47 protein-coding genes and 1 other RNA gene (1 of these 48 running past the window's edge) are annotated in these 57671 nt (G+C 62.6%); 33 read left to right on the top strand and 15 right to left on the bottom strand.

Annotated features, from left to right (window positions below; translation table 11 throughout):
* From K8B33_RS03910 to K8B33_RS03890, 5 genes are all read left to right on the top strand, one after another.
* Positions 1–1231 carry the 3' portion of a multidrug effflux MFS transporter gene (locus K8B33_RS03910; protein WP_223423533.1) on the top strand. 5 nt of this gene lie to the left of the window's left edge, so the window shows 1231 of its 1236 coding nt (coding positions 6–1236); its start codon lies off the left edge, out of view; the stop codon is at positions 1229–1231.
* Positions 1232–1406: 175 nt separating this feature from the next.
* Positions 1407–2246 (top strand): CvfB family protein, encoded by an 840-nt coding sequence (locus K8B33_RS03905; protein ID WP_223423531.1) that lies wholly within the window; start codon positions 1407–1409, stop codon positions 2244–2246.
* Positions 2247–2365: 119 nt separating this feature from the next.
* Complete coding sequence (locus tag K8B33_RS03900) at positions 2366–2608, top strand: helix-turn-helix domain-containing protein (RefSeq protein ID WP_223423529.1); 243 nt, start codon at positions 2366–2368, stop codon at positions 2606–2608.
* Between the two features lie 115 nt (positions 2609–2723).
* On the top strand, positions 2724–3002 hold the full coding sequence (locus tag K8B33_RS03895; protein WP_223423527.1) for a type II toxin-antitoxin system RelE/ParE family toxin: 279 nt from the start codon (positions 2724–2726) through the stop codon (positions 3000–3002).
* A complete protein-coding gene (locus tag K8B33_RS03890) occupies positions 3002–3295 on the top strand; it encodes a HigA family addiction module antitoxin (protein WP_223423525.1) in 294 nt (97 codons plus the stop codon). The genes K8B33_RS03895 and K8B33_RS03890 overlap by 1 nt, the downstream gene beginning before the upstream one ends.
* 39 nt (positions 3296–3334) lie before the next feature.
* On the opposite strand, the gene K8B33_RS03885 is transcribed toward K8B33_RS03890, so the two are convergent.
* Together K8B33_RS03885 and K8B33_RS03880 are read right to left on the bottom strand one after the other, a co-directional pair.
* A complete protein-coding gene (locus tag K8B33_RS03885) occupies positions 3335–4189 on the bottom strand; it encodes a hypothetical protein (protein ID WP_223423523.1) in 855 nt (284 codons plus the stop codon).
* Positions 4190–4224: 35 nt separating this feature from the next.
* Entirely contained in the window at positions 4225–5151 is a 927-nt protein-coding gene (locus K8B33_RS03880) for a hypothetical protein (protein ID WP_223423522.1), read from the bottom strand.
* A gap of 184 nt (positions 5152–5335) precedes the next feature.
* Here K8B33_RS03880 and K8B33_RS03875 point away from each other — a divergent pair, with 184 nt between their 5' ends.
* The 3 genes from K8B33_RS03875 to K8B33_RS03865 all read left to right on the top strand — a co-directional run bounded on the left by K8B33_RS03875 (position 5336) and on the right by K8B33_RS03865 (position 15202).
* Positions 5336–13624, top strand: coding sequence for a CHAT domain-containing protein (locus tag K8B33_RS03875; RefSeq protein WP_223423520.1), 8289 nt, complete (start codon positions 5336–5338; stop codon positions 13622–13624).
* A gap of 105 nt (positions 13625–13729) precedes the next feature.
* Positions 13730–14566 carry a helix-turn-helix domain-containing protein gene (locus K8B33_RS03870; RefSeq protein WP_223423518.1) on the top strand — a complete coding sequence of 279 codons (837 nt, stop codon included), beginning with the start codon at positions 13730–13732 and terminating at the stop codon, positions 14564–14566.
* 138 nt (positions 14567–14704) lie between these two features.
* A complete protein-coding gene (locus K8B33_RS03865) occupies positions 14705–15202 on the top strand; it encodes a porin family protein (RefSeq protein ID WP_223423516.1) in 498 nt (165 codons plus the stop codon).
* A gap of 90 nt (positions 15203–15292) precedes the next feature.
* On the opposite strand, the gene K8B33_RS03860 is transcribed toward K8B33_RS03865, so the two are convergent.
* Positions 15293–17752 (bottom strand): acyl-CoA dehydrogenase, encoded by a 2460-nt coding sequence (locus tag K8B33_RS03860; protein ID WP_223423514.1) that lies wholly within the window; start codon positions 17750–17752, stop codon positions 15293–15295.
* 148 nt (positions 17753–17900) lie between these two features.
* Here K8B33_RS03860 and K8B33_RS03855 point away from each other — a divergent pair, with 148 nt between their 5' ends.
* Positions 17901–18785 carry a tetratricopeptide repeat protein gene (locus K8B33_RS03855; RefSeq protein WP_223423512.1) on the top strand — a complete coding sequence of 295 codons (885 nt, stop codon included), beginning with the start codon at positions 17901–17903 and terminating at the stop codon, positions 18783–18785.
* A gap of 185 nt (positions 18786–18970) precedes the next feature.
* Entirely contained in the window at positions 18971–19357 is a 387-nt protein-coding gene (locus tag K8B33_RS03850; RefSeq protein WP_223423510.1) for an SCP2 sterol-binding domain-containing protein, read from the top strand.
* Between the two features lie 70 nt (positions 19358–19427).
* Here the strand turns inward: K8B33_RS03850 and K8B33_RS03845 are convergent, their stop codons facing one another.
* A complete protein-coding gene (locus K8B33_RS03845; RefSeq protein ID WP_223423507.1) occupies positions 19428–20768 on the bottom strand; it encodes a dicarboxylate/amino acid:cation symporter in 1341 nt (446 codons plus the stop codon).
* Between the two features lie 154 nt (positions 20769–20922).
* Between K8B33_RS03845 and K8B33_RS03840 the strand changes: the two genes are divergently transcribed.
* Entirely contained in the window at positions 20923–23064 is a 2142-nt protein-coding gene (locus K8B33_RS03840) for an acetyl-CoA hydrolase/transferase C-terminal domain-containing protein (protein WP_223423505.1), read from the top strand.
* A gap of 22 nt (positions 23065–23086) precedes the next feature.
* Here K8B33_RS03840 and K8B33_RS03835 read toward each other — a convergent pair whose 3' ends face one another.
* The 3 genes from K8B33_RS03835 to K8B33_RS03825 are packed head-to-tail and all read right to left on the bottom strand — an operon-like array spanning position 23087 to position 25544.
* Complete coding sequence (locus K8B33_RS03835) at positions 23087–23614, bottom strand: DUF4282 domain-containing protein (RefSeq protein WP_223423502.1); 528 nt, start codon at positions 23612–23614, stop codon at positions 23087–23089.
* Positions 23608–24651, bottom strand: a complete 1044-nt coding sequence (locus tag K8B33_RS03830) for a DUF2804 domain-containing protein (RefSeq protein ID WP_223423499.1) — start codon at positions 24649–24651, stop codon at positions 23608–23610. The genes K8B33_RS03835 and K8B33_RS03830 overlap by 7 nt, the downstream gene beginning before the upstream one ends.
* Before the next feature lie 47 nt (positions 24652–24698).
* Positions 24699–25544 carry a DUF1853 family protein gene (locus tag K8B33_RS03825; protein ID WP_223423497.1) on the bottom strand — a complete coding sequence of 282 codons (846 nt, stop codon included), beginning with the start codon at positions 25542–25544 and terminating at the stop codon, positions 24699–24701.
* A 177-nt stretch (positions 25545–25721) separates the two neighbouring features.
* Between K8B33_RS03825 and K8B33_RS03820 the strand changes: the two genes are divergently transcribed.
* A complete protein-coding gene (locus K8B33_RS03820) occupies positions 25722–27332 on the top strand; it encodes a choline dehydrogenase (RefSeq protein WP_223423494.1) in 1611 nt (536 codons plus the stop codon).
* Between the two features lie 21 nt (positions 27333–27353).
* Here K8B33_RS03820 and K8B33_RS03815 read toward each other — a convergent pair whose 3' ends face one another.
* The gene (locus K8B33_RS03815) at positions 27354–28049 is read right to left on the bottom strand and encodes a hypothetical protein (protein WP_223423492.1); all 696 of its coding nucleotides are present in this window, start codon (positions 28047–28049) and stop codon (positions 27354–27356) included.
* A gap of 167 nt (positions 28050–28216) precedes the next feature.
* Between K8B33_RS03815 and K8B33_RS03810 the strand changes: the two genes are divergently transcribed.
* From K8B33_RS03810 to K8B33_RS03800, 3 genes are all read left to right on the top strand, one after another.
* Complete coding sequence (locus tag K8B33_RS03810) at positions 28217–28693, top strand: type III secretion system chaperone family protein (RefSeq protein WP_223423490.1); 477 nt, start codon at positions 28217–28219, stop codon at positions 28691–28693.
* A gap of 10 nt (positions 28694–28703) precedes the next feature.
* Complete coding sequence (locus tag K8B33_RS03805; RefSeq protein WP_223423488.1) at positions 28704–29480, top strand: 2OG-Fe(II) oxygenase; 777 nt, start codon at positions 28704–28706, stop codon at positions 29478–29480.
* A gap of 113 nt (positions 29481–29593) precedes the next feature.
* Positions 29594–30112: a cytidylyltransferase family protein gene (locus tag K8B33_RS03800; protein WP_223423486.1), complete on the top strand. Its 519-nt coding sequence runs from the start codon at positions 29594–29596 to the stop codon at positions 30110–30112.
* Positions 30113–30142: 30 nt separating this feature from the next.
* Here K8B33_RS03800 and gap read toward each other — a convergent pair whose 3' ends face one another.
* Positions 30143–31144, bottom strand: coding sequence for a type I glyceraldehyde-3-phosphate dehydrogenase (gap, locus tag K8B33_RS03795; RefSeq protein WP_223423483.1), 1002 nt, complete (start codon positions 31142–31144; stop codon positions 30143–30145).
* 134 nt (positions 31145–31278) lie between these two features.
* Here gap and K8B33_RS03790 point away from each other — a divergent pair, with 134 nt between their 5' ends.
* The 6 genes from K8B33_RS03790 (at position 31279) to K8B33_RS03765 (ending at position 37234) form a co-directional block, all read left to right on the top strand.
* A complete protein-coding gene (locus K8B33_RS03790) occupies positions 31279–32769 on the top strand; it encodes a putative bifunctional diguanylate cyclase/phosphodiesterase (RefSeq protein ID WP_223423480.1) in 1491 nt (496 codons plus the stop codon).
* Positions 32770–32881: 112 nt separating this feature from the next.
* Positions 32882–32978: signal recognition particle sRNA small type (gene ffs / locus K8B33_RS03785), an RNA gene on the top strand.
* 138 nt (positions 32979–33116) lie between these two features.
* Positions 33117–35021 carry a DNA polymerase III subunit gamma/tau gene (gene dnaX / locus K8B33_RS03780; RefSeq protein ID WP_223423478.1) on the top strand — a complete coding sequence of 635 codons (1905 nt, stop codon included), beginning with the start codon at positions 33117–33119 and terminating at the stop codon, positions 35019–35021.
* 23 nt (positions 35022–35044) lie between these two features.
* Positions 35045–35365 carry a YbaB/EbfC family nucleoid-associated protein gene (locus tag K8B33_RS03775; protein ID WP_223423475.1) on the top strand — a complete coding sequence of 107 codons (321 nt, stop codon included), beginning with the start codon at positions 35045–35047 and terminating at the stop codon, positions 35363–35365.
* Between the two features lie 25 nt (positions 35366–35390).
* A complete protein-coding gene (gene recR / locus K8B33_RS03770; protein WP_223423472.1) occupies positions 35391–35993 on the top strand; it encodes a recombination mediator RecR in 603 nt (200 codons plus the stop codon).
* 92 nt (positions 35994–36085) lie between these two features.
* Complete coding sequence (locus tag K8B33_RS03765; RefSeq protein WP_223423469.1) at positions 36086–37234, top strand: acyl-CoA dehydrogenase family protein; 1149 nt, start codon at positions 36086–36088, stop codon at positions 37232–37234.
* A 63-nt stretch (positions 37235–37297) separates the two neighbouring features.
* On the opposite strand, the gene K8B33_RS03760 is transcribed toward K8B33_RS03765, so the two are convergent.
* Together K8B33_RS03760 and K8B33_RS03755 are read right to left on the bottom strand one after the other, a co-directional pair.
* A complete protein-coding gene (locus tag K8B33_RS03760) occupies positions 37298–38305 on the bottom strand; it encodes a putative solute-binding protein (protein WP_223423467.1) in 1008 nt (335 codons plus the stop codon).
* Positions 38306–38544: 239 nt separating this feature from the next.
* Positions 38545–39507: an esterase/lipase family protein gene (locus K8B33_RS03755; RefSeq protein WP_223423465.1), complete on the bottom strand. Its 963-nt coding sequence runs from the start codon at positions 39505–39507 to the stop codon at positions 38545–38547.
* Between the two features lie 308 nt (positions 39508–39815).
* On the opposite strand from K8B33_RS03755, the gene K8B33_RS03750 reads away from it, so the two are divergent.
* Complete coding sequence (locus K8B33_RS03750) at positions 39816–40889, top strand: lipase secretion chaperone (protein WP_223423463.1); 1074 nt, start codon at positions 39816–39818, stop codon at positions 40887–40889.
* Positions 40890–40957: 68 nt separating this feature from the next.
* Here the strand turns inward: K8B33_RS03750 and K8B33_RS03745 are convergent, their stop codons facing one another.
* Together K8B33_RS03745 and K8B33_RS03740 are read right to left on the bottom strand one after the other, a co-directional pair.
* Positions 40958–41917, bottom strand: coding sequence for an esterase/lipase family protein (locus K8B33_RS03745; protein ID WP_223423460.1), 960 nt, complete (start codon positions 41915–41917; stop codon positions 40958–40960).
* A gap of 274 nt (positions 41918–42191) precedes the next feature.
* Entirely contained in the window at positions 42192–43091 is a 900-nt protein-coding gene (locus K8B33_RS03740; RefSeq protein WP_223423458.1) for an AraC family transcriptional regulator, read from the bottom strand.
* A gap of 357 nt (positions 43092–43448) precedes the next feature.
* Between K8B33_RS03740 and K8B33_RS03735 the strand changes: the two genes are divergently transcribed.
* From K8B33_RS03735 to K8B33_RS03710, 6 genes are read left to right on the top strand one after another with little or no spacing between them, the layout of a single operon-like run.
* Positions 43449–44288 carry a hypothetical protein gene (locus tag K8B33_RS03735; protein WP_223423455.1) on the top strand — a complete coding sequence of 280 codons (840 nt, stop codon included), beginning with the start codon at positions 43449–43451 and terminating at the stop codon, positions 44286–44288.
* Positions 44285–45973 (top strand): GH3 family domain-containing protein, encoded by a 1689-nt coding sequence (locus K8B33_RS03730; RefSeq protein ID WP_223423452.1) that lies wholly within the window; start codon positions 44285–44287, stop codon positions 45971–45973. The genes K8B33_RS03735 and K8B33_RS03730 overlap by 4 nt, the downstream gene beginning before the upstream one ends.
* The gene (locus K8B33_RS03725; RefSeq protein WP_223423450.1) at positions 45961–47037 is read left to right on the top strand and encodes a GNAT family N-acetyltransferase; all 1077 of its coding nucleotides are present in this window, start codon (positions 45961–45963) and stop codon (positions 47035–47037) included. The genes K8B33_RS03730 and K8B33_RS03725 overlap by 13 nt, the downstream gene beginning before the upstream one ends.
* 8 nt (positions 47038–47045) lie before the next feature.
* Positions 47046–48095, top strand: a complete 1050-nt coding sequence (locus tag K8B33_RS03720) for a hypothetical protein (RefSeq protein WP_223423447.1) — start codon at positions 47046–47048, stop codon at positions 48093–48095.
* A complete protein-coding gene (locus K8B33_RS03715; RefSeq protein WP_223423445.1) occupies positions 48092–49351 on the top strand; it encodes an efflux RND transporter periplasmic adaptor subunit in 1260 nt (419 codons plus the stop codon). Before K8B33_RS03720 ends, K8B33_RS03715 begins: the two co-directional genes overlap by 4 nt.
* A gap of 8 nt (positions 49352–49359) precedes the next feature.
* Positions 49360–52596, top strand: a complete 3237-nt coding sequence (locus K8B33_RS03710) for an efflux RND transporter permease subunit (protein ID WP_223423442.1) — start codon at positions 49360–49362, stop codon at positions 52594–52596.
* A 145-nt stretch (positions 52597–52741) separates the two neighbouring features.
* On the opposite strand, the gene gpmA is transcribed toward K8B33_RS03710, so the two are convergent.
* A complete protein-coding gene (gene gpmA, locus K8B33_RS03705; protein WP_223423439.1) occupies positions 52742–53494 on the bottom strand; it encodes a 2,3-diphosphoglycerate-dependent phosphoglycerate mutase in 753 nt (250 codons plus the stop codon).
* Between the two features lie 70 nt (positions 53495–53564).
* The gene (locus K8B33_RS03700; protein ID WP_223423437.1) at positions 53565–54638 is read right to left on the bottom strand and encodes an SMP-30/gluconolactonase/LRE family protein; all 1074 of its coding nucleotides are present in this window, start codon (positions 54636–54638) and stop codon (positions 53565–53567) included.
* Positions 54639–54829: 191 nt separating this feature from the next.
* Between K8B33_RS03700 and rnd the strand changes: the two genes are divergently transcribed.
* From rnd to K8B33_RS03675, 5 genes are all read left to right on the top strand, one after another.
* Entirely contained in the window at positions 54830–55948 is a 1119-nt protein-coding gene (gene rnd / locus K8B33_RS03695; RefSeq protein ID WP_223423435.1) for a ribonuclease D, read from the top strand.
* Positions 55945–56241, top strand: coding sequence for a YcgL domain-containing protein (locus K8B33_RS03690; protein ID WP_223423432.1), 297 nt, complete (start codon positions 55945–55947; stop codon positions 56239–56241). Before rnd ends, K8B33_RS03690 begins: the two co-directional genes overlap by 4 nt.
* Positions 56238–56687: a YcgN family cysteine cluster protein gene (locus tag K8B33_RS03685; RefSeq protein WP_223423430.1), complete on the top strand. Its 450-nt coding sequence runs from the start codon at positions 56238–56240 to the stop codon at positions 56685–56687. Before K8B33_RS03690 ends, K8B33_RS03685 begins: the two co-directional genes overlap by 4 nt.
* Positions 56688–56780: 93 nt before the next feature.
* The gene (locus tag K8B33_RS03680; protein WP_223423428.1) at positions 56781–57107 is read left to right on the top strand and encodes a hypothetical protein; all 327 of its coding nucleotides are present in this window, start codon (positions 56781–56783) and stop codon (positions 57105–57107) included.
* Entirely contained in the window at positions 57104–57559 is a 456-nt protein-coding gene (locus K8B33_RS03675; RefSeq protein WP_223423426.1) for an HIT family protein, read from the top strand. The genes K8B33_RS03680 and K8B33_RS03675 overlap by 4 nt, the downstream gene beginning before the upstream one ends.
* Positions 57560–57671 lie beyond the last annotated feature (112 nt).

Below are 57671 nucleotides of genomic sequence, written 5' to 3'. Positions count from 1 at the left end.
TGGCTCCGCCACGCACAGGCGGACTGGCCCGCTGCCGGCGACCAGACTTTCGATCGTTCTTCTCGCGGCGATGGCCGCGCTTGGGCAGTTTGCGTCCAATATCTATACGCCATCGCTTCCGGCCGTTGCCCACGAGTTCGTCACCACCACGGCCAACGCGCAGCTCACATTTGTCGTGTTCCTTGCTGTGTTTGCCGCAGGACAACTGGCATACGGTCCTGCCGCCGACCGCTATGGTCGACGCCCCGTTCTGTTCACCGGTCTTGCACTCTTTCTTGTCGGAACCGCGGGTTGCGCGCTGGCGCCAACGCTTGACGTGCTGATCGCTGCGCGTGTGGTTCAGGCCGCAGGGGCGGCGGCAGGGGTGGTCGTGTCCCGAGCCGCCACGCGCGACAGCTTCGAAGGAGCTGAACTCGCGCGAGCCCTGGCGGCTGTGACGATCGCATTTGCGTTGGTGCCGGGATTGACGCCGCTGCTGGGAGGCCTTCTCCAAAGCCTGTCAGGTTGGCGCTCAATATTCTGGGCCACTTTCGTTTTCGGCGCGGGTGTCGCTATCCTCGCAGTTCTCAAGCTGCCGGAAACCCTCAAGGCGCGCAGCCCCGCATTGAACGTGAAAAGCGTAGGATCTGCCTACCGGATCGTCCTTTCCGATCCCGTCTTCCTCGGCAATGCGATGACGGTTGGGCTCGTATTCGGAAGCATGTCGGCCTTCTTTGCCGGATCACCGGCACTGTTCATCGACCGGCTGGGTGTCGGGCCGGCAGAGTACGGGCTTTATCCGCCCGTTGCCGTCAGTGGTTTTATCGTCGGCGGGATAGCGGTTCGCCGCTTCGCCGGACAGGTGCCGTCCCGCCGCATTGCGTTGGGAGGACTGGGCATGATGGTGTTCTCGCTGGCATTGATGTTGGGCTTGCCGCTTGCGGGGATTGTTCACAAGCACGCCTTCAATGCCGCCATGGTGCTCAACGTCACGGGGCTTGGCCTCTTTCTGCCGATAGCCATCTCGGCCGCACTGCAACGCCACCCCGGTCGGGCCGGGACGGCAGCATCGCTACAGGGCTTCCTGCAGATGGCCGGCGGCGCATCAGGCGCATTTGCGGTGGGGCTGATTCAAGGCAATCTGCCGATACTTGCCATGCCGATGACGATGTTTGCCTTCGTAACGGCTGCGCTGTTGTTGTTTGTCAAGATACCGGACGGCGTCACGTCACATGATAATGTGGGTGCCTGACGCAAGCGTGGTATCCGGTTACCCTCACATGCGCATTATTCACCGCTATGCCGATTCTATTCGCCTTCACTGTGCCCGGCATGGCTCAGTGCTTTGACGTGCTTCCATTCAGTGCCTCAGCCGTTGCCAGGGATGCTAGACTGCCACCCTCATCCACTGATCCACAGGCCCTTCAATGGTACACATCGGTCAATTCAACCGGCTGCCGGTCCTGCGTCATTCCGATTTCGGCCTCTTTCTGGATGCCGGTGATGGCCAGAGCATCCTGTTGCCCCGGCGTGATATTCCGACGGATCAGCCCTGCGAGCCGGGTGACCGGCTGGAGGTCTTTGTCTATCACGACAGTGAAGACCGCCCGGTGGCGACCACGCGCATGCCGAAGGTGCAGGTGGGGGAGTTCGCCAGTCTGAAGGTCGTGGATATCAATTCTGTGGGTCTGTTTCTCGACTGGGGTTTGCCCAAGGATCTGTTGCTGCCGCACTCGGAAGAGCAGCGCCCGTTACAGGTGGGCGACTATTGCGTGGTGTATGTGTTCCTCGATGATCGCTCCGGGCGCATTGCTGCGAGCGCCCGCCTGGACCGTTATCTGGACAAGATCCCGGCGCGCTACCAGGTGGGGGAGCAGGTGGATCTGTTACTGGCGTCATCCACCGAAATGGGCTTCAAGGCGATCATCAACCACCGCCACTGGGGCCTGCTGCACCGCAACGAGCTGTTCCGCCATGTGCGCAATGGCATGCACCTGAAGGGCTATATCAGCGAGCTGCGTACCGATGGCAAGATCAGCCTGAGCCTGCAACCCCCGGGGGACCAGGGGCGCGATGAACTCTCAGAACAGATTCTCTCCCGCCTGCGGCAGAACGGCGGCCAGTTGCCGCTGAGTGACAAGAGCGCGCCGTCGGCCATCACTGCGGCGTTCGGCGTCAGCAAGAACAATTTCAAGAAGGCCATTGGCGGCTTGTACAAGCAGGGGCTGATTGTGATCCATGCTGATCGTATCGAGCTTCTGGAGTAAGCCCGTCCCGTTGGCTGGCAAGAGCCGTGGCGAAGTGCGGTAATAGAAGTACCGTAATAATGGTATTTGGCGCCTTATTTTGGCTAATATACCGTTATATCGGTATAGCGAGCCCCTTAATGACACAACTCCTGTCCCTCGGCCAACGCCTGCGCGCAGCCCGCAAACGCCGCTTTCCCGGTGATGATCTGCACGCCTTCGCGGTGCGCGTCGGCGTCGCTCGCTCAACTCTGCAAAAAATGGAGCAGGGCGATCTGAGCGTTGCCCTCGGCAAGTATCATGAGGCCGCCCGGATTCTTGGGTTGGAAGAAGGCTTTGAGCACCTGTTTGAAGCCGAAGAGAGTCTTTTCGACGACGGGTGACCGCTCCGATCTGAACGCTAAAAAATCACCGCACCGCTTTTCTCCCGCCATCCGTGTCCTATCCAGCCGCGCTATGCTTATTGACGCATGTTGCGCAACGCGCTACGCTTTCCCCATGATCAAGTCGTTCAAGCACAAGGGATTGAGGCGCTTCTTCGAGAGTGGCAGCGCCAGAGGTATCCAGGCAAAGCACGAAAGGCGGCTTCGTATGCAGCTGGCTGCGCTGGATACCGCCAAGGAAGTTAATGACTTGGATATTCCCGGGTACAAGCTGCACCCACTCAAGGGTGACAGGAAAGGTATCTGGGCAATTACCGTTAATGGGAACTGGCGACTGACGTTCGAGTTTTCCGACGGTAATGCCTATGTGCTGGATTACGAGGATTACCACTGATGAAGATGTATAACCCCCCACATCCCGGCGAGTTCATCCTGGCGACCTACATGGAGCCTTATGATCTGAGCTGCCGTTACCTGGCAGGGCAGTTGGATGTGTCGCCTTCAACCTTGAATCGCCTGCTCAAGCAGCAAAGCGGTATCAGCCCGGAGATGGCGCTGCGTCTTGCCAAGGCGTTGGGTCGGTCCCCGGAAAGCTGGCTTGCGATGCAGGATACGTATGATCTGTGGGTAGCGAGCAAGAGCGTCAAGCTCGATAAGGTGCAGAAAGTCCAACTGGATGCGGCGTAGCTATATAGGTCACACCCTCTGAGGCTTGAGTTCTTTGCCTCACCGCAACGCCTGCATCGCCCATTCCCCCGCCATACACGCGCTCTCCAGCGCATCCGCCGGATCAAGCTCCGGTGCGGTAATCGGTGAACTTGCCGAGACAGAAGACCAGCGGGGTGACAGCTCACGCATCACGTTTTCTGCTGCCGCATCGTCCTGTTGCGCGCATACCAACACGCCCAGTAACGCCAAGCGGCCGGCGTCGCGCACTTCATCCAGTTGGGTGTTGCGCATGCCGCGGTAGCGGACGTCTGCCTCGCGCAGGCGTTCCCGGTCAATGTCGTACAGGTTGCGCTCGTGGCCCAGAGTGTCCAGGCCGTCGTCCAGGCCGCTGGCCAGCGCCAGTTGCCAGGTGTCCCAGGGGCGGCTGGGGGAGCGGCTGGTGACGTCGGGCAGGGCGGCAAGGGTCTGGTGCATGCCGTCGCCGTATCGGGCATAGAGTTTGTCCACCGGGTCAGTGGCCGGGTTGTAGGCGATGCCGACCACCAGTGCGATAGCAGCGGCAGCGGCCATGGTCGGGCGCCAGCTGCCCAGGCGCAGCCACCAGGGGGTGTCGGCGCCGGCTTGGGTGGTGGTCGCCACAGCCGCTGTCTGCGGGCGTGTGTCGGGCAGCAGGTCGGCATGCTCGGTCAGCAGCAGCCAGTCTTCATAGAGGTCGTCATTGACCAGCAAATGACTGATCACCTGCGCCCGCCGGGTGGCGTTCAGGCTGTTGTCCAGCAACGCAGCCAGGTCCTCGCTGTCCGGTATCGGGCCTGATGGCTCGCGATCGGGCACAGCCAGGTCGAGCCCGAGTAAGGCGCGTAGCTGGTCCAGGCGGTCCTGCGGACTGTCCTGCTTGTCATGATCAGTCATTATCGTATCCACATGTCATGGGAGGGACAGACAGGTCAATCTGCATACTCATCCTCCGACAGTTCATCCGCCGGCAGCAGGTCGCTCAGTGCGATGCCTGCGCTGGCCAGTGCCGTGCCGATATCGCGACAGGCGCGGCGGGCAATGCGGGCCGGTTGGTGGCCGGGCAGATTCAGCGTGCGGGCGATCTGTTGCCAGCTCTGATTTTCAACAAAGTGCAGGCGCAGTATCAGCAGGGCTTCGTCACCCAGGGCGGTGTCGCCGTCTGCCAGGGCGTTGCGGGCCTGGGTCAGTGCAGCCGGGTCCAGGGCCGTCGTGACGGTCTCGGCGCGCCCGGTGCCGCCCAGGCAGCCGTCCAGCCACAGCAGCAATTCCTCGTAACCGCGTTGGCGCCAGTCGTCTTCATGGTCGTCGGCCAGGTTCTCCAGGGAGTGTTCGCTGGCTTCATGGTTGCTGGCGTACAGCAGCTGGATGCGGTCTGTGGTGGGCGCCGCGCTGGCATTGTCGCGCCGTCGCAGGCTGCTTTGGTAGTCGCGTTGCTGAATAGTGCGGATGACATCACGCACTTCGCTTTCGCTGTAGGCATTGCCGGTGGTGAGTTCGTGAATGATTTCAGTGGGCCGTTGCTTGCTGACCATCAATAGCCGCCAGACGCGTTCCCAGATGGGGGCGGATTCTTCCTGAATCCACACCGGGGGGCGCTTCTTGCCGCTGATATGTTTCTGGCGGTATTCGCGAATGATGTTGACGGTGAGAGAGTAGAGCCAGGTTTCCGGTTTCGATTTGCCCTGGAATTTGCGGCACTTGGCCCAGTCGTCCCGTGCCAGTTCTTCGATGACGTAAAGAATGGCGCCTTCGATTTCGTCGGAGTCGACGCCGAGCATGCGTTCGCACAATGTGCGTGTGCGTGCCTGGTGCAATTCCCCCAGCGCCAGTGGCGCCCAGTCGATCTCGCTGGACATGAACGGGGCTTCCATCGATAAAGGTTGGCGTGGTTATACTGATGACAGCAACGGTAAGGGGTTTTTGCGTTCTCTGCAATTGTGCGGGCCGTTTGCTCGCACGCTTGTGTCCCTCCTATAAAAACACAAGCGGGTTATTGCTGCCCGTTGAAATGGAATGAGATGACCAGACGGGGCAGGGTAAATGAACTGGGCGAACAGGATTGCAGTGTGCCTGATGTTGCTGGCCGGGGCGTATACACCCGCGCTGGCCGGGGAAATCGAGGATCACGATGCGGCCATACGTGAGGCGCTGATCGAAGACGACACCGCCGCGCTGGAAGCGCTGCTGCCGCGTATGCTCTGGCCGCGCTGGCGGCATGCGGAGAGTGGCCTGGGGCTGATCGCCGAGGCCATCAATGAAGCGGCACCGGGGAGCATGGTGCTGGCCCTGTTCGAATCCGGGCTCGATCCGGTGGCCACGGGGCTACTCGGCGAGGAGGCCCGGCCGGACCCCATGGGGCTGTCGAGTCACTGGATCGAGCTGATCAGTCCGCAAGTCATCAGCGGTGGCAACGCCATTGCCATCGATCAATTGCTCGGCAAGACCCTGCTTTACACGGACAGCCGTCTGGCCGAGCCCCTGCTGATGGCCCGCCACAGCAACAGCCTGACGGACCTTGCCCTGACAGACATTGATGTCCTGCATATCACCAGCGGCTGGCCGCTGAGCGGCTACACCCTCGACGAACTGGAAACCGAGCTGAGCGAGGCGGCGCGCACGCGCTTGCGGCAGGACCCACTCTGGCCTGCGCTGGCGTTGGGCGAAGGACGCATTGGCAGTGTTCAGGCGTGGCTCGATCAGCACGCGGTAACCGACGATGTCCTCAAGGAGCTCTACTGGCTTGCCCTGACCCGCGAGGAGCCCGAGGCAACGGCGCTGCGCGAGTTCCTGTTGGCGGTCGGCGCGGATATCAGCACACCGCTGCGCGGCCAGACGGCCCTGCAACGCGCGCTGAGCTTCTATCATGTCGCTGCCGCAGAGGAATTGCTGGCATTGAAGGCGCCGACAGATGTGGCGCCCGGTGCTGACCGCCATCGCCCCGTCGAGCCGCCGGTGATGCAGGCATGGCAGATGCTGCGCTACGAGGACAGCGAGCCCGGGCAGGCCGTTTTCCAGGAGTTGCTGCAACGCGCACCGCAGCTGGATGCTGAAGACCGCGACCGGCGCCACTGGATATTCCTGGCCATTGACCAGGGCGATGAGGCACTGGTGCCCCGTATTGCAGCGACCTTGTCCGCGCCTTTTCCGTTGTCACCTGAGCGGCGTCCGCTGCTGGCGACATTGCTGGAGGCCGGGTTCAACGATGCGGCCCATGATCTGATTCGTCGCGCCGGTGAACCGCAGGCGGACTGGCCCGCGTTGCTGTTCCGCGCCTGGGATCAGGACGACGAAGCCCTCGCCCGTGTGTTGCTGGATCATGGCGCGCGTGCGGACGACGACAACGTATATGGCCGCAGCGTCTATTACTTGCTGCTGGCTGCCGGGGAACATGAGCGCCTGTTCGACTGGCTGAGCCGTAGCGGCCAGGCGGATGTGCGCGATGCGCACGGTAATACCCTGTTGCATGCCGCCCTGGCGGCGCAGGCCTGGCCGTTGCTGCCGCGTCTGCTGGAACAGGGTGTGCCGATGGATGCCGGGGCCCTGATTGATCAGGCGCCAGCCAGTGACGTCATCCGTTTGCTGCCCACGCCAGACTTGCTGCCAGTGGACGCACTGCACCGCGCTGCGGCGCGCGGCGACGCCACGCTGGTCGCCCATCTGCTGAAGCTGGGCGCAGACCCGTTTGCTGAAGATGCGGCCGGTTACTGGCCTGCCTGGCATGCCATCCTGCAGGGCCACGATGCTGCCCTGCAGCCGCTGGTGGCGGCCATGCCTGCACCCGCCTTTGCGCCTGCAACAACCGTCGCGCCTGTAACGGCCCTCCTGGATATGGGCGCGCCGCGGGTGCGCTGGTGGAGCCTGCTGCTGTGGGCCGGGCAGCATGATGCGCTGCTGGAAGACCTCCGTGGCCACCTGGCGGAAGACAACGTCCACCCGCTTGCTACTTATACCTGGGTGCGCACCCACTTTCTGCGCGGCACGCTGGATGCGGCGGTGGAAGATGCACAGGTGCCGGAACAGACACGGCAGCTTGCGCGCCTGGAACGGGCCTACCGTGACGGTGATACGCGCGCCGTGCTGGACATGATGCCGCCCGACAGCGATGCGCTGGCGCAACAGGACCCCTTCACGCTGGATGCCCTGATGCGCAGCGCGTTGCAGCAGGGCAACGATGAGGCGCTGTGGCGCTACACCGCCACGGCCTTGCAGCGCTGGCCGGACAGCTGGCAAATGCTCTGGTCTCTGGAAGAGCGGCTGCTGCATGACCCCGTATGGCGAGGTCGTATGGTGGCGCTGGCGGCGGAGGACGCGCTGGCCGACACCCCCATGGCACAGGGGCTGGCCCGGCGCCTGGCCTGGTCGGCGTGGGGCAATGAAGACGCCCTGCAGGCTGCGCGTGACTGGCTGCGCGATGCGCCGAACGATGTGCGTGCCTTGCAAGCGACAGGCAGCCTGTTGCTGACGGCCGGGCATGAGCAAGATGCCGCGGACCCGCTGGCCCGGGCCGTGCTGCTTTATCCGTTCTTCAGTAACCGGGACAGCATGCCCCGGTTGTTCGTGGATGATCGGGCGCGGGTCGCCCGCATTACGGCGTTGATCGCCCGCTGGTATCAGCATCCGGACGACAGCCCGGTATTGATCGCGCTGCGTGCCCACCGCTACCAGGCGGATGCCTGTCGGGCCGGGGGCGATCACGGCTGTGCCACGGCGCAGCTCGCGCAACTCCAGGATGTGCTCGATGCCCGGCATGCGGAACTGGCGGCCAGCCCCGGTGGCGCAAAAGAGATGACCCTGGCCTATGGCGCACTCAGCAGCGATGCGGCGCGGCGCAATGATGCGGCCCACAGCCGCGAGTTGGCCCGCCAGGCATTTGCCTTGTCTGACGGTGGCCTTGCGGCGCGCGTGACCCTGGCCCGTGCGCTGGACCCGGCGCTGCAGCCTGCTGCGGTGCGCGCTGTACTGGAAGAGATGCAGGACGGCATGTTGCAGCACCGCGATGCGGCAGAGCTATGGCTGGACCTGCTGCTGGCGGAGCAGGCCCATGAACCGGCGCAACGCTGGCTGGCGGGGCTGCGCCAGCGCTATCCCGACGATGTTGCCCTGCAACGCCGCGAGGCAACCCTGGCGATTCAGCGCGGCGACCGCAGCGCCATCGCACCGGCCATGTTGCGCCTGCACCAGCGCCGTCAGTTGACCGATACCCTGATGCAGGCTTGGCTCGACAGCAGCGACGGGGCGGCGGCCCGTGATGCCCTGCGCGGCTACCTGAGCGATACGCCGACGCAGCCGTTTTACTGGCGGCAGGGTGCAGCGGTGTTTGGCGATCAGGTACTGGCTCAGGCACAGCAAGCCTTCCCGGGCAGCGTCTGGCCCTGGGCCGGGCAGTTTGAGGCGTTGATGAATGCCGGTGATCTGGATGCCGCCCGCGCCTTGCTGGACCGCCATAAGCCGGCGGCGCTGGTGCATGCCGATCCAGGCCTGGATCACAGCCCGTCGATGTACAAACAATGGCACGACAACCACTACTGGTGGCTGGCCGAAACCGTGCGCCGGGGCCGTGCTGATCCGGACCAGCTGCGCGAGGGGCTGGCCGGGCTGGATCTCTACGTGCAGGCGGGCTGGTGGCGAGGCACCTGGAATCATTACCGGGATATCCTGCTGGAAGGGCTGGGCGAGGACAGTGCGCGTGCGGACAACCTGCGTGACTGGGCCAGCTGGCAACGGGACAGCACCGATATCCTGTGGCGCCTGGTGCGCCTGAGTGACACCCGGCAGGACGCTGCGCTGTACGGCGGCAGAATGGTGACGCGCCAGCCGGACAACAACAGCGCCTGGCGCGAGCATGTGCAATCGTTGATCTATTGGCTGGGGCGGCCGGTATTCGCCCTCTATCGGGTCGAGCAGGCGCGCGCGCTGGGTCATGACATCCCGGAAGATTTTGTGGCCCGCGCCCGGGCCCAGGTCGGCGACAGCCTGTCTGATTTCCTCGGCTATCGGCACCGCACGGCGGTATCGCCGTCGCAGCGCTACGTGGACTGGTTCAATGTGGCCCGCCGCAATGCGCTAACGGGGGATGCCCGGCGCGTTTATACGCGTTTTGATGGCGAGACGCCGGCAGTGGAAATCCTGTTTCCCAATGGTGAAGTTCAGACCCAGGAGGTCGACCCCCGTCACGGCATGGTGATCCGGGCCACCCACGGTTCAGCGACGGCCGAGGCAGATTATGATGCGCTGGGCCAGTTGCTGGCAGTGCGCCAGGGCGGCGCGGAAACACTGCGGCTGGAATACAACAGTGCCCGCCAGATCGTGGCGGCGAAGACCGGCGAGCAGCAGCTTGCCATTGCCTATAACGACGCCGGCAAGCCGGCACGCATCCATGTGCGTGGCCTGGGCGAAATCAGCGTGGAATATGACGAGCGCGGCGAGATCCGGCGGGTTGTCTCCGATGCGGGCCAGCGCATGGCGTTGCAGGTCACGCAGATCTTCCAGCAACTGCTGGCCAGCGTGAGTGCGGTGAGGCGCTTCAGTGACCCGCGTGAGCTGCGGGTGCTGGATGAGGAAGACCCGCTGCCCGCACGCTGGCAGGCCTATGTGCAGGCCCAGCCCCCGGGCAGCCTGGCGCAGCAGGCGGCGCGGCTGGCACAGGCTGAGTATCTGGTGGCAGCGCGGACTCAGCGCAGCGAGTATGGCGAGCGGGCGGCGCAGCTGCTGGAGCGGCTGTTCGATGAGGCCGCGCGTGCAGGTGGCTCGGCGGTGGCAGATCGGGCCACAGCCCTGGCGGCTGTCGAGGCCTGGGTGGTGTTGCATCAGGGCATGCGGCCGCGCGGTCTCACCGATGAAGAGTTTGCGACCTGGTCGCAGATGCGACTGTGGCTGGCAAATACCCCCTATCTGCCAGCGGCCCGCCGCGACGCGCTGCGCGAGGCGCCGCTGGCACGTATCGAAGATCGCCACGGCTTGCAGCGTACGGCGCTGGCCAACGACGGTTACTGGCATCGCCATACGCGCCGCGCCATTCATGGCAATCGTCATGAAGCGCCGCGCCACCAGGCGCTGCTGGTGCGTGATAACGGCGAGGTGGTCCTCGGCACCAGCGAGGGGCTGTTCATGCTGCGCCAGGGCCATTGGCAGCGATACGGCTATGACGCCGCCAGTGATCGCCTGATGCGCGGCAGCGACGCGCTGGATGCCGCCCCGGAGCGGGATATTCTGGCGCTGGCGGAAACTGCCGAGGGCCTGTGGCTCGGCACGGCGTCCGGGCTGATGTTGTGGCGTGAGGATGGCAGCATGCAGCACTGGCGCAGCCGCCGTGATGGTTTGCCGTCGCCCCGCGTCACTGCGTTACAGGCCACAGAAACCGGGTCGCTGTGGGTGGGCACCGCCGGCGGCGTAGCGGTCTGGGCAGACGGTCACCTGGCGACTGCGGAGGCAGCGCCGACCGGCGCCGTTCACCAGTTGGTGCTGCATGCGGGGCAGCCGGTCATCAACACGGATCTCGGGCTGCTGACCCGCACCGCGGCCGGGGACTGGCAGCCGGTGCCCGGCGCGCCGCAACGTGCGGTGGACGCCGTGCTGGCTGATCCGGCGCGCGCACGGCTGCTGTGGCTGGACGCCGAAGGCCTGCATGCCGGGTCCGGCGCCGCCGGTGCCCGGCGTGTGCTGCCCCGGGACGACATTCCGCACAGTCGCCGGATTCATGGCCTGACGCTGTGGCCGCTGGCAGGGGAAACACACCCGGTGCTCCTCACCGATACCGGGCTGGCTCTGCTGCGTAATCATTATCTGGAGACACTGCCCCTGCCACTGGCCGGCCAGCGCGGCGGTCAGGTGATTGGCCCCGAGCAGGCCGCCGGTAACGGTCGTGATATCTGGCTGGTGGCGGCCGACGGTGTTTACGGCTGGCAGACAGACCGTGTGCAGCACCATGCGTTGGGTGCGGTGCATGACATCGCTACCACTCCCGATGCGTCGATGGCGTGGATCACCACAGGCACCGGCATTTATCTGCTCACTGACGACGCGGGAACGCCACACTTGAGCCGCTTCTCCCGTGACCGGGCGCAGGTCGTGCGCAGCGACGGGGCAGGGGGGCTCTACACCCATGATAACCGCGACATCCTGCATTACCCGGCGGGCGCAACACGCCCGCGTATCCTGTTTTCCGCCGAGGGCGGGCATGACCAGGCGCACTGGAACGGCCCGGTGCGCGATGTGCTGGTGGCCAGCGACGGCAGTCTCTGGGTGATAGCCGGCGCGACCTTGTTCCGCTGGCAGGATGACGCGGTGACGCGCTTTGATTATCTGGATGACCCGGAGCGCTTTCCCTCCCGCAGCCCGATGTTGTTCCGGGTCTACGAGACCCTGGATGGCGAGATTCATGTGGTGGCGTCCAACGAAGGGCATCTGGCGGAGGCGGGTGTTCACCTGCGCGGCGGCCTGCTGCGTCTGGAAGGGGATCGCTTCGTCAATCTGGGGCAGCCCTCGCACTGGTTCGTCAATGCCTACACGCCGGTCAGCGAGCGCCTCGCGATTCTTGGCACCGCCGGTGCCTTTGTGCGCGAGCGACAGGGCAGTGAAGGCAGTGATCGTGACAGCTATGTGCGCCTGGAAGACCCGGGATATCTGGCCATGGGCGAGCGCGCCAGCATGCTGTTTCTGGGCGGGCGCGGCGCCCGCTTCGGTGACAGTGACACCTGGCTGTTCCCCAGCGCAGGGGGCGTGACGGCCTGGCAGGAAGGGGAATGGTTTTACCCGGATCGCCTTAACCAGTTGCTGCCGGATGACCACGGGCTGGGCCAGTATGGCGCCCGCACAGTGCATGCCGTCGGTGTGATTGGCCAGGGGCTGGTGCTGGCGGGCACCGACCTGGGCTTGCTGGTGTACCCGGCCGGCAGTGCGGCGGGATTGCTCAGTGACCATCAGCGTGGCGCCCGCGCTTTTGTCAGCCAGCAGCAGACGCAGCAACAGGATCTTGCCGACACCTTCCTCGAAGCCCTGGAGAACGAGACGCACCCGGCCGCGCAACGGGTCAGCGCCATTCGCAACCTGGGCCGGGATATCGACCAGCTGGACGCCGCATTGGTGGCACCGCTGTTGCCCGCTCAGGCAAGCCGGGAAGGGCGGCCGACGGTGGATCGCGAGGCGCTGCGCCGCGAGCTGCGCGAACGGGAGCGTCAGCGCGAAACGCTGCTGGCTGAACTGGAGCGGGACCACCGAGGCCTGTTCCAGATGTTGCGGCTGGACCCGCGCGAGGCCAGCGTGCTGGCCAGCGATCTCGCACCGGGACAGGTCCTGGTGCAGTACCTGCCCACACCGCAGCGGCTGCTGGTGCATGTCGTGACCCGCGATGGCGCGGTGCTGCGCGAGGTGGAAGTGAGTGCCGATGAACTGGAACGCCGGGCCCTGCGCAGCGCAGGCTTGTTGCGGGATGCGGTGCATCGGCAGCCGGGCACGCTGAGCCCGATCCGGGGCCTGGCCCGCACCCGCCACCAGCCCGTGTCGACGGCGGCGTTGGCCGATGCCCAGCTGGATGAGGACCTGGCCTGGCTCTACGACCACTTGCTGCGTCCGGTGGAGCTGGAACTGGTGGATGCGTCCCAGGTGTTTGTTACGCCTGTGGGCGCATTGACCTATGTGCCCTTCGCCGCGCTCTTGCGAGACGCTCGGGCAGCGCAGCGCGAATACGCGGTGGAGCGCTTCAGTATCGGCGTGTTGCCCTCCCTGTATCACCTCAATCTGGTGCTGGCCCACCAGAGCAGTCTCAGTGATGCGGCGCTGTTCATCGCTGATCCGGATGGCACCCTGCCAGGCGCGCGCGCCGAAGTGGCGACCATCTCGGCAGTGTTCAACAGCCGCGTGCTGCAAGGCAATGAGGCGGTGCCGTCAGTGCTGGACAAGGCGGCCCGGGGCGCTCGCATACTGCACTTTGCCACCCATGGCTTGCTCAACGCCGCTGCACCGGCCGAGAGCTATCTGGTGATGGGCGATGGGCAGCGCTTGAGCACCATCGACATCTCGCTGCTGGACCTGTCCGATACCGATCTGGTCGTGCTGTCGGCCTGCGATTCGGGCATTGGTGCCAGCGGTCTGGAATACGCCACCCTGGCGCGGGCCTTTGCCCATGCCCGGGTGCCAACGGTCATCGCCTCCTACTGGCAGGTCAGCGACAGCGCCACACAGGCCTTGATGGAAAAGCTGTATCCGCGCCTGCGTGATGCGCCGGATGCCTTCTCTGCACTGGCCGAGGCGCAGCGGTTGATGCTGCGCGACGAACCGGCCCACGCGCATCCGGCGGCCTGGGCGGGGTTTGCCGTATTCGGCAAGCCCTGAGCGTGGGCACTGTTTTGGTGCTGTTGTGGCCCGGGCATGCCGGGAATGGTTATGATCGGGCTCAGTTCACGACCCTATGCTGATGATCATAACAACAGAGATGCCATGACTGCGCGAAGCAAGCGCCGCCCGGCCTACGGGGCACTGGCGGAGAAAAACCGGGACAACATCTACTATCTGGGCCCTGAGGGTTTTCTTTTCACCAGCCCTCATGTCGCCACAGACAGTACGCTGCGTCATCCCGCCGCCATCGTGCTGACGGCGGACGGCAGCGCGCTGGATGTGGGGCCGCCGGGCGCCACCGGGCCGGAGCAGGCAATAGCCGTTGCGCCCATGGTGGAGCGTGCGCTCTATGCCATCGACATGCCGCTGGTCAGCGTCAATGTGCAACCCAATCACCCGGCCTTCAGCGCTTTTCGTGCACTACCGGCGCCGGGCCTGTTTCCACTGCAACGTGCGGCCTTCACGCATCTGGATGCCAGGCTTGAGGAGGCCTACCACGGGCGTCTTGATCTGGCGGCGGCGCGGTTGTTGTTCGATGAGCTGGTCGCCATCACCCTTGAGCAGTTACCCCGGCGTCCGCGTGTGGATGCACGGGTGGCGCGTCTGCTGGACATGATGCAGACCCAGGATGAGGTGTCGCTGGCGGAGATGGCCGAACAGCTGGGGATGTCCTATACCGGTATGTCGCACATGTTCACCCGGGCAGTGGGCATATCCATGCGCAGCTATCGGTTGTGGTTCAAGGCGGTAACGGCCTGGTCGGAATTCGAAACCGATCAGACGCTCACGGATATCGCACACACGGCGGGTTTCAGCGATGCGGCACATATGTCCCGTGAATGGCAGCACTGGTATGGCATGGCGCCATCCTACTTGCGCAATGAGCGTTGTGTGAGGATTTTCTCCGAACGCCATCCCCGGGGGCGGCCCCGGGAGTGAGATCACGGCGTTGAACCGGCACACAAGAAGTATACATCGCGTCATTTGCAGTCACGCTCGCTGTGGGTATGATCAGTGGTGGACATGAAAAAATGCCATGGAACGTGGTGGCATACAGAAAACACAGGGAGAACGACAATGAGAAGAATCCTTTGCGGTGTTGTGGCCGCTGGTGCATGTGGCCTTGCGCTGGCCGATATGAGCCCCTACGCGGGCATCCAGTACGGATACACGGATTTTGAACGTGGCAATGTATCCACGTCACTGGATGTGCTGGTTGTACGTGGCGGTATGCGTTTTACCGAACTGCTCAGTGCCGAGGCCCGTGTCAGCACCGGCATTGGTAGCGGCAGCGACAGTGGCGTCAAAGTGGAAAATCGCTACAACTATGGCGCTTATGGTGTTGTCACTTTGCCGCTGGGTAATGAATTTACGCCCTATGCGATGGGCGGTTATACCTATGCACGCAGTGAGATCGGCGGCAACCGCGAGCGCGATGACGGCGCATCTTACGGCGCCGGTGTCGATTGGGCGCTGGACGATATGATGAGCCTGAATCTGGAAGTGCTGCGCACGGTGCGTAATGATTTCACCAAGCAGACCGTTGTGGGTCTGGGTGTCAAATACCACTTCTGAAAGCATGAAGAAAAAAGCCCGGCCACTGTTTCAGTGGCCGGGCTTTTTATTGCCTTACTGCTTATGGCCTCACGGCATGATGCGCGTGCGTCAGGCAGCTTCTTCGTCTTTCTTCTTCGCCGCAGTGTGGAAGAACTCCGGTTCGAAGGCATCGGTCAGCAGGCAGTCATAGCGCATGGCATCGTATTCCCGGATGCCGGCGATATCCTGCTCCCGGATGATGCCTTGCGACGCAGCGGATGCCAGCTTGTCGTCAATGTTGTCACCAGCTAGCTTGTCTTTGCTGTCCGCTTTCAGAAACGCCTGCCATGCCTCATCCACTTCCAGCAGCTTGCGGTAGGTCATTTCCACGCGACCGGTGCTGTCCTCCGGATCTTCGGAAATATAGGTGTAGCTGCCGAAAATCTCGCGCACGCTGGTGGGTTCCATGATCATGTCGCCCAGCTCGCGGATCAGATCATCCGAGGGCGGTGCCACCACACGGCCGGTGGGGAAGGCGACGGTCTGGATCAGGCGCGAGATAAAGCGCGCCGGGAAGTTGCGATAGAAATCGAACAACGCTTCCTCGGCGGCATGCAAGGCCCGCGTCAGGGCGTACTGGGCGTGGGCATCCTGGGCACGATCGCTCGGCTGTGCCGCGTGATACATCAGAATGCTTGATGCCAGCAGCAACTGGCTGTGGCAATCGCCCAGCCGCGCCGACAGCAACTCGCGGCGCTTGAGGTCGCCGCCAAGAATCGCCAGTGCCACATCAGACGTGACCGCCAGTGTGGCGCTGAAGCGATTCAGCAGACGGAACCACGGGCGACTGAAGTCGCTGGCATTGTCCGGGATGGTGGAGAAGCGTGCATTGGTCACGCCGTGCAGTGCCATGCGCACGCCACGGCTGAGGGTATAACCCGCGTGTTTGAAGAACAGCGGATCAAAGCGTTGCAGGCCCTCATCCTTGTCTTCTGCCGTCAGTGTTTGCAGTTCGTCAAACAGATAGGGGTGGCAGCGCATGGCGCCCTGGCCGAAGATCATCAGCGAGCGCGTCAGGATGTTCGCGCCTTCCACCGTAATGGCAATGGGAATCGACTGGTAAGGCAGCGCCATGAAGTTGCGCGGCCCCAACTGGATGGCACGGCCACCGCCCACATCCATGCCGTGATTGATCAGCGTGCGCATCATCTCGGTGGCGTGATACTTGGCCATCGCGGTCATGACCGCCGGGATGCCGTCTTCCAGGCCCTTGGTGACCAGGTGGCGCTGTGATTCGAGAGTGTAGGCCAGCCCGGCGATTTCTGCCGTGGCTTCCTGTACCCCTTCGAACTTGCCGACTTCGATATTGAACTGACGACGAATGCGCGCAAAAGCGCCGACCATGCGGTAGCCCATTTCACCGCTGGCGGTCGCCAGTGCAGGCAGGGAAATACCACGCCCGGCGCCCAGGCATTCGATCAGCATACGCCAGCCTTTGCCGGCCATGTCTTGCCCGCCAATGATCCAGTCCAGCGGAATGAAGACATCTTCCCCCATGATCGGGCCGTTCATGAACGGCGAACCGGGGTAATGACGGCGACCGATCTGGACGCCGGGATGGTCGGCAGGAATCAGGGCACAGGTAATGCCGTAATCGCTCTTGCTCTTGTCGCCCAGCAGGCCGTCCGGGTCATACAATTTGAAGGCCAGACCGACCACGGTGGCCACCGGCGCCAGTGTGATCCAGCGCTTGGAGAAGTTCAGGCGCAGGCCGACCACGGTCTTGCCGTCGTGCTCGCCTTCGCAGACCACGCCGGAGTCGGGAATGGAGCCCGCATCCGAACCGGCTTCCGGGCCGGTGAGGCCGAAGCAGGGCAGTTCGGTGCCGTCGGCCAGACCGGGCAACCAGCGGGTTTTCTGCTCGTCGGTGCCGTACTTCATCAGCAGTTCGCCCGGGCCCAGCGAGTTGGGCACCATGGCCGTCACCGCCGTCGTGATGGAACGGGTGGCGATCTTGCTCATGACGCGGCTCTGCGCATAGGGGCTGAAAGCCAGGCCACCGTACTCCTTGGGAATGATCAGGCCGAAGAAGCGCTTGTCGCGCAGGTATTGCCAGACGGCTTCCGGCAAATCCTTGAGATGATGATGGATTTCCCACTCATCCAGCATGGCGCAGAGTTCCTGCACCTCGTTGTCGATAAAGGATTGCTCTTCGGCAGTCAGTGTCGGCATCTTGATGTTGTCGAAGGTGTCCCAGTCCGGTTTGCCACAGAACAGGTCCTTCTCCCACCAGGTGCTGCCCGCTTCGAGCGCTTCGCGTTCGGTATCACTCATGCTCGGCATGGTTTTCGCGAGCAGGCCGTAAACGGGCTTGCTGATGATCGCCATGCGCAGCGGTGCCACATTCAGCAGCACCAGTACCAGCACGAACGGAATGACCAGCAGCGGGTGAATCAGCGCCGGCGAGAAAAAGCCGAGCAGGATCCAGGCTACCGCGATGGCGATCGACCCGCCGCGCAGGGACACCTCGCGATAGAGCAATATTGCCAGCAGGCCAAAAAGAAGTAGTACAGATATAAGCAGATTCATAACGGTCTCCGAGACACGTGAACGCTTTCATACTAACGTACCGCTACAGGGATTGTATGAAAAAGGCGTAAAAGCCCGGCGAGCGTGCACGATGCGAAAAAGCGGCGGCATGGCGTACAATCGGCGCACCGCAAGAGGAGGCCATGCCGTGCAAGCAGGACAGCAGAGCAATACGTATACGCTTGATGTGAACGAACAGAACCTGACCGCGCTGCTGGAGCGCTCGCAGCAGGTGCCGGTCATCATTGATTTCTGGGCACCCTGGTGCCAGCCGTGCCAGCAGATGGCGCCGGTATTGGACAGGCTGGTGGCCGAGCAGGCCGGCGGCCTGATCCTGGCCAAAGTGAATGCGGACGAGCAACAGGCCATTGCTGCCCAGTTCGGCGTACGCAGCTTGCCGACGCTGAAACTGGTGTTTCAGGGGCGTCTGGTGTCGGAACTCAGCGGCCTGCAGACCGAAGCGGCACTGCGCGAGTGGCTTGCCCCGGTGCTGGGCGACGCCCAGGACGAGGACAGCCAGCAGGAGGCCTTTGCCGAACGCATCCGCGAAGCCATTGCGGCCGGGCATGGCGCAGAAGCGGAGCAGGCGCTGCGCCAGGCACTGACCCAGGAGCCGGAATTGCACACCCTGCGCGCTGTGCTGGTGGAATACCTGCTCGGCGAAGGTCGCCGCAGTGATGCCGAATCGGCTCTGGCGGAAGCGGCGGAGGACGTGGAGGTATTGCGTCCGTTCCGTGCGCGTTTCGCGCTGCTGGACGAACTTGGCGACAGCACCGCCACCAGCCTGAAGGACCTGTCAGCCCGGTTGGCCGCTGAGGCCACACCGGAGGATCTGTATGCCTACGGTCTGCAAGCGGCGGCGGCGGGGCAATTTCGCGAGGGGCTTGAGGCGTTGCTGACGCTGTTACGGGACCATCCGGGCTATCGTGACGGCATTGCCCGCGCGGGTTTGCTGAAGATTTTCGAGTGCCTGCCCAAGGGCGACCCGCTGGCCAGTGAGTACCGCCGGCGCATGTTCAACTACCTTTACTAGCCGCGCAGCATGTGGGCCTGACACCGGCGGCGAACGGGTCAATTTGACCGGCTCGGGGGCTATTGCCTCCGCCCCCGGGGTTCTATATGGTACGGGAATGTTTCGAACGAGCGTTTGAATGGGCGCTCGGAAACCCGGTTGAAAAGCCGGGTGTCGAAGCGCCCTCAAACACCAAGGAGAAAGCGATGAGCTGCGAATTTCTGTCTGACGAGTGGTTTGCCAAAGTAGATGAGCTGCGTGCTGCAGCCGGTGACATTGAAGCCCCGGCCGCACTGGCTGATCTGGTGATCAACATCACCATCGGCACCGACAACGGCGAGAAGCAAATGGCGCTGGTTGGCGGCATGCTGGAGCAAGGCCACCACGCCGACGCACCGACCACCATGATCCTGCCGGCTGACCTGGCCAAGCGCATCTTCATCGAAGGCGACCAGTCTGCGGGTATGCAGGGCTTCATGAGCGGCCAGATCCGCGTTGAAGGCGACATGAGCAAACTGATGGCGCTGCAAACTGCACAGCCCACCGGCGCGCAAGTCGAGCTGATGAAGAAAATCCAGGAAGTGACTGCCTGATTCTGGCGTCATAGCCTGACGGAATACGTGCCGGCGTTTGCGCCGGGCGGTCATTCCCCGAAGAAGCCCCTTATGGGGCTTTTTCTGTTTCTGGCGCTGATGCCCTGCCATCAATAATGCAACTGGCCACCAGATCGCCGGTGACATTGAGCGTGGTGCGGCACATATCCAGAATCCGGTCGACGCCGATGATCAGGGCGATCCCCGCTGCCGGAATCCCCACGCTGCCTAGCAGCATCGCCAGAATGATGATGCCGATGCCCGGAGTGCCCGGCGAGCCGATCGACGCACCCACTGCCAATACCACCACCAGCATCAGGCCGGACAGGCCGATATCCACCTGGAAGACCTGGGCCAGGAACACCGTGGCCACCACCTGATACAGCGCGGTGCCCGCCATGTTGATGGTGGTGCCCAGTGGCACGACGAAGCGCGCGACCTCCGGGCGTACCCCGAGGCGGGTTTCCGCCGTTTGAATGGTTAGCGGCATGACCGCAGCGGAACTGGAGGTGGAGAACGCCAGCAGCATGACATCCCGCGCGTGGCGCAAGAACGTGAATACCGGCGCCCCCCGCAGCAGGCGATACAACACCAGATACAGGACCAGCATCAGCAACAGCGCGAGGATCACCGTCAGCACATACACGCCGAGCCCGAGCAGCGCGTCGACCCCCATGCGCGTCGTCAACTGGGCCATCAGGCCGAACACCGCGAACGGCACCAGATACATGGCCCAACGCACCACCACCATGCTGAGTTCCTGCACCGCACCAAGCAGGTCGAGCAGTGGGCGACGCTGGTCCCGGGACAGCGTCGCCAGTGCCACACCGGCGAGGATGGCAAAGACCACCACCTGCAGCATGTTCTGCTCGACACTGGCCTGCAGCGGATTGGTGGGAATGATACCGGCCAGTTGATGGGGCAGGTCCATCAGCGAGGGCTGAGTGCCCTGGGTGACCGGGGTGGCCTCCGGCAAGCTACTGCCACCGAGATATTGACCGGGGCGTATCAACAGCACCGTGGCCAGCCCGATCGTCACGGCGGCAAGCGTGCTGAGCAGAAAAAACAGACCGGTGCGCAGCCCGAGACTGCGCAGGGATTGCATGTCGTCCGAACTGGTCATGCCGAGAATGATGGAGGCGATGACCAGCGGAATAACGATCATCTGCACCAGTGACAAAAAGACATAGCCGGGCAACGCCAGCCAGTTGCCGATCAACAGTGCCGCCTCACCACTGACCAGGTTACCGGTGGGCCCGAGCATCAGTCCGGTGCCGGTCCCCAGTACCATGGCCACCAGCACCTGCGCCCAGAGCTTGCCGCGCACGAAACCGGTCAGCCGTGCAGACAGGCGAGCGATGGAGGGGCGGCGGCTGATCGGTGGGCGGGGCATTTGTCGGGAGTCGGTCATGGTGGTGGGTCAACTCTTTGTGAAAGCACGTTACACGGTAGCGCAATAAGAACATATTTTGCATCGGCCATGTTGCGTGGCGTGCACAGCTGTTGCATGGTCGGAATCAGAAAATGGTTGCGGCAGGGAGAGACAGATGCGGGCAGGACAACGAATGACATCCGTGGAGCAGGCTGTTGACGAGGTGGTGCGACGCACCGGTGGCGACATCCGTCTGGGGTTGCCGTTGGGGCTGGGCAAGCCGAATCGATTCGTCAATGCACTTTATCAACGTGCGGTACGTGACAAGAACGTGCGCTTGAACATCTTCACCGCACTGTCATTGGGCCGCCCGGTGGCGGGGAGCGATCTGGAGAAGCGCTTTCTGAAACCGTTTGCAGAGCGCATTTTCGGTGATTACGAAGAACTGGATTATCTGCTGGATCAGCGCCGCGGTGCATTGCCGCCTAACGTGACCGTGCAGGAATTCTTCTTTCAGCCCGGCAGTCAGCTGGGCAACAAGAACGCACAACGCCACTACATCAGCAGCAACTATACCCATGTAGCCCGCGACCTGAACGCCGCCGGTGTCAACGTGGCTGCGCAGATGGTGGCCGTCAGCGAGCAGGCGCCCGGGCAGCTCAGCCTGGCCTGTAACCCGGAAGTGTCGCTGGACCTGATGCCATTGCTGGAAGCACGCCGTGCTGCCGGTGAGGTCATTCTGGCCCTGGCGCAGGTGCACCATGATCTGCCGTTCATGGGGGGCGATGCCCTGGTGGACGAAACCCTGTTCGACATGATCATCGACGACGAGGCGGCGCAGACGCGCCTGTTCAGCACGCCGAACATGCCGGTCAGCCGGCAGGATCATCTGGTCGGGCTGCACACCAGCACGCTGATCCGCGACGGCGGCCTGCTGCAGATCGGCATTGGCGCCCTGGGCGATGCGCTGGTGCATCATGCGCTGCTGCGCGAACGCGATAACGCCTTCTATCAATCGGAAACCCGCGCCTTCGGTTGTGATCGCTTTGCCGGATTGATCGAGCGTGAGGGCGGGCTGAACCGTTTCGAAGACGGCCTTTACGGGTGCAGTGAAATGTTCACCCACGGGCTCATGTCCCTGGTGGACGGTGGCGTGATCCGTCGCCCGGTGTTTGCTGATGAAGCCCTGCAGGCGCTGATCAACAACAAGACGCTGCGCCCGGAGGCCAGCCTCGCGAGTCTGGATACACTCTGTGAGGCCGGCATCATTGCGCGCCACCTCAGCAAGGCGCATCTGCACTGGTTGCAACGGTTCGGGTTTTTACCGGATGACCTGCGGCTGGACAAAGAACAACTGATCCAGGGCAAGGTGACGCTGGCCAACGATCTGTTTGATGAGGACACACGGGCCGCTTTGGCGCCGCAACTTCGTGGGCCATTGCGCGGCGGCATCATCATGCACGGTGGCTTCTTCCTGGGGCCCGCGGCGTTCTACGAGCGCCTGCGCACACTGCCGCCAGCGCTGGCGGCATCGATCAACATGACGCGTATCAGTTTCATCAACCAGTTATACGGGGATGAAGCGCTCAAGCGGCAACAGCGCGGCGCTGCGCGCTTCGTCAATACGGCGTTCCAGGCGACGCTGCTGGGTGCGGCGGTGTCCGACCAACTGGAGGATGGCCGTGTGCTGTCCGGCGTGGGGGGGCAGTACAACTTTGTCTGTCAGGCTCACGAGCTTGAGGGCGCGCGCAGTATCCTGATGCTGCGGGCCTGGCGTGAGCGTGGCGGCGAAGCGGCCTCGAATATCGTGTTCTCTTACGGGCACAACACCATTCCGCGACACCTGCGGGATATTTTCGTCACCGAGTACGGTATTGCGGACCTGCGCGGCAAGAATGATGCAGACGTGGTAGCGGCCATGCTCAATATCAGTGACAGCCGCTTTCAGGATGAATTGCTGGAGCAGGCCGTCAACGCGGGCAAGATCAGCGCCTCCTGGCGTGTGCCCGAGCCGTTCCGCTACAACACACCGGAGAAGCTGGCAGAAAAAGCCGCGCGGCTGGATCAGGACAAGGCGTTTCCGCGCTTTCCGCTGGGCTCAGACTTTGACGACACCGAGCAGGTGCTGCTCAGCGCGCTGGGCTGGCTGAAGGAAAAGGCAGGACAGAAATCCTACCTGGAGCTGGGCCGTGAAGTGATTCGCGGTGATATTGATGACAGCCGTTACCTGCCTTATCTGACGCGCATGCAGCTGGCGAAAACCGGCACCTTGCGGGAACGCTTGCAGCGCCGTCTGGTCACCGCAGCACTTGCCACGGTGCTTGACCCGACTTGATCAGATTCAATCAACCGGTGAATCAGCTCTCGTCGTCCTTGCCGGACTTGCCCGGAGGAGGATGACGGCGGGCTGACTCCGGCACCTTGACCCGGCCGCGCGGGGTACCGGTCATGGCTTTCCAGAATGGAATGCGGCGCGTCAATGCGGCAACCTCATTGACGGAATCGCTGATGCCGGAAAGCCGATCCACGGTGTCGCGAATGCCCACCAGATCATCCACGTGCTCGGAGATCCGGAATACCACCATGTAGAACTCCAGCAACGCCCGCAGCACTGATGCCAGCACCAGAAACGTCAGCGGTGCGGCAAAGAAAAAATAGAACACGCCGCGCCAGGTGGACTGGAAGAAAGCTTCCACGGACAGATAAATCAGCCCCAGGCCGATGGCCGTCAATGCCAGGCCATAAACACCTGGGATTACCTGAATGATCATGTATTTGTCGAAGCGAAAATTGAACAGCTCGCGCCAGTACTGCACCACCCAGATGATGCCCAGACGTACTTTGTCGCGCAGGCTTTCTACCTGAAAATCCCGTTTTTCTACCATTTTGCGTACTGCTCCTCGACAAAACCGTACAGGTTGCGAATCGCGATAGTGCGTCCGTCCTGCAGCGTCACGGTACCCTGGAAGCGACCGAAAAGCTGATTGAAGTTGCTGGCAAAGACACCCAGATTCATACGTTCCCGATGATTGCCCAGTGGTTCGAACTGCAGATCAACCTGACCATCGCCAGTGCGGATGCGCCAGGGCGTCAGCAGGTTGTCCCGGTCGTACTCGAACGCGGTGGTATCCACCTTGATCAGCTGACCGTCCAGCCACAGGCAGTTTTCGGTGAAGCTGGTTTCATTGACACCGCAGGACAGGTTCAGGCCGATGTGCTGTCCGTCACTCTGACCACTCAGGCAGGCCCAGTTCCAGAACGTCTGGCGGCGCATGTAGCCGGCAGAAAAGTCATGGTGGCCGCAGGCGCCGATAGCTGCAAGGTCGACAGCGTCCGAACCAGCACCCTGCCGGAGCGTGCCGGTGACCGGCACGCCCGCTACCTTGTTTGCATACACCCAGCCGTTGATGCCAGTGCGTGTGCACAGGGACATGGGTTGGTAGGCCGGTGTTTCTGCCATGCGCACATCCAGCTGCAGGTCCGGCAATGTCACCGACAGGGTTTTCACCCGCGTCTCGTCTTCCACGGCATAGCCCATCTGCAGCCGGTTCTTGCCTTGCTGGAAAACACTCTGCCCGCCCACGGGCGATGACGACATGGTCAGCGCCTGGCCCAGAGGCGAGCGCCAGGTGTGCTCCCTGAGTTTGCCGGTGGCGGGCTCGAAGACATAGAAGAAGGCAATGCCGATCCAGCCTGTATGTGCCAGCGCGCAGCCCGCCAGCAGCGTATCGCTGATGACGCCGAAGTACTGGAATTGCTTGTAATGAAAATGCTTCGCCAGGCGGGACGCCGGCCGTCCCATGGGGGTGCGATAGTCGTAATCACGACCGTTGATGTCCGCGACGGAATGGCTGAAAAAGCCGAAAGGCACCTGGCCGTTGTCAGCGACCAGTTGCGCTGGCGGCGGGTTGTGGTTTGACATCGTGGATCCCCGTTGCGCATGCCAACTGGCATGCAGGCGCCAAATGATCAGCCGCTGCGCGACTGGCCAGGCGGAATAATGAAACCCGGTGTGGAGGCCGCTTCCGGTTGTGGACGCCAGAGCACCATGACCGGCCGGTTCTGTTGAAGAACATAGTCAATGATGGCCGGGCGAGCAAGCCAGTTGTCGCTATTGTCTGACAGCTGAGCCGCATTCAGCCAGGCCGACTTCGGCAAGGGGAGAAACTGACCCGCCGGAGGCAGGTGATCCAGCGCCCACCATCGGCCACGCAGATGTCCAGGGGCGGCCTGGGCCGGGGGGGCTGACGGGAAGGTGTTGTCGGCACAGCTCTCGGCATAGCTTTCTGCATAGCTTTCTGTATAGCAAAGCATCCCCCGACTGAATAGCCGCTGCTCGGTCACCGCCCAGCCTTGTGCGGCGAGCAGGGCGCGGGTGGCCGGGTGGTGCAGCAGCGGCAACTGATGGTGCAGGGTGCGGGCATGCTTTTTCGCCAGGGTATCCCGTGGGTCCGGGCCCGGCCAGTTATCCGGCCCCATGCCGAAATAGAATTTCAGCGTCACTTCCCAGTGCATCAGCACATCCCGTTGGCTGTCGTGGACCAGCATGTCCAGCTCGCCCAGGGTGCGCTGGCCGTCGTGAATGACCAGATTGCGCGTGACCAGGGTCAACGCGGGGCTGGCCGCCACCGCATCGGCTACCAGGTTTTCGAACAACCGGCCAAGCCGCGCATCATGATCCGTGCGCAGGGGCAGCGCCGGTAGCGTTGGCGCCAGTAATTCAGCGGCATCCGCCACACCGTGCAGCAGCGCCGGAGCGCGCAGCCAGGCCACCGGGTTCAGGGGAAAAGACGTCATGGGCAAAGTGTTCGGCATGAGTGTTTACCCCTCACCATACGTCAAGTGCGCGCCGGGTACATGCCCGGCACCGCATTTGCCGGCATATCGCCCGCCGCCGTAAACGTTTGTGGTGCATGTGTCACCGGGGCTGGGCAGCAACCGCAAGAGCCGCTAGATTGATCTGGCGCGCTACACATAAAAGCGAGACAAAAAATGCACGATTACCTGATCGTCGGCGGGGGTTCGGCGGGCGCTGTGCTGGCCAACCGCCTGTCTGCCGACCCGCAATGCAACGTACTGCTGCTGGAGGCCGGTCCCAGCGACTGGAACCCCTTTATTCATATGCCTGCCGGTGTCGGCGAGCTGCTCAAGCAGCGCTGGACCAACTGGTATTTCGATACGGCGCCGGAGCAGGACATGCAGTCCCGGCGTCTTTACTGGCCGCGCGGCAAGGTGCTGGGCGGCTCCAGCGCCATGAACGGCATGATCTACATTCGCGGCCACCGCAATGACTACGACCGCTGGGCCGCGCTGCCCGGCTGTGAGGGCTGGGATTACGAGACGGTGCTGCCCTGGTTCCGCAAATCCGAAGGCTATGCGGGCCCGGAAACCGGACGTGAGAGCACCTGGCATGGCCGGGACGGCGAGCTGGGTGTGTCGCCACCCACCTCTGGCATGGCGCTGTTCGACGTTTTTCTGGAAGCAGGGCGGCAGGCTGGCTTTCCGGAGACGGAGGATTTCAACGGCGCGCAACAGGAAGGCGTGGGCTGGTATCAGGTCACCATTCGTGACGGCGTTCGCCAGAGCACCGGGCGCTGTTTTCTGCCGGTGCCGGTGCGCAAGCGCCCTAACCTGACGATCCTCACCGGCGCCCATGTCACCCGGTTGCTGCTGGACGGTGATCGGGTCACCGGCGCGGAAGCGAAAGTGGGGCGCCGCCTGCGCCAGTTCAGCGCCCGTGAGGTACTGCTGTGTGCCGGGGCCGTGCAGTCACCCCAGGTGTTGATGCTCTCCGGCATCGGTGATCCGGCAGCGCTGGCGGAGCATGATATTGCCGTGCAGCACGCGCTGCCCGGCGTCGGCAAGAATCTGCAGGATCATCTGGATGTGACTGTGCAACACCATTGCACACAACCGGTGACGCTGTTCGAACAGACCCGGTTCCTGAAAAAGATGGCCACGCTGCTGCAGTACATGCGCACCCACACGGGTCTGGGCACCACCAATGGCCTGGAGGCCGGTGCGTTCCTGCGCACGCCACTGGCGGGGGAGGAGCCGGATATTCAATTGCACTTTATTCCGGCCTTCATGCTGGACCATGCCCGTGAGCAGGGGCCGGGCCATGGCTATATGTTGCATGCCTGCCAACTGCGGCCGAAAAGCCGCGGGGAAATCGGGCTCTGGTCCGCCGACCCGTTTGCTCCGCCGCGTATCCAGCCGCGCTATCTGAGCCACCCGGATGACATCAAGGTGATGGTGGAAGCGGTGAAGATCTGCCGCACGCTGTTTCGGCAACCGGCGTTCAATCCGTTTCGCGGCGAAGAGCATATGCCGGGGCCGAGGGTGCGGAGTGATGAGGACATTGCGGACAGCATTCGTCGCCATGGCGAAACGATCTATCACCCGGTGGGCACCTGCCGCATGGGCGCGGCGACGGACGAACAGGCGGTGGTGGACAATCAGTGCCGTGTGCACGGGCTCAAGGGGTTGCGCGTGATCGACGCCTCAGTGTTCCCGCAGCTTCCCGGCGGCAACACCAACGCACCGACCATCATGGTGGCGGAGAGAATGGCTGCCGTACTGCGGGGTGAGTCGGGCGTCTGACATGGCACCCCAAACTACACATCAGGGGCGCAACACCATGCTGTTCATGTAGCGGGCGCTCATGAGCAGCTGCTCGGCGTCCATGTCCACGAACACCTTGCGGATGACGCCATGAGTGGCCTTGCGTGAGGTGGTCAGCGCCACGGCCGCCATCTTGCGCATGACGGGCCCGAAGCCCAGTAACGACACGGGCTTTTCGAAGTACCAGTACAGCGCCACATCGGTGAGGGTGTGCAGCGCCTCGGCCAGCGTGGCCACGGCTTTGTTGTGCTCACCTGCTTCGGCGAGGGCGCAGGACTGCGCCAGTTGCTGCGCCAGGGATTCCTCCACCGGGAACGCTACGTACCAGACCTCGTTGCCGTCCTTGTCGGGCACCATGATGCGCATCTCTTCCATATAAGCCGCCGTCTCCCGGTGCTGGGCCAGATCGAGCTTGCGCGAGGCGCGCTTGATGACCATGGCACCGGCCTTGCCGATGGTATCGGTGGCCACCCGGATCACGCGCTGCATGCCGGGGCTCAGACCGATCAGCCGGGCGGGTTCCAGGAAGAATACCGCCAGCGACTCGTCAATGAATGCCTCCATGATGGTTTCCAGTGTTTCCGGCTCCGGCCGTGCCTGGGCGCTGGCCATGCGCTGGATGAAGCCGTCGGTGTGGCGGTGCAGGTGGTCGCTGGAGGGGAAAGCAATCAGGGGTTTGGAACGCGGTGCGGACATGCGGACATTCCTTGTTCGAGTTATAAGGGTGCAAGCGCCCCATTCTGGTGCTCCCTGCGATACCCTGCCAATGATCCCGCTGGCCCGGCCGGGGGTACTTTTGGTCAGTGCTTCCTTTCTGGCGCTGAATCTCCGATCATGCGCAACCCGGACAAGCGGAGGTTGTCATGCATCCCCTTATCACGCCCGATGTCGAGCAGCTGGAGCGCTGGCTGCACCAGGCAGGCATCGAGTTCTATATCTGCGATCAGTGCCACGGTCTGCACCTGACCAGCCTGCAAGAGCGGGACGGGGTGGTGGATGCGCGTCTGTTTGTCGAGCAGGAGGGTATTTTGCTGAGCACGGAGCTGGAAGTGCGTCCCTCCAGCCTGTTCCTGGTGCAGGCCGATCTGACCCGCCTGAACATGAGCTTCCCGGTGTTGAAACTGTTCCTGGATGTGAACGATGACAGCCTGCCGCGTCTGGTGGCCTGCGACATGCTGCTGACCCGCAATGGTGTCAGCTATGAGCAGTTTGTCTACTTTGTGCAGGCCTGCGTCGACGCGTGCCTGCAATTGCTGGACGACTGCCAGCAGACCGGGTGCCTGATGTGGCCAGAAGAGCAGGACGCCAATGACCTGCCGCCGCGAGGCGCGCTGCATTGAGGCGCCATCAGTGAGCGACCTGCCAATTCCGGCGATATTGACAGGCGCCAGCGCTCACGCCTTGCCGGAGGTCTCCCCCCAATCGGCGCAGTTGTCAGCGCCCGTGGCGACAACCGCGCCGCTGATCAGCCCGGCATCAATGATGGCGGACCTCAGCCCGTCCGAGCAGATCATTGCCGGTCTGGTGCGCAACGGTTACGCGGTGGTGCCGGATTATTTGCCGCCGAGGCTGGCCGGTGCACTGCGGCGTGAAGCGATTCGCCGTGATCGGCGTCATGAGTTCGCCCTTGCCGCCATCGGTCGTGAGGATCAGCGGCAACAGGATGCCAGCGTGCGGCGCGACCGCACCTGTTGGCTGACCGGTGACTCGCCGGCCCAGCAGGCATTGCATGCCGACCTCGAGCAGCTGCGTCAGGGTATCAACCGCGCGCTGTTTCTCGGATTGTTTGACCTTGAGGCACACTTCGCCATTTATCACCCGGGCGCTTTTTACCGGCGACACCTGGATGCTTTCCAGGGCAACAATGCGCGGATTGTCTCCATGGTCCTGTACCTGAACCCCGGCTGGGTGCCTGCCGATGGGGGGTGTCTGCGCCTGTGGCCCTCGCCCCGTGCGCGCCGCCCGGCGTTTGATGTGGCGCCGGTCTCCGGCACCCTGGTGTGCTTCCTCAGCGAGCAGATTCCCCATGAAGTACTGCCTGCTTTCAGTGACCGCCTCAGTATCGCCTGCTGGTTCCGCCGCAACATGACAACGGCTGAGCGGACTGATCCGCCTGTTACGGGTTAATAACCGGTGGTTATCAAAAAAAACCTGATATAGCGAAGCGGTCTAGCGGTGAGCCCGCTATTCACCCCCTGTTGGCGGCATACTGATCCATGATGATCAGAGGAGGGTGTGATATGAAACGTTTCTATTACATGACCAAATCACTGTCCAGCGTGCTGGGTATCCATCATGATCTGGAAGAGGCGGGCATTGGCCACAATCGCATGCATGTGATGGGCAAGAACAACACCGTGCTTGAGGCCGCCAGTGTTCATACCACCACGCCGTGGGAAGAAACCGATATCATGCACAGCGGTTTTATCGGTGCGGTGGGTGGCCTGATTGCCGGGCTGCTGATCGGGTTGATTCTGGTTGGCTGGCAACCCTTCGGTATCATGCTGGGTAGCGTGACGGTGATTGCATCAACGGCTTTCTTTCTTTGTCTGGGTGCCTGGTTTGGCGGCCTGGTCGGCATCTCCCGGCGCAATCACCATTTGCAGAAATTCTTGCCCGACGTGGCCCGTGGCGAATATCTGGTGATGGTGGACACGGACGACAGCAACCAGGAACGGCGCGTGCGCCGGGTCATGGGCGAACGTCACCGCGAGGCGCGTGTTGCAGGCGAAGAAGACGGCTACAGTCCGTTTTTCTGAACCGGGTTTGCCGCAGGGTGCGCTGCGTCTCTACAGACTGTCGAGATGCAGCGCCACATCCAGCATGCGTTGGCTGAAGCCCCATTCGTTGTCGTACCAGCTGATCACCTTGATCTGTTCGCCCAGCACTCGGGTCTGTGTCAGGTCGACGATGCTGGAGAAAGGGTTGTGGTTGAAGTCGCCGGATACCAGCGGATCATTGTTAACCGCAAGCACGCCGGCAAGGTCGCCGTTGGCGGCATCGGTCATCGCCGCATTGATCTCTTCGCGGGATGCTTTTTTCTTCAGCACACAATGCAGATCGACCATTGAAACGTTCAGGATCGGCACGCGCACGGCCATGCCGTCGAGCCGGCCCTTGAGATGGGGCAGCACCAGGCTGACGGCCTCTGCCGCACCCGTGCGTGTGGGGATCATGTTGACCGCTGCCGCGCGAGCGCGGTACATATCACCATGGGCCTTGTCGATCAGGTTCTGGTCGTTGGTGTAGGCATGGATAGTGGTCATTTGCCCGCTGACGATGCCGAAGTGATCATCCAGCACACGCACCACCGGGGCCAGACAGTTGGTGGTGCAGCTGGCGTTCGAAATCAGTGTGTGATCCGCACCAAGCGCATCATGATTTACACCATAGACGATGGTCATGTCGGCCCCGCTTACGGGGTAGCTGGCCAGTACGCGCGCGGCGCCCGCTTCCCGATGAGCCGCGAGTTTGGCCGCCGATTTGAGGCGGCCGGAGCATTCGAGTACCAGATCCACATCGAGCGCTCGCCAGGGCAGGGCGGCGGGATCGGTATGCCCGGAACAGGCGATACGCTGCCCCCCCACAATCAATGCGTCGCCATCCTGTGTCACCGGTGTCGTAAAGGGGCCGTGTGTGGTGTCGTGGCGCAACAGATGCGCCAGCATCTCCACCGGTACCGGATCATTGATGGCAACCAGTACCAGTTGGTCCGCCAATCCGCGCTCATGAATCGCCCGCACCAGACAGCGACCGATGCGTCCGAAGCCGTTAATGGCTATCCGCAACATGGCATACTCCTGTTAAACTGTTTCCTCCATAGTGCGACACGTTACCGCATTTTGCATCAAGTCGTTTTACATCTCTGGCATCAACGTTGATGATGATGTCTGGGGAATGAAGTGCCACCGGAAAAGAAGAAACAATGCCGGATGCAGCGACCATTGATACGTTAATTGACACCATGATGCCGGTTGATGGCATCAGTGGATTGATGCTGCCCTTGTTGTTGGGGGCGCTCACTGCGCTGTTGCTCTACCACCGTTACCAGATGCAGCGCCACCATGATCGTCATCGCCAGGACGCGCATAATCTTGCTGTGTTGTCCGATCATGATGCCCTGACCGGCTTGCCCAATCGTGCCTGTTTCGAGCGGCAGGCAGTGCAGTATCTGCAACGCAATGAGACCGCCTTGCTGGTATTTCTCAACCTGGACGACTTCAAACTGATCAACGATTCTCTGGGCCATCGGGTGGGCGATCAGACCCTTCAGGTCACGGCGCGGCGTTTGCGGGAAATGGCGGGGGAGTCGGCGCTGGTAGCGCGCTACAGTGGTGATGAATTTGTCCTGCTGCTGCCGGCGTTCGCCGAGGGCAGAACAGTCGCCTGGGCGGATCGTCTGCTTGCCATCATGCGGCAGCCCGTTGTGTTCAATGATCTGGAATTGATGCTCAGCAGCAGCATCGGGCTGGCGCGTTGGCCACAGGACTGTGCTATGCAAAGCGGCACTGACAGCCCGGAAAGTCAGACAGAAGTGCAGGTGGAAAGTCTGATACGCAGTGCCGATCTGGCCATGTGTGAGGCCAAACGGGCGGGCAAGAACAAAGTCTGCAGCTACCATGCGCGTTTGCTGACGGCCCAGAATCATACGGCAGATATTGCTTCGCGCTTGCGGCGGTTGAATCCGGACGAGGAGTTGTCGCTGGTGTTCCAGCCGCGCATGGAGCTGGCCACCCGGCAGCTGCGGGGTGCCGAAGTGTTGTTGCGTTGGCGCACCGCCGAGGGTGAACAGATATCGCCCGCCAGCTTTATCCCCGTCGCCGAGGAAACCGGTCAGATATTGCGTCTGGGCTACTGGGTCATGGAGCAGGCTTGCCAGGCGCTGGCGCGCTGGCCCGTTCAGGCCGATCCGCTGGTGCTGTCCATCAACCTGTCGGCTCGCCAGCTGCTGGATGCGCATCTCGTGGACCGCATTGAAGCGCTGCGGGAGCGCTATCATCTCAGTGCGGCGCAACTGGAGTTTGAAGTCACCGAGAGCTCCGCCATGGGGGATATGGTCGGCGCCCTGCATGTGCTGGGGCGTTTGCGCGCCCGGGGCTATGGCCTGTCGCTGGATGACTTTGGCACCGGGTTTTCGTCCCTGTCGCACCTGCGCAGCCTGCCGGTGGACACCCTGAAGATAGACCGGTCCTTTATCTGCAATCTGGAAAACGAGCGGCTGGACCGGGTGCTGGTGGCCAGCATCATCGAATTGGCGGGTAACCTGGGCCTGCGGGTGCTGGCCGAGGGTGTGGAGACGCTGGATCAGCTGACCCTGCTGGATTCGCTCGGCTGTGACGAGGTGCAGGGTTACTTCATCGCCCGTCCCATGCCCGAGGCAAGCTTCCTCGAGGTGCTGGTGCAGCGCCCGGCCTGAGGGGGTAACACGCCGCGAATGACTTGCAAGACGCGCCGCCATTCGCCACAATGCCGCCCGCCTGTCCCAGGGTCGCAAGGCCGTAGTCGGCGACAGGTTTTAATGGTGGCCCCGTCGGTCCCCCCGCAATGATCAGCTGTGAACCCCGCCAGGCCCGGAAGGGAGCAACGGTAGCAGTGACATCGTGTGCCGGGGTGTGGCTGTCGGGGCCACCTCCATTTCTGCTTCTCCTTTCCTGTCCTTTCGTGCGCATGCACCGGTAAACGGTCCTTGACGCTGGCAGTGATGACAGCCGTCCGCTAGCATTGTCTTCCTTCAGCTTTCTCTTCCAGACACGGCAGCATGTCATGACGTATCAGGTACTTGCCCGTAAATATCGCCCCCGCACCTTTGCCGAACTGGTCGGCCAGGAGCATGTATCCCGGGCGCTGACCCACGCGCTGGATCAGGACCGGCTGCACCATGCCTACCTGTTCAGCGGCACGCGCGGCTGCGGCAAGACCACGATTGCCCGGATTCTGGCCAAATGCCTGAACTGCGAGCAGGGCGTCAGCGCGCAGCCCTGCGGCGTCTGTGACAGTTGCCGCGAGATCGCCGAGAACCGCTTTGTTGACCTGATTGAAGTGGATGCGGCCAGCCGCACCAAGGTGGAAGATACCCGCGAGCTGCTGGACAACGTGCAGTACGCGCCGACACGGGGCCGTTACAAGGTCTACCTGATCGACGAAGTCCACATGCTCTCGGCGCACAGCTTCAATGCGTTGCTCAAGACCCTGGAAGAGCCGCCGCCCCACGTCAAATTCCTGCTCGCCACGACCGATCCGCAGAAGCTGCCGGTGACCATCCTGTCCCGGTGTCTGCAATTCAATCTCAAGGCGTTGCCCGCAGAGCGCATTGCCACGCACCTGCAGGCACTGCTCGAGCGCGAGATGATTCCCTTCGAGGCACCCGCGCTGTTGCAGATCGGGCGTGCTGCCCGGGGCTCCATGCGCGACGCGCTCAGCCTGACCGACCAGGCTATCGCCTTCAGCGGCGAACAGCTCAACGAGGTCAGCGTCGGGCAGATGCTGGGCAATGTGGACCGCGCCCATGTGATGACGCTGCTGCGCGCGCTGGCAGATGGCGCTTCCCGGACAGTGCTGGAAGCCCTGGATACCGTGGCGGAACAGAGCCCGGACGAGCTGTCGCTGCTGGACGAAATCATCAGCACTCTGCACCGGCTGGCGGTGGCCCAGGCCGTGCCGGCTCGTGAGCAGGATGCTGGCATAGGCGAGTTGGCCGCGCAGTTTCAGGCGGAGCAGCTGCAACTCTTTTACGATGTCGCCGTGCGCGGCCGCCGGGATCTGGCGGATGTGCCAGACGCGCGTGCTGGCCTGGAAATGGTGCTGCTGCGCATGCTGTTGTTCCGCCCGGAGGGCGTGCTGGCCGACGGCGCGGGAGCGCAACCGGCAAAAAAGCCCTCTGAGCCGGCGCCAGGCAGCGCAGCGCCGGCTCAGGGCAGCGCCGCCAACCCGACCGACCTGCAAGCCATGCTGGCACCGGCAGGCGTGACGGCGCCTCCAGCGCCGCCCGCCGCGACCGCCGTGGCCGACGACGGCCCGCCCTGGGCGACCGATGACGCCCCTGCGCCGCCGCGAGCTGCGCCGCTTCAACCTGCACCGCAGGCGCTGCAATCCGGGGTTCAGCAATCTGAGCCCCTCCAATCTGACACCGGGCAAGCGGTGCCGCAGCAGCCCGAGACGCAGCTCGCACCTGCGCAGCAAGCCGACGCGCCGCAAGCCGAGACGCCACAACCTGAAACACCGCAGCCTGAAACATCGCAGCTAGAGGCGCAGTCGCCCGCGACGCGCAGCAGCAAGGACCCCGCAGCCTGGTGGGCACAGCTGGTGGAGCGTCTGGACGTGGAAGGCGTGGTCCGCAATCTGGCCCGCAACTGCGTCCTGACCGGCCGGACCGACAATCGCTGGCACATGGCGCTGCGCTCTGGGCATCAGGTACTGGCCAGCCGTGAGCGTATCGCGGCGCTGGAGGCCAGTGTCAGCGACTATCTGGGTCGCCCGGTGACACTGGATATCCAGGTGGATGACGGCGCCAGCGACACGCCCGATGAGCTGGCCGCCCGGCGTCACCAGAAACGACTCGATGAGGCCCGTCAGGCCCTGACAACCGATGCGACGGTGTGTCAGCTGATCACCACCTTCAGTGCCCGGTTGGAGGATTCCTCCATTGAGCCCCCGGCGGTGCAGGAATAATCCATCCCCATCAGGAGAACCCCATGGATTTCGATATGAACAACCTCATGCAGCAGGCGCAGGCCATGCAAGAGCGCATGAAGAAGATGCAGGACGAAGTGGCGAAAGCCGAAGTCACCGGCGAAGCGGGCGCGGGCATGGTCAAGGTGACCATGAATGGCCGCCACGACGTGCGCAGTGTGGAGATCGATCCCTCGCTGATGAGCGAAGACAAGGAAATGCTGGAAGATCTGCTGGCCGCTGCCGTCAACGACGCGGTGCGCCGGGTCGAGGCCCAGCAACAGGAAAAGATGTCAGGTCTGACTGCCGGGATGCCGATGCCCCCCGGCTTCAAACTGTTCTGAATCGCCTTTTGGAAACCCGGTTGCCATGAGACACAGCCCGCTGGTGCAGAATCTGATTACCGCCTTCACCTGCCTGCCCGGGGTGGGGCAGCGCTCCGCCCAGCGCATGGCCTACAGCCTGCTGGAGCGTAATCGCGAGGGCGGTCTGCAGCTCTCCGAGGCGCTGGAGGCGGCCATGCAGGGCGTCAGCCAGTGCCAGCGCTGCCGCAACTTCGCGGAAGACGTGCTGTGCCCGGTGTGTGCCGATGACCGGCGCGACCAGGCGCTGGTGTGTGTGGTGGCCTCGCCAGCGGACGTGCTCGCCATTGAGCACTCGGGGGAGTACCGGGGGCGCTATTTTGTGCTGATGGGGCACCTGTCGCCCATTGACGGCATCGGCCCGCGCCAGATCGGTCTGGACCTGCTCGAGCAGCAGATTCAGGCCGGTGAGATCAGCGAGATCATCCTGGCGACCGGCACCACGGTGGAGGGTGAAGCCACCGCGCACTACATTCTGGAGATGATCGCGGGAACATCGATCACCATCAGCCGTATCGCCCAGGGCGTGCCCATGGGCGGTGATCTCGAGTTCGTGGATGGTGCTACCCTGGCGCACGCCCTGCGCGGCAGGAGACCCCTGGAACGCTGATCGCCTGCCACTTCCTGTAGTGCCTGTCATATCCTGTCCTTGCGTACCAAGCGCTTGCTTGGTACGTTCTCCGCATTCCAACGGAGACCTCCATGAACGCTGATCTTGAGTACTTCAACGACACCCACCGCATGGTGCGTGAGTCCATGCGCCGCTTCGTCGAGCGCGAAATACTGCCGTTTGTCGACGAGTGGGAAGAGGCCGGGGAATTCCCGCGCGAGCTTTACAGCAAGGCCGCAGAAGCCGGCTTGCTGGGCATCGGCCACCCGGAGGCCTATGGCGGCGCCGGTGAGCACGATGTCTTCATGAAGATTGCCGCCTCTGAAGAACTGATGCGCAGCACCTCCGGCGGCCTGGTGGCCAGCCTGGGCTCCCATGACATCGGCCTGCCGCCGGTCTGGAAGTGGGGCAGTGAGGCACTGAAATCCCGCGTTGTGCCAGAAGTGTTGGCGGGCAACAAGATCGCGGCGCTGGCCATCACTGAGCCCGGTGGTGGTTCTGACGTGGCCAACCTGCGTACCCGCGCCGTGCGCGATGGCGACCACTATGTGGTCAATGGCAGCAAGACCTTCATCACCTCCGGCGTGCGTGCGGATTACTACACCGTGGCGGTGCGCACCGGCGAGCCGGGGTTCGGTGGCGTCAGCCTGCTGCTGATCGAGAAAGGCACCCCGGGTTTCACCGTGGGCCGCAAACTGAAAAAGATGGGTTGGTGGGCGAGTGACACCGCCGAACTGTTTTTCGAGGACTGCCGCGTTCCGGTGGAGAATCTGATCGGCCCGGAGAACGGTGGCTTCTTCTGCATCATGACCAATTTCCAGATGGAACGGCTGATGTTGTGCGTGATGGCCAACATGACGGCGCAGCTGGCGCTGGAAGAGGCCATCGCCTGGGCGAAGGAGCGCAAGGCATTCGGTCGTACGCTCAGCGGCTTCCAGGTGACCCGCCACAAGCTGGCGCAGATGGCGACCGATGTGGAAGTCAGCCGCGAGTTCACCTATCGGATCGGTGCACGCATTCAGGCCGGGGAAAACGTCATCAAGGAAATATCGATGGCGAAAAACTTCGCGACCAATGTGTCGGATCGGGTGACCTACGATGCAGTGCAGTTGTTTGGTGGTATGGGCTTCATGCGCGAGAGCAAGGTCGAGCGCTTGTACCGTGATAACCGCATTCTGGCGATTGGTGGCGGCACCTACGAGATCATGAACGAAGTGATTGCCAAACAGCTGGGGCTGTAAAAACCACTACGGGAGCAGGCAACGTGCCTGCTCCCGTAGCGTGTCATCTTTACTCTGCCAGGCTTATTCTACCGGATTGGTACACTCCCCACGGGAGTTATCAAAGCGACAGCGGACACGGCGTTGCAGTGTCAGCATTTCCGGGCTGTAGTGGCCGTCATCGCGCAACTGAATGCGCGCTTCCTGCATCATTTCTTCATACTCGCGCTGGTCCGCTTCCGGGATGTCGATAAACCATTTCTTGTCCACGGCGCTGGCTTCAGCGTTCAGTACGGCAAGAATATCGTCGAAGTTATCAAAGAAATATTCCCGTGACTTCTGAGCGATTTCCTGTGGCATACGATCGCTGCGGGCCACCAGCTGCAAGCTGATCTGTGCCAGCGGGAAGTCCACAATGCCGCCGTTGGGGCTCAGACCCCGATACAGCTCCAGCGCCGTGTAGGTCGCCAGCGGTGCGGCAATCACATCCACCACGCCATTGTTGAAGCGGTTGGAAAAATTGCTCAGGTCCGACAACACCGGCGTGGCGCCCATTTGCGATACCATCTGTGCCTGGGTGGGATCGTACTCAAGCACCGCGACGCGCTTGCCCGCCGCCTTGGCCAGGGTGTTGATCTCGCGGTCGTTGACGAACACATAGGCCGGGCCCGCAGGCGCCATGCCCATGATGGTATAGCTGTTGGCGGTCAGGTGCCCGGCGGTGCTGGGGTGTGCCATCACCTGCATGACCATGCGCAGATGCTCGAAGTCGGGAATGCCACCGACGGAATCCAGGGTGCCGGCATAGCGGTTGAAGTTGCGTGCCCGCATACCGGTCATCAGGCCCGCGTCGCAGACACCGGCCTGGAGGTCCTCAGCCACGATGGCCTCGTTGGTGTAGGGGATCAGTTCGACACGCAATCCCCAGGTGAGGGCATCCGTGCGCCAGTCGCGCATGGCCTGCATGATCGGTCCGGAGTTGCCGGCAATATCGAAGACACAAATCTTGCGGGTGATGGTGTCGCTCGCCCCGGCGGTCACACCGGTAACAGCCAGCGCCAACCCGGTCAGGGCAGAGAGCAGCTTGTTCATTACAAAGTCCTTGTTGTTGGATCGCGATGTCCGGACGAGTCGTAGCGTCGAGGCGTTCCGGCATCGGGGATGTATAGCACGCTTCGAGCATAGCCCCTTGCGTTCACACGGGCGAGTGCTGAAGTGACAGCAACTGATGGCGCCGGAGGCACATACGGTCAGGGTGCAGAGGGAGAGGGTTCGACTGCAGAGGGGGCCACTGGTGCTCCCGGCGGAGCCCAGTGGCCGTGTAGTGCGGTTTAAAGGCCGGCGTTACGCAGGCGATTGGCTTGCTGGCGGAACACGGTGACCGGGCTGGTTTCGAAGATATGCCGCAGGCCCAGCATATGGTTCACTTCATCCAGGTGATTCATGCGGTAATCGTCGCGGATCACATGCCCCAGGCGGCTGGAACAGCTGCTGACCAGGCCATCGTTCTTTTCCCCGAGGAAGACCACTGACAGCGCCGCCAGGAACGGGTCCGAGACGTCGAGCATGTTGGTGAGCGTGCGGCCGCCACTCCAGGAGTAGTAGCGTACCCCGTTGGGACCTACCGCGGCGCCATTGCCGCAGTAGCTGGTGGGCATGCCTTCGGGATGATCATTATTGAAACGCAGGGTTTCTGCTGTGGTAAGGGAGCGCAGTGCGGCGTTGATGTCCTGCTGCTGGCCGCCGCCGGAAATCAGATTGATGAGCCCGGCAAAGCTGTTGCCCAGCCCGGCGATGACGCTGCTGCTCAACGGGATATGGTCGGACACGCCCTGCAGGACGTCGGCCATGGGCGCCCCCCAGTTGACACCCGCCACCGAAGAAGCGGACGCCACCATGTGCGGATAGACGGATGCGACATAGCGGATGGTCGGGCCACCGTGGCTGTGGCCCATCAGGTTGACCTTGCTGGCGCCGGTAGCAGCCAGAATGTCCTCGACCTGACGTGCCAGCTGTTCACCGCGCACTTCCGTGCTGTTGGCGGCAGACACCTGGGCGACATAGACCCGGGCTCCGCTACGACGCAGCTCCTCGGGAATGCGGTAGAAGTAGTCCACGCCGACAACGCTGTCGAAACCGAACAGCCCGTGTACGAGAACGATCGGATGTTGCGTTTGCGTGTAACTGGCCGTGGCTTTGAAGGGGATCAGTACACTCATCACTGCCAGCAGCAGTGTGGTGGCGATCAAGGTACGCGATCTTGCAGCGCGAGTGCTGCGATTCAGTCCAGACATGCTTTTCTCCCTGTAACGCTTTTTTTCTGTTATTCATGCACCGTGTCGCAGTGACTGACCGGACCGATGCTTGTTGTCTGGCGTGGCTTTTGTTTATCGTTGTAGCGCGCAACGCCGTGGATTTGATAGCAATAGTGAGTGCGTGAAGACAACCGGTGTTTGTCCTTTTGTGACATGAAACGCCGCTTCTACGCCTTCTTTCCGACGGAAGGTTTAATTCACGAGTGTAGATAAAATCAGATGCGCTATAAAAACAGGAATAGCGTCATGCAGGTTATGTCGAGCGGTGACGACAAAGGAGAATTCGCGTGAGAAAAAGGTATTTCGGGTGGCCGGCAATCGCTGTGGCGGTGCTGGCCGGGGTGGCAATTGTTACTTTTTGGAATAGTGCTGACAAAGCAGCACCAGATAACACGGCACTGTCAGTCGCTGTGCAAGGCGGCGCGGGTGAAAAAGTAACGGTACCGGTAACAGCGGATCAGGATGCGGGTAACAACGCTCTCCAGCGTCGCGACATGGTGGGGAGCGATCAACGTTTTGAGCAATATCTGGCCGCCGCAGACGGCCTGGGGGCACTGCCGGCATCGCTGGATGGGACCGAGGTGGATGGCACGCTGCGTGTGGATGCCCGGGGCAACCTGTTGATCGAGAACGATGTCCGCCGCGTGTTTGATTACTTCCTGGCGACGCTGGGCGAAGAGGATCTGCAGACCATCCGCTCCCGGATTGCCGCGTACCTTGACGACACGTTGCCCCCGGCGGCGGCGCGCCAGGCCTGGGAATTGTTTGAGCGGTACGAGGCCTATGGCGAGGCGACGGAACAGATGCCCGGCCATGACGCGACCGTTGCTGGTATGACAGAGGTGCTCCTGCGCCAGCAGGATTTGCGGCAGGAATGGTTGGGGCAGGAGGTGGCCGAGGCGTTCTTTGGCTTTGACGATGCCTATGATCATCACACCCTGGCTCGCATGCGCGTTGCCCAGGACCCGGCTCTGTCCGATGCCGAGCGGGCGCAGCGTCTGGCGGACCTGGAGGCCAGCCTGCCCGAGCCCCTCAGGGCCGTGCGTGAGCGCGCCAACCTGCCGGTGTCGGTCAGCCAGGAGGTGGCCATGCTGCGCGAGCAGGGTGCCTCGGAGCATGAGATACGTGCCTACCGGGAGCAGAATCTCGGGCCAGCCGCAGCACAACGGCTGGAAGAACTTGATCGTCAACGCGCGGAATGGGACCAGCGTTACAGTGCCTATCGTGCCCAGCACGCAGAGATTGCCACGAGCGGCTTGTCCGAGGCAGATCGGGCGCGTGAAATTGACAGGTTGAGGCAGGCACTATTTGACGAGACAGAGCTGCGCCGGGTGCAGGCGCTGGATCGTTCTGGGCAATAACGTTTTGTTGCCGCGCCTGTGTCGCCCCGCCTGGACGGCGGGGCAACCGTATTTACCGCACCGATCCGTTACAGCCCGGCATTCTTGAGGCGGTTGGCCTGCTGGCGATACACCGTGAGAGGGTCAGTGCCAAACCAGGCTGTCAGCCCCAGTGACTGATTGACCTCATCGAAGTGGTTCTGGTTGTAGTCGGTGCGCAGTACCCGTCCGAGATGGGAGGAACAGGCAGCGACCAGCCCGTCATTGGGCTCATCGAACGCGCTGCTGGTGGCGAGTACCAGATAGTCGAACGGATCGAGGGCATTGGTATAGATGCCGGTGCCGCTCCAGGAGTAGTAGCGTACCCCGTTGCTGCCGACTTCCTGGCCCTGGCCGCAATATTCTGTGGGCATACCTTCGGGGTAGAGTGCATTGAAGGCGAGGGAGCCATCCGTGCTCAGGTCGTGAATGCTGGCATCCAGATCCTGAGGCAGCCCGCTACCACCGCTGGCCCAGCTGATCATGGTGGCGAAGGCTTCGCCGATGGCTTTGACAAAGGGCCCCGCGTCGGTGTCCTGCACCGATTCGATGTAGAGGTCGGCGACCGGGGTGCCCCAGTTGACGCCCGCCACACTGCTGACAGAAGCCACCATCTGCGGGTACACCGACGCCACATAGCGCGCGGTGGGACCGCCATGGCTATGGCCGATGATATTGACCTGTGTGGCGCCTGACGCGGCAATAATATCCTCTATCTGACGCGCGGCCTGCTCGCCACGCACTTCCGTGCTGTTCAGTGCGGACACTTGCAGCGTATAGACCTCTGCGCCGCTGCGAGAGAGCTCTTCGGCGACCTTGTAGAAATAGTCCACGCCGAGCACGTCATCAAAACCGAACATGCCGTGCAATAGCACAATGGGATGTTGTGTCTGGGTATAGGTATCCAGGCCGAAAAGGCGTTCCCAGAAGCTGCTTGCTTGCGCGTTGATGCTGCTGAGGGCCATCACGCACAACAACGATGCTGTGATGAGTCTTCTGTGTAATGTCATTGTCCTGTTCCTTGTTATCCGTATTGTATCGTCGGGGTTGTCGGTTGAAGCATTCACCATGCTAGAGATACAGGGATAAAACGGGAGTCGGTTAAATTCCGCATATTCTGAAAAATATGATTCGTAGTAAAAGGTGGGTGGGTCTTTTCTAAACAAAAAAATATGACGTCCAGGACAAAAAAATAAAAAGTGATATCGCCGTGATATCACTTTTCATTACTTTTTGAATTGCTTTTTGAATTACTTTTGAGGAGTGCCGTACTCTGGAGACGACTTATGGGCTTTCAGTCTCTGCGAGGCGGCGAGCACGGCCCGGCGATGTGCCTGTCCAGGCCCGGAATGCCTTGGTGAAGCTGGCCTGATCGCTGTAGCCCAGCTTTTCCGCAATGTCGGCAATGCTGAGTCGCCCTTCGGCGAGATACTGTCGGGCCAGTCGTGCGCGCACTTCATTGCGCAGATCGCTGAACTGAATGCCGGCATCGCGAAGATGCCGGCTTATGGTGCGGCCGGTGCTGCCCAGGCTTTCTGCGATGCGATCCAGGGTGCAATTGCGGCCGGGAGACTGCTCGATATGCCGGCGTATGCGCGTGACAATCTGCATGCCCGCCGTGCTGCTGGCCTGGCGCTTTGCGGGCAGGTGACTCGGCAGCTGCATCGAGCGCGTACTCTGGGGACGGGCCACCATCAACGCATTGTGCTTTTCTCCGAAATGCACCTCGCACCCGAGCAGCTGCTCAAAGGTGCTCTGCAGGTGTGGTGCGCGCTGTTGCATGTGCACCTGATGGCAACGTGTCATGGATGAGGCGATGCGGCACATGCTGCCGAGATAGGTATCAATGATGAATTGGCGCGAGCGTCCCAGTGGCCAGATATCTTCCAGAGAGATGATGGCGTAAGGCCCATGGCTGCTGATATTCAACCCCATCAATGGACTGCGGGCATTGAGGAACTGTATCGATTTGCAGGTCAGATGCCCGGGATTCTGTACGTTGAGCAGGGAGAAGGCCTGCAGACCATGAGCAGACAGATCCAGCTCCAGCCCGTAACGCAGGCCCAGCGTCTCCTGTTGCGTATGTTGCTGTGAGAGGTCCAGCAAACGGAAGTACTGACGTACAGAAATGTAGGCTTCCGGGTTGTCCAGCGTCGCCTCCTCCAGCTGGCATTCTGCCAGCATCCGGGCGCGCGAATCCGCATTTTGGTACGCCAGTCTCGTAAGTATACGCGCGTACACAACGGGTACTAACGGCGCCTCTGCTAACAGTGATGTATTGAATTTCATCCTGCTATTTCCCTTTTATTATTGCTTTTATAAGACGTGTGACGTCTATCACAAAAAATGATGCAAAGCGTATCCGCCCAAAAATTTAGTGAATATTTGTACACATAACGGCGCCTTCAGACAATAAGAACTACGCCTTAGGGCTGTCACGAATAGACAACAAACTGGCGGTCACTGTCCTTCTGTTGTGGCACGTCCTTCTCCTAAGGTGGCTGTCCCTTTGAAGGCTTCAGAATCAAGGCAGGCTACAAGATGAATTCAAACAATAAACTCGTCACCGAACGTCAGGTCACTGCGCATTATCGCCCATTGGCAAAAGTCACGCCGGTGGACATCCAGCAGATGTACGGCATTTTCAGAAAGTACTATGCCAATACCTCGCTGGAGGTTTTTCTTGCGGATATGAGCAAGAAAACAGGTTTGTTTCTGATTCGCTGCCGGGACAGCAGACGTATCGTCGGCTTCTCAACGGTTGCCAGCTTGCGACTTGATAATGGCGGCAAGACGGTACGCGGTGTGTTCAGCGGCGACACCATTATCGAAAAGGAATACTGGGGATCACGTGCGTTGCAAAAGCAGTTTTTCCTGTTCATGTTGCGAGAACGCGTGCTGCACCCCTTTACGCCGTTATTCTGGTTGTTGATCTCCAAGGGTTATAAGACTTATCTGCTGCTGGCCAACAACTTCTTCCGTTACCACCCCCATCCAGACGGTGACTACGGTCATTACGAGCCATTGGTACGGCAGTACTGCGACACCCTGTTCCCCGGCGCCTATGACGGCGAGCGTCACTTGCTGGATTTCGGCGACAGCTATCAGAAGCTGCGTGATGATGTGGCGGATATCACGGCGGATATGCGTGAGGGGTATCCGAAGATTGATTTCTTCCAGACCCGCAATCCGACCTGGCGCGAGGGCACCGAGTTGCCCTGTATCGGCCAGGCGGGGTATGTGGACCTGCTGCGCTATGTATTTCGCTTTTTCGGCAAGCGCATGCGCGGCAAGCCGGTCATCAACAATGCCATTGAGAAGACCTCCGAAGAGGTGATCAACGGTGCCAGCGAGGCGGCATCGGGGCAGGGCACATCATGACCCGCGCGCAGCGTGTTGCACATCGCGTCGGGCATGGCCTGTTGCGCACGGTCGTTGCCGGTTCCGGGCGGCGCTTTGCCAACGACAGTCACGCACTCGAGGCTGTCCAGCGGCGCAAGCTGGCCGAGTTGCTGAACCATGTGGCCCAGGCGAAGCGCGATCCGGTCCTGCCTGACGTGGACCCCTTCTGGTCCTGGGAAGCCTTCAGTGAGGCACTGCCGCCGACGGATTATCCCTACTGGCGCCAACCCATCGAACGTCAGCGCAGCTTTATGGAGGGGGCACTGGTTGGCTCGCCGGTGATGCGTTACCAGCCCACCAGCGGTTCGACGTCAGAGATCAAGTGGCTGCCTTATACCGATCTTTTCCTCAAGCAGCTCAACGGCGCCATCGGCCCCTGGTTGTATGACCTGTATCGCACTTACCCGCGGATGCGCCGGGGGTCTCATTACTGGTCGGTGTCCTGGTTGCCCGACGAGATGCGGACCCGTGCGAACGCTCACATCAATGACGATATGAAGCTGCTGTCATTCGGGCGTCGGTTGCTGGCGTCGTTGACGCAGTCCGTGCCCGAATCCGTTTCGCTGGCGCCGCGTTCCGACGATGCGCAGTTCGCCACGCTGGTATATCTGTTGGCAGACAGCAGTCTGGCCGTGCTGTCCGTGTGGAGCCCGAGCTTTCTGCTCACGTTGTTTGAACGCATGACAGAGTGGCGTGATGAGCTGGTGGCCGTGTTGCAGCGGGGCGACTGGGGCCGACGTCAGACCAACCTGCAGGCGCTGCCCTGTCCGCGCTCACCGCGCGCCGCCGACATTCTGAAAACGTGGGACGGCCGCATGGCGCCCGGCCTGTTTGCCACGCTCTGGCCTGGCCTGGCACTGGTCAGCGCCTGGGATACCGCAGCCTCTGCACCCTGGGCGCAATCGCTGCAAGCGTTGCTGCCCCATGCGGATTTTCAGGGCAAGGGGCTCTGGGCCACCGAGGGCGTCGTCACCATTCCCTGGCAGGGGAAGACGCCGTTGGCGTACCAGAGTCATGTTTACGAGTTCGAGGATATGGACAGCGGCGAGATTCTGCCGCCCTGGTCTCTGCAGGAAGGGCAGGAAGTACAACCGCTGATTTCCACCGGTGCGGGGCTGCTGCGTTATCGCATGAATGACCGGATGCGCGTCTCCGGCCATATCAACAGCGTGCCCTGTTTCACGTTTCTGGGGCGTAATGATGGCACCGATCTGGTGGGTGAAAAAATCGGGGCTGTCTTCGCCCAGACCGTAGTCGATGGGTTGCCATTGGGCGGCGCGCTGAAGCCGGTGACCCTGCTGGCCGCACGCCACAGCAGCGATGCCGGGCAGCCGGGCTACATCCTGTTGCTGGAATCCGGTATCGGCGCGGTGCCGTCATCGTTGCTGGACACTATTGCCCGGGCGCTGGAAGCCGAACTGTCCGAACAGTTTCATTACCGGCTTGCCCGCAGCCTGGGCCAGCTGTGCCCGGCGCGGGTGGTGTGTCGTCAGGATATGCGTGAGTTCTATCTGGATATGTGCCGGCAGCAGGGGATGATCGAGGGCAATATCAAGATCGAATCATTGCGACACTGGCCAGGTACATTGCCGGGCGTGTTACGCGAACTCGCGACAGAAAAAAACAGTAACAGTAGCGAGGCCGGTGGCGCATGCGTTGTCTGATTCGTCCCGCCACGGCGGAGGATGATCCGGCTATTCGCGCATTGCTGCGCGCGACGTTCCAGCCGGGCATGGTGCCGCTGAATTTCGAACGGGAGCCCAGTTATTTTCATGGCAGCGCGGTGGCTTGCGGCGAGCAGGATGTCTGGATCGCCTGTGATCGTGACAGCCAGCATGAAGCCCTGGCGCTGTTCAATATGGGCAGCCGTGAGGTCTATGTTAACGGCACGCCGGTGCGCTTGCGCTACGCCCATGATCTGCGACTGGCGCCGGAGGTGCGTGGATCACGTCTGCTGATACAGCTGTTCCGCCAGGCGCGTCAGCAGATTTACCCGGGCGAGTGGCTGCATACCGTTATCCTCAGCGACAACACCGTGTCATTGCAGACGGTAGGCAGCGGCCGTGCCGGGATGCCGCATTATTATCCCCACGGCGAGATTGGCACCCACATGCTGTTTGCACCGCCACGGCGGCGGGCAGGGCATCGCATCACCCGTGCCACCGAAGGCGATTTGCCGCAGATGCGCGAGTGGCTGCGTGAGCAGGGCCCGCGCCGTCATTTCTTTCCGGTATACCGCCTGGACAGTCTGTTGAGTGGTGACCCGTATTATCGCGGCCTGCAACTCAGCGACTTTTTCCTTGCCTGGCGAGGGCAGCAACTGGTGGGCATGGCCGGCACCTGGAATCAGAAACCCTTCAAGCAGACGCGCGTGCTGGCCTACCCCATGGGGCTGTCCTGGTTGCGCCATGCCTACAACCTGCACAGCCGCGTGCGCGGCGGCCTTACGTTGCCGCCCGCCGGTGGCACGCTGGATTATCTGCTGCTGCACACCATGCTGATCGAGAACGATGATCCGGCCATTCTGGATGCACTGCTGCAGCAGATCCTGGCGGAGCAGCGTGGTGCCGTCAGCGTTGGCATGTTCAGCGACGATCCGCTGGCAGATGCCGTGCAGGGTTATCGGCGCCAGACCCTGCGCAGCCAGCATTTTCTCATCAGTTATGAAGACAATCCTGCAGCGGAACTGGATTGCCGCTTGCCTTACGTGGAGATCGCCCGCCTGTGAGCCAATCCATGCCCGATGTTGCCGTACCGTGGTTCCGTGCCCGTACATCCCAGGGCGTCAGTAACCGGATATGCATCGCCTGTATCGAACCGGAGGCCGCGCCGGACAACGTGGCGCGCTGGTATACCGTCTCTCACCAGGAGGTGGATGGCATTGGCGCCATGCAGCGCCTGTGTCGCGAGTTCGGCATAAAAGTCATCAACAGCCCGGCGCCTCGAGAGACGGTCATTCCGGGTTTTTTCCGCCTGCTTCGCCAGCGCCAGCGCCAGCCCACAGAGCCCGTCTTGTTACCCCGGTGGCGCGCGCCAACCGTCACCGGGGCGCAAGCGGGTGACGACGGTGACCGGTTGCCCCCCGCCGTATCCAGCGCGCTGTTTACGACCGCGCAGACCCTCGCACTGACCGTGCATGCGCAGGAACGGGGTGTGTCTCTGGCGACGCTGGTGTTCTGGGCCCTGCATCGCATGGTCATGAGTGAACTGGCGGAAGGCGAGGGGGGCCGCTGGTTGTACCCGGTCAATCTGCGCGGCGCCCTGAATCTGGGTGACGATGAGCGGAACCATGTGGGCGGCTTTTATCTGCCCCTGCGTCGAGATGTTACACCCGAGCAGATACAGCGCACGCTGCGTCAGCGTTTGCGGCGCGCCGATCACTGGTGGATGTGGCATCAGGCGCGCTATGCCTGCTGGCTGGGGCAGCCGCTGATCAATCGTCTGTACCGCAACATCCTGACGCGCCCGGGCCATCTGGGTTCGTTCAGTAGCCTGGGCGAGTGGCAGCTGGATTTCCAGGGCAGCAGGTTACCGCCTGGCACACGCATCGCACCCTGCGGCCCTGGCAGTCCGAACCATCCGGTCGCCAACGGCGTGCTGGTGTGTAATGGCGAGTTGATCATGAGCCTGCGTCTGGATCCGGTGCTGGGTCGCAGTGACGCCGAGCGCGATGCCTGTATGGCGCGCTGGCGTGACGAGTTGTTGTCCTTGCTGGCGCCCTCGGGCGGCACAGTGGTCCCGGACTCTGGTGTCCTGGAGCCTGGTGTCGCGGAGTCTGTGCGATGAGCCCGGTGAGCGATGGTCGTAAATCTTCCCTGTTGTTGATCGGCATTGGCGTGGTCCTGGCCGTGGTGTTGTGGCTGCTGTATCAGCGCCCGGTTGCATCAGAAGTACAGGCGCCCCGGGAGCGCGCTGTGGCGGTGGATGTCATCACGCTGGTGCGTGCCGGAGACGGCCGCGGGATGCGCCTGCCGATCAGTGCCAGCGGCGTGGTGCGCCCGGCACAACAGGTGGCGCTGGTAGCGCGGGTCAGCGGCACGGTGCTGGAGGCGCATGACAGCTTCCGTGACGGCGGTGTGGTGGCCGAGTCTGCGCTATTGCTGACACTGGACCCGGAGCCTTACCAGCTGGCGCTTGCCCGGCAACGCCACGACACCAGTGCTGCCCGGTTGCACCTGGCAGAAACCAGCGCGCGGGCACAGGTGGCGCGGCGTACCAACAGTGATCAGGCGTCGGACTATGCACGCCTGGTGCCGCATATGGAGGAGGCGCGCGGCCGTCTCGCCGCCGCAGAAGCCGGTTTGCGCAGTGCCCAGCGCGAACTGGAGGAGACACGTATCACGGCGCCGTTTGCCGGGCGTCTGAAAGAGGTGTTGGTGCAGCCCGGCCAGTATGTCAACGCGGGCGAGCGCGTGGCGACGCTCTACACCACGGACCGCATGGAGGTGCGTTTGCCGGTGCGCGACGACGCGCTGGCATTGATTGATATGCCACTGACTGGCGACATCGGTGAGGTGGCGCCGGCGGTGGTGTTGCGGGGCCGTTTTGGCGGCCAGACGCATCAGTGGCCGGGCCGTATTGTGCGGCGCGAGGGTGGCCTCAGTGAAAACCGCATGATCTATCTGGTGGCCCGGGTGGACGACGCCCTGGCCGGTGCAGTGCCGCTGGAGCCGGGCATGCTGGTGGATGCCACTATTCAGGGGCGCGGCGGGCCAGACCTGTTGCGGCTGCCCGCCTCGGTGCTCTCGGGCAACCAGCATGTCTGGCGCGTGGACGAGGACGAACGGCTGCGCCGCATCGCCGTGACGCCGGTATATCAGAATGCAGAGCATGTCTGGGTGGCGTCCCGTGCTGCGGGCGAGTACGCGGATGGGGTGCTTGCCGAAGGCGACCGTATCGCCCTGAGTGGCAGCCAGCGCTGGCTTGAGGGTACCCGGGTAGAGGCGCGTCCTTTCGGCAGCCGCCTGCACGCAGAGCGCGCCCGCGCGGACGGTCCTTCTGGCGGTCCTGATGACGGCCCTGATGAAGAGCCCCGCCAGTGAACGGGGGAATGATCGGGTGGTTCGTCGCGCGGCCCGCCGTGGCCAATCTGCTGATGCTGGTCTTGCTGGTGGCCGGTGTGCTGGCCATGGGCAAGACCCGTCAGGAGACCCTGCCGAACGTGCCGCTGGATCGGCTGGGTATCACCGTCACTTTTGCCCAGGCTGCGCCGGAACGGGTTGAAGCACTGGTCTGCATGCCGCTGGAAAATGCCCTGTATGGCATTGAAGGCCTGTCGCAGATGGTTACCGAAGCGCGGGAAGGGCTGTGCTCGATTACCGTGGATATCGAGCAGGGCTACCAGACCCGGATAGTCCTGGAGCAGGTGCGCACAGCGCTGGATGGCATGACCCGCCTGCCGGCCAATGCCAGCCGCCCGCGCGTGCAGGAACTGATCGTGCGTAACCGTGTGGCGCGTCTGGTGCTGACCGGTGATCTGGATGCCATGGGCCTGTACCGGCTGGCGCGACAGGTGCGTGCTGATCTGCTCGCCAGCGAGGCAATTTCGGTGGTGGATATCGAGAGCCTGCCGGACCGTGAGCTGGCACTGGATGTGCGGGCTGCCGATTTGCGTCGGCATGGCATGTCACTGGCGGATATGGCCATGGCATTAAGCAGCGGCACGGACTCGGTGGCTGGCGGCGTGCTGCACAGTGATCAGGGCGACCTGTTGCTGGAAACCGGGCAGCGGCCGGATACCGTGGCGGATTATCTGGCCATGCCGTTGCGACAGAGCGGGCACGGTGATGTGCTGCGGCTCGGCGATGTGGCGCGAGCCGGCGACGGATTTGCCCGCCAGCCCATGCGTGCCTGGCTGGATGGCCAGCCTGCGGTGGCGCTGGATGTCTACCGTGTCGGGCGCCAGCAGGTACTCGAAGTGGCGGACGCCATCGAGGCGTATCGGGTGGGGCGTGCCTGGCCGCCGGGCGTCGCCGTGACGCTGTGGCAGGACGATGCGGAGGCGTTCCGCACCCGCTCTGAGATGCTCTGGCGCAATGCGTTGGTGGCGCTCTCGGTGCTGGCGTTGATACTGACCTTTGCCCTGGGGCTGGGGCTGGCGCGCTGGATCGCCCTGGGCATTCCTGTGGCGATGATTGGCGCCTGTATCGTGATGCCGGTGCTGGGCGAATCCTTCAATACCATTTCATTGTTTGCCTTCATTCTGGTGCTGGGCATCGTTGTGGACGACGCCATCATCGTGGGCGAAAGCGTGCATCATCAGCGGCGCCTGGGGTATCGCGGACAGGAAGCGGCCCTGCGCGGCGCACGCGCCGTAGCGCGCCCGGTCTGCTACGCGGTGCTGACGACGGCGCTGGCCTTTTCGCCGTTGTTGTTCTTGCCCGGCGCAGAAGGCGCCTTGATGCGCGTGGTGCCGATTGTGGCGATCAGCATTCTGGTGCTGTCGTTGCTGGAATCCCTGTGGATACTGCCGGCACATCTGGCCAGCATTCCCGACCGCCCGGGGCGTCTGGTGGCGGCCTCGGATCGTCTCAGCGAACGCTTCAACCGGTTCCTGGATGGCGTGCTCGGCCGGGTCTATCGTCCTGCGATGGCGCATCTGCTGCGCTGGCGTTATCCGGTGGTGACGGCTTTCGTCGGCATGATGGCGATCACCGCCGCGTTGCTGCACAACGGCTGGGTTAATACGGTGCTGTTCTCCGAGGTCGAGGCCGACCATGTGCTGGCGGAAGTCGTATTTCCCCAGGGCACGCCCGTGTCGCGTATCGAAGAAGAGCTGGCGCGCCTGGAAGCCTCGGCGGCGCAGTTGTCGCGCTCACTGGAAGCCGAGTGGGGGACACGAGTGATTGATCGCCGTCTGGCCGAACAGGGTTTTCGCGAAAAAATTTCCAACGCGGCTGATCCGGATGCGGCGCAACGGATGCGTGTCAGCCTGCGTCTTGCTGAGGGCAGCCCGCTGGATGCCAGCACCGTGTCAGCGCTGTGGCGCGGCCAGCACGGTGCCATTGCTGATGCGTTGTCGACACGTTTTGATGCCAACATGGTGCAGACCCGACCGGATGTGCATATCAATCTGTATCACGAAGATACCGCCGTGCTGGATGACATGGCTGCGGCACTGGCGGATACACTGCGCCGCCTGAGCGGCGTCCATGAGGTGACCAACAGCCTCAACGCGCGCCGCAGCCAGGTGGATATCGCACTGACGCCGGCGGCCCGCCATGCCGGTCTGACCGAGGAGACCCTCGGCCGGCAGATACGCGAAGCGATACACGGCATCGAAGTGGACCGCATGCCCGAGCAGGACACGGAGGTGCCGGTCATGCTGCGGCTGGCGATTCAGGACACCGACTCCCTCTGGCGCCTGGCGCAAATGCCGGTGCAGTTGCCCGGTGGCGACTGGGCGCCCCTGTCAGTGATGGCGACCCTGACCGCCCGCGATGCCCCGGCGACTTACGGCCGGTACGATCGCCGCCGCAATGCGACGCTCACCGCCTTCGTTGATAACCGGGTCAGCTCTCCCGGTGCGGTCATGGCCACGTTGCGCAGCAGTATGCTCGATGCGCTTTCCGAGGCGTACCCGGGCGCCTCCTGGGGCATCGCGGGCAAGCCCAAAGCCATCAACGCCTTCATGGATCATCTGGGCTATACCTACACCCTGGCGCTGATCGCCATGTTCTTTGTGCTCACCGTGCTGTTCGGCACCTGGTCGCAACCCTTGTTGGTCATGAGTGTGATTCCCTTCGGCCTGGTCGGCGCCGTGGCGGGGCATCTGCTGCTGGGGCTGGACATGACGCTGTGGTCGATCATCGGTGTGATTGCCGTGAGCGGGGTGGTGGTCAATGACAACCTGGTGCTGATTGATGAGGTGAACCGTTTGCGCCGCGAGCAAGTGCCGTTGCACGAGGCCGTCGTGTCCGCTGGCGCGGCGCGCTTCCGGCCGATCATGCTGACCACCGTGACGACGTTTCTCGGCGTGGGCCCGCTGTTGCTGGAAGGGCGTGCCGAGGCCGCCTTCCTGGTGCCCATGGCGGTGTCACTGGCCTTCGGGGTGTTGTTTGCGACGCTGGTCAGTCTGGTGTTGGTGCCGGTGCTGATGTGCGCGGGCGCGGATATCCGTCAATGGTGGGGCCAGCATCGCGGCGAGCCGGTGCGCGATGTGGAGGCGGCCTATCGGCAGGGCAGAGAGGCCGCAGGTTGGGTGCGTAACCCGCATAGCGATCCGGTGCTTCAGGCGGCGTGGGATGCGGGGCGGGATGATCGGTTTGGGGGGGAGGGCGCGTCTTAGGGGGCCGGGTGGGGGCTGCTTGTGCGGAACGGTGCGCTTCGCCGTGCTCAGCACACCCTACGGGTGCTACGGGGTCGCGTAGGGTGTGCTGAGCACGGCGAAGCGCACCGTCTCTCTCGGTCTCGCTCCGCGCTTTTTTAAAACCTCAATGCTCGCCTTTCCCCTGATTCGCCACCGCCGCTGCCGCTTTTTCCGCCGCATCGGCATCGCCCAGGTAACCACTGCGAATCGGCTTCAGGTCATCATCCAGCTCATATACCAGCGGAATACCGGTAGGGATATTGAGCTTCAGAATCTCTTCTTCCGAGACATTGTCCAGGTGCTTTACCAGCGCCCGCAGGCTGTTGCCGTGGGCCACGATCAGCACTTGCTTGCCAGCACGAATCTGCGGTGCGATTTCAGCATCGAAGTAAGGCACGAAGCGATCCACCGTGTCTTTCAGGCTTTCGCTCAACGGAATCTGCGCTTCCGTCAGGTCCTGGTAGACCCGCTGGCGGCCCGCGTAGCGTTCGTCGTCGCGGTCCATTTTCGGTGGCGGTGTGTCGTAGCTGCGGCGCCAGATCAGCACCTGTTCGTCACCGTATTTCTGTGCCGTCTCGGCCTTGTTCAGGCCTTGCAGTGCGCCGTAATGCCGTTCATTGAGGCGCCAGTTACGGATTACCGGAATCCACATCTGGTCCATGCCATCAAGGATGGTCCACAGGGTACGGATGGCTCGTTTCAGCACCGATGTGTAGGCCACATCAAATTCAAAACCGGCTTCCTGCAGCAGCTCTGCCGCCCGGGCGGCTTCGGCGCGCCCCTGGTCGGTCAGGTCGACATCCTTCCAGCCGGTGAAACGGTTGTCCTTGTTCCAGGTGCTCTGGCCATGGCGAACCAGCACGAGTTTTGTGGTCATCGTGAATCCCTGTGGTGGGTCAATTTTCGGGGGCGTAAGGGTAGCAGGAAGCGTGTCCTGGTGTCAGTCCCTAGTCCACCGGGATCGCCCATTGACCGATACGGTCGCTGCCCAGCGAGCCCAGATACAGCATGCCCGCATGCTCGGTGGCCGACGTGATTTCATAGAGCATCTCACCGTCGGGGTCCCGGGGCGCCATGCGGATCTCGCCGTCCCGGTCCAGCAGCAGCACCATGCCGTAATGCTCCGGGGCAGGCTGCATCCAGGACGGCAAGCGCGCCGTCAGGTTACGCAGGCGCGGGGAGTGGCTGATGCTGTCCAGCTGCGGATTGCGGCGGCTGGGGATGGCCACCCAGTAACCGCTGCCGTCGGGACGTGTAGAAATATTGTCGGGGAAGCCCGGCAGATTGCTGGCGAAAATATCATGCTGCCCGGCGCGCTCACCGCTGAGCCAGTAGCGGGTAATCTGATAACGGGCCGTCTCGGTAACCAGCAGATAATCCTGCTCCGCAGACAGTGTGACGCCATTGGCAAAGTACAGGCCGTCCAGCAGCACCCGGGTTTCGCCGCTGTCCGGATCAAATGCCAGCAAGCGCCCGTTGGCGCGGCCCTCGATCAGATCAAGCTGGTAATCCGCCAGACCGAAGCGGGTCGAGGCATCGCTGAAGTAAATGGTGCCGTCGGCGGCCACAGCCACGTCATCCGCGAACAGAATCGGCGTGCCGTCGACACTGCTGGTGAGCACCTCGATCTCGCCACCCATATCGACCCGGATCAGACCGAGGTCAGCATCGGCGACCACCAGCCTGCCACCGGCGTCGAAATCCATGCCCAGCGGCCGGCCGCCGGTATGGGTCAGTGTCTCCACCCGCGCGTCCGGGCTGATGCGCACAATGCGGCCGTCGGCGGTGCCGCTGTACAGATTGCCTTCAGTGTCGATGGCAATGTCTTCCGGGCCGGACACCGCGCCCAGAGCCAGCAACGTGGCCTGCCGCAGATCGGTGTTTTCGGCGAGTATGCCGGTGTCTTCCGGCGGCGTGGGCGGCGTCCAGCCCACGGCATCCACCGGACCGGGTCGGGTCAGCAACAAGCCGCTGATCAGCAGGGCTACTGCGATGACAATCAGTATCTTCAGTGCGCGCACACCGTCTCTCCTGTTTTTATGTCTGTTCCTGGGACAGTCCCGAGTATAGGGCTTTTGCTCGCCCGCGACAGGTCGGTGGCGGGTATGCAGCAGGGCATGGCAATGGCCGCCAATCAGCCCGCTACGGCAAGGCTCGCAGCTCACCCCGCCGGGCCCGTATAATGCCCCCCAATCCGAATACAAGGAACAGCATGAGCTATCGCTGGATCGACCAAAACCCGCCGTTGGCGGATCTCGCTGCCCGATTACCCGCTGATCAGCCCCTGTACCTGGACACGGAATTCATGCGTGAGCGCACCTTCTGGCCGCAGCTGGCGCTGGTGCAGGTCAATACGGCCCCCGAGGCTGCGCCAGCCGGGATGGCCGACCAGGGCGGCGAACACATCTGGTTGATCGACACGCCAGCGCTGGATGACCCCGGCGCGCTGCGCGAACTGCTGGCGCAGCGCACCCTGGTGATGCACGCCTGCTCGGAAGATATCGAGGCGTTGAAAGTGTTCACCGGCGAGACACCGGCGCGCATCCGCGACACCCAGATCGCGGCGGCGCTCACTGGCTTTGATTTACAGTGCAGTTATCAGCGCCTGGTGCGCGAACTGACCGGCACCGAGCTGGCCAAGGACGCTACGCGCACCGACTGGCTGCGTCGCCCCCTGAGCGAAAGCCAGCTGTCCTATGCCCGTGACGATGTGGTGTGGTTGCCGCAGATGACGCAGATTCTCACTGAGCGGCTCACAGCATTGGGGCGTCTGGGCTGGTGGGAGGAAGAGTGCGACCGCCTGTTGCGCAACGCGGTGGCGGACGTGGACCCGGCGCTGAGCTGGCGCCAGGTCAAGGGCGCCGGCAATCTGGAAGGTGTGGCGCTGGCGCGCCTGGTGACACTGGCACAGTGGCGCGATGCGATGGCGCGGGAGCGGGATCTGCCCCGGGGCTTCGTTGTGCGTGACCCGGCATTATTAGCCTTGGCTCAAGCCGGGCCGACCACCCGCGAGCAATTGGCCGGGCTGGATCTGCATCCCTCGCTGGTGCGCCGTGATGGCGATACCCTGCTGGCACTGCTGCGTGAGGGCGAGCAACAGACGCCGCCGGCAGCGCTGCCGGGGCCGCCCGATCCGGCGCAACGACAGTTGATCAAACGGCTGCGTGCCCGGGTGGCAGAGATCGGCAAGGACATGGGGCTGGAGCCTGAAATATTGATGCGCCGCCGCTGGCTCGAGGCCATGGTGCGCGAACCCGGCAGTGTGCCGGAACCCCTGACCGGCTGGCGGCATGAGCCCATTGCCCGCCCGCTGCTGGAGATGTTGTCGTGACGCAGCACCTGTTCTGTTCCATCTATCGCAGTAGCCGACAGGATGGCATGTACCTGTTCGTGAACAAGCAGCAGGGGCTCAAGGTGGTGCCGGACGCATTGATGACGCGTTTTGGCACGCCGCGCCATGTCTCTGACATGCTGCTCAAGCCGGGCCGCCGGCTGGCGCGCGTGGATGCCGAAAAAGTGCGCGAGGCGCTGCTGGATCAGGGCTGGTTCCTGCAGATGCCGCCACCACCGGATGAAGACCTGTATCTGGCCGCCGGGCACAAGCGCGGCCCGGGGGCAGCATGACTGACACGCTGCGCGAGCGTTTCTGGGAGCGTTACCCGCTGGCGGAACTGAACCCGCAGGAATGGGAAGCTCTGTGTGACGGCTGTGGCCGGTGCTGCCTGTTGAAGCTCCAGGACGAAGACACCGATGAAATGTATTACACCCGCCTGGCCTGTCGTGAGCTGGATATTCAGGCCTGTCGCTGTCGGCATTATGCCGACCGTGCGACCCGTGTGCCGGGTTGTCTGCAGGTGACCCCGACGGTGGCCGCCTACGACTGGCTGCCGGCCACCTGCGCCTACCGGCGCCTGGCGCACGGTGAGACATTGGCCAGTTGGCACCCGCTGATCAGCGGTGACCCGGAGTCTGTCCATCGGGCGGGTGTCTCGGTGCGTGATCAGGTGATCAGCGAGGAAGGCATTGCCGAAGACGATTATGAGGACCATGTGGTGCATTGGGTTAACTGAGTGGCACTCTGATATCATCAATGACGGATATCATCGGTAACGGATATCATTTGCAGCACGCGTGATGGTGCTCACAAGCAGGAGAGACGTATCGTGTCACAGGATGGGTACATGATGGCCTGGCTGGCCTATTCCGGCGCTGCGCTGGTCATACTGGCTGTTATCTGGTGGCTCACCGCCACCTGGCGTTTGTGGCTCAAGGCGCCGTTGCGGGCGTTGCTGATCGCGCTGCTGTTTACGCCCTGGCTGGTGTCCAGTGAAACGGAAAGTCTGGCTCCGGCCTGGGTCATCATGTTGTTCGACAGCCTGATACAGGCGGATGCCGAACCCATGCGCGCCGGTGGGCCCTTGCTGGCCGCCTGTGTGCTGGCTCTTGTGTTGGCTGCGGCATTCGTCGCTGTGCGTCGGCGCTTCTCATGAGCGACTGCATCTTCTGCGACATTCTTGCCGGCAGCGCGCCGGCGAGCGTGATTTACGAAGACGACTTCGCCCTGGTGATTCTCGATCTGTTCCCGGTCCGGGAAGGGCATGCGCTGGTGATTCCGCGACAGCACGTGGCGTTCGTCGAGGAGCTGGATGCGGGCGTTGCCGCGCACATGATGCGCCTGGCTCAGGCGACCATTGCCGCGCAGAAATCGGCAGGCATGACGATCAAGGGCCACAATCTGGTGATCAACGACGGCAAGGCCGCCAACCAGCACGTTCCCCATGTACATCTGCACGTTATTCCCCGGCGCGGCGGCGATACCCTGGCGATGATGTTCGGTTGGGCCACCCGCATGATGAATATCTTCGGCCTGGCGGCCCGCCGCGATCGGCTCGATCGGTTGGCGGGGCTACTGCGCGAGCGGTTCGTGCCGCCTGAGGGGTGAGTGGGGGTGGCAGGGCTTTGATCGTCCGGATCGGTGCGCTTCGCTGCGCTCAGCACACCCTACGCCCCCCCCCCTAGGGTGTGGGGTGGCCCTCGCACCGCCCCCCCCCCCC

The organism is Alcanivorax limicola (assembly GCF_019931215.1).
GTDB classification, from domain to species: domain Bacteria; phylum Pseudomonadota; class Gammaproteobacteria; order Pseudomonadales; family Alcanivoracaceae; genus Isoalcanivorax; species Isoalcanivorax limicola.
The sequence above is the reverse complement of the archived record's forward strand: the minus strand, read 5'-3'. Positions and strand labels throughout refer to the sequence as shown.

Coding starts and splice junctions, on each gene's coding strand:
- K8B33_RS03905 (WP_223423531.1), top strand. CDS start 1,407: ATGGTACACATCGGTCAATTCAACCGGCTGCCGGTCCTGCGTCATTCC.
- K8B33_RS03900 (WP_223423529.1), top strand. CDS start 2,366: ATGACACAACTCCTGTCCCTCGGCCAACGCCTGCGCGCAGCCCGCAAA.
- K8B33_RS03895 (WP_223423527.1), top strand. CDS start 2,724: ATGATCAAGTCGTTCAAGCACAAGGGATTGAGGCGCTTCTTCGAGAGT.
- K8B33_RS03890 (WP_223423525.1), top strand. CDS start 3,002: ATGAAGATGTATAACCCCCCACATCCCGGCGAGTTCATCCTGGCGACC.
- K8B33_RS03885 (WP_223423523.1), bottom strand. CDS start 4,189: ATGACTGATCATGACAAGCAGGACAGTCCGCAGGACCGCCTGGACCAG.
- K8B33_RS03880 (WP_223423522.1), bottom strand. CDS start 5,151: ATGTCCAGCGAGATCGACTGGGCGCCACTGGCGCTGGGGGAATTGCAC.
- K8B33_RS03875 (WP_223423520.1), top strand. CDS start 5,336: ATGAACTGGGCGAACAGGATTGCAGTGTGCCTGATGTTGCTGGCCGGG.
- K8B33_RS03870 (WP_223423518.1), top strand. CDS start 13,730: ATGACTGCGCGAAGCAAGCGCCGCCCGGCCTACGGGGCACTGGCGGAG.
- K8B33_RS03865 (WP_223423516.1), top strand. CDS start 14,705: ATGAGAAGAATCCTTTGCGGTGTTGTGGCCGCTGGTGCATGTGGCCTT.
- K8B33_RS03860 (WP_223423514.1), bottom strand. CDS start 17,752: ATGAATCTGCTTATATCTGTACTACTTCTTTTTGGCCTGCTGGCAATA.
- K8B33_RS03850 (WP_223423510.1), top strand. CDS start 18,971: ATGAGCTGCGAATTTCTGTCTGACGAGTGGTTTGCCAAAGTAGATGAG.
- K8B33_RS03845 (WP_223423507.1), bottom strand. CDS start 20,768: ATGACCGACTCCCGACAAATGCCCCGCCCACCGATCAGCCGCCGCCCC.
- K8B33_RS03840 (WP_223423505.1), top strand. CDS start 20,923: ATGACATCCGTGGAGCAGGCTGTTGACGAGGTGGTGCGACGCACCGGT.
- K8B33_RS03835 (WP_223423502.1), bottom strand. CDS start 23,614: ATGGTAGAAAAACGGGATTTTCAGGTAGAAAGCCTGCGCGACAAAGTA.
- K8B33_RS03830 (WP_223423499.1), bottom strand. CDS start 24,651: ATGTCAAACCACAACCCGCCGCCAGCGCAACTGGTCGCTGACAACGGC.
- K8B33_RS03825 (WP_223423497.1), bottom strand. CDS start 25,544: ATGCCGAACACTTTGCCCATGACGTCTTTTCCCCTGAACCCGGTGGCC.
- K8B33_RS03820 (WP_223423494.1), top strand. CDS start 25,722: ATGCACGATTACCTGATCGTCGGCGGGGGTTCGGCGGGCGCTGTGCTG.
- K8B33_RS03815 (WP_223423492.1), bottom strand. CDS start 28,049: ATGTCCGCACCGCGTTCCAAACCCCTGATTGCTTTCCCCTCCAGCGAC.
- K8B33_RS03810 (WP_223423490.1), top strand. CDS start 28,217: ATGCATCCCCTTATCACGCCCGATGTCGAGCAGCTGGAGCGCTGGCTG.
- K8B33_RS03800 (WP_223423486.1), top strand. CDS start 29,594: ATGAAACGTTTCTATTACATGACCAAATCACTGTCCAGCGTGCTGGGT.
- gap (WP_223423483.1), bottom strand. CDS start 31,144: ATGTTGCGGATAGCCATTAACGGCTTCGGACGCATCGGTCGCTGTCTG.
- K8B33_RS03790 (WP_223423480.1), top strand. CDS start 31,279: ATGCCGGATGCAGCGACCATTGATACGTTAATTGACACCATGATGCCG.
- dnaX (WP_223423478.1), top strand. CDS start 33,117: ATGACGTATCAGGTACTTGCCCGTAAATATCGCCCCCGCACCTTTGCC.
- K8B33_RS03775 (WP_223423475.1), top strand. CDS start 35,045: ATGGATTTCGATATGAACAACCTCATGCAGCAGGCGCAGGCCATGCAA.
- recR (WP_223423472.1), top strand. CDS start 35,391: ATGAGACACAGCCCGCTGGTGCAGAATCTGATTACCGCCTTCACCTGC.
- K8B33_RS03765 (WP_223423469.1), top strand. CDS start 36,086: ATGAACGCTGATCTTGAGTACTTCAACGACACCCACCGCATGGTGCGT.
- K8B33_RS03760 (WP_223423467.1), bottom strand. CDS start 38,305: ATGAACAAGCTGCTCTCTGCCCTGACCGGGTTGGCGCTGGCTGTTACC.
- K8B33_RS03755 (WP_223423465.1), bottom strand. CDS start 39,507: ATGTCTGGACTGAATCGCAGCACTCGCGCTGCAAGATCGCGTACCTTG.
- K8B33_RS03745 (WP_223423460.1), bottom strand. CDS start 41,917: ATGACATTACACAGAAGACTCATCACAGCATCGTTGTTGTGCGTGATG.
- K8B33_RS03740 (WP_223423458.1), bottom strand. CDS start 43,091: ATGCTGGCAGAATGCCAGCTGGAGGAGGCGACGCTGGACAACCCGGAA.
- K8B33_RS03735 (WP_223423455.1), top strand. CDS start 43,449: ATGAATTCAAACAATAAACTCGTCACCGAACGTCAGGTCACTGCGCAT.
- K8B33_RS03730 (WP_223423452.1), top strand. CDS start 44,285: ATGACCCGCGCGCAGCGTGTTGCACATCGCGTCGGGCATGGCCTGTTG.
- K8B33_RS03725 (WP_223423450.1), top strand. CDS start 45,961: ATGCGTTGTCTGATTCGTCCCGCCACGGCGGAGGATGATCCGGCTATT.
- K8B33_RS03720 (WP_223423447.1), top strand. CDS start 47,046: ATGCCCGATGTTGCCGTACCGTGGTTCCGTGCCCGTACATCCCAGGGC.
- K8B33_RS03715 (WP_223423445.1), top strand. CDS start 48,092: ATGAGCCCGGTGAGCGATGGTCGTAAATCTTCCCTGTTGTTGATCGGC.
- K8B33_RS03710 (WP_223423442.1), top strand. CDS start 49,360: ATGATCGGGTGGTTCGTCGCGCGGCCCGCCGTGGCCAATCTGCTGATG.
- gpmA (WP_223423439.1), bottom strand. CDS start 53,494: ATGACCACAAAACTCGTGCTGGTTCGCCATGGCCAGAGCACCTGGAAC.
- rnd (WP_223423435.1), top strand. CDS start 54,830: ATGAGCTATCGCTGGATCGACCAAAACCCGCCGTTGGCGGATCTCGCT.
- K8B33_RS03685 (WP_223423430.1), top strand. CDS start 56,238: ATGACTGACACGCTGCGCGAGCGTTTCTGGGAGCGTTACCCGCTGGCG.
- K8B33_RS03675 (WP_223423426.1), top strand. CDS start 57,104: ATGAGCGACTGCATCTTCTGCGACATTCTTGCCGGCAGCGCGCCGGCG.